The 57,060-nt window shown below is 70.7% G+C and carries 47 protein-coding genes and 1 pseudogene (2 of these 48 running past the window's edge); 20 read left to right on the forward strand and 28 right to left on the reverse strand.

Annotated elements, in window-relative coordinates; all coding sequences use genetic code 11:
* The 4 genes in view from ACZ3I3_RS22005 to ACZ3I3_RS22020 are tightly spaced (at most 57 nt apart) and all read left to right on the forward strand, a layout consistent with a single transcriptional unit that may run on beyond the window.
* Positions 1-365, forward strand: the 3' end of a protein-coding gene (locus ACZ3I3_RS22005) for a DUF817 domain-containing protein (RefSeq protein ID WP_467367508.1). The gene continues 466 nt to the left of window position 1, outside the view; 365 of the gene's 831 nt are visible here — the last part of the coding sequence; its start codon lies off the left edge, out of view; the stop codon is at positions 363-365.
* A gap of 55 nt (positions 366-420) precedes the next feature.
* Positions 421-1,251, forward strand: coding sequence for a PP2C family protein-serine/threonine phosphatase (locus ACZ3I3_RS22010; RefSeq protein WP_467367510.1), 831 nt, complete (start codon positions 421-423; stop codon positions 1,249-1,251).
* 51 nt (positions 1,252-1,302) lie between these two features.
* Entirely contained in the window at positions 1,303-2,313 is a 1,011-nt protein-coding gene (locus tag ACZ3I3_RS22015) for an MASE1 domain-containing protein (protein WP_467367512.1), read from the forward strand.
* A 57-nt stretch (positions 2,314-2,370) separates the two neighbouring features.
* The gene (locus ACZ3I3_RS22020) at positions 2,371-2,862 is read left to right on the forward strand and encodes a molybdenum cofactor biosysynthesis protein (protein ID WP_467367514.1); all 492 of its coding nucleotides are present in this window, start codon (positions 2,371-2,373) and stop codon (positions 2,860-2,862) included.
* A gap of 24 nt (positions 2,863-2,886) precedes the next feature.
* Here ACZ3I3_RS22020 and ACZ3I3_RS22025 read toward each other — a convergent pair whose 3' ends face one another.
* The 3 genes from ACZ3I3_RS22025 to ACZ3I3_RS22035 all read right to left on the reverse strand — a co-directional run bounded on the left by ACZ3I3_RS22025 (position 2,887) and on the right by ACZ3I3_RS22035 (position 5,812).
* Positions 2,887-3,549: a YceI family protein gene (locus ACZ3I3_RS22025; RefSeq protein WP_356924980.1), complete on the reverse strand. Its 663-nt coding sequence runs from the start codon at positions 3,547-3,549 to the stop codon at positions 2,887-2,889.
* A 161-nt stretch (positions 3,550-3,710) separates the two neighbouring features.
* A complete protein-coding gene (locus tag ACZ3I3_RS22030; RefSeq protein WP_467367516.1) occupies positions 3,711-4,547 on the reverse strand; it encodes a transferase in 837 nt (278 codons plus the stop codon).
* Entirely contained in the window at positions 4,544-5,812 is a 1,269-nt protein-coding gene (locus ACZ3I3_RS22035; protein ID WP_467367518.1) for a glycosyltransferase family 4 protein, read from the reverse strand. The genes ACZ3I3_RS22030 and ACZ3I3_RS22035 overlap by 4 nt, the downstream gene beginning before the upstream one ends.
* Positions 5,813-6,030: 218 nt before the next feature.
* Between ACZ3I3_RS22035 and ACZ3I3_RS22040 the strand changes: the two genes are divergently transcribed.
* Positions 6,031-7,758 (forward strand): VanW family protein, encoded by a 1,728-nt coding sequence (locus ACZ3I3_RS22040; protein ID WP_467367520.1) that lies wholly within the window; start codon positions 6,031-6,033, stop codon positions 7,756-7,758.
* A 127-nt stretch (positions 7,759-7,885) separates the two neighbouring features.
* Positions 7,886-9,301 (forward strand): Tat pathway signal sequence domain protein, encoded by a 1,416-nt coding sequence (locus ACZ3I3_RS22045; RefSeq protein ID WP_467367522.1) that lies wholly within the window; start codon positions 7,886-7,888, stop codon positions 9,299-9,301.
* A gap of 46 nt (positions 9,302-9,347) precedes the next feature.
* On the opposite strand, the gene ACZ3I3_RS22050 is transcribed toward ACZ3I3_RS22045, so the two are convergent.
* The 6 genes from ACZ3I3_RS22050 to ACZ3I3_RS22075 all read right to left on the reverse strand — a co-directional run bounded on the left by ACZ3I3_RS22050 (position 9,348) and on the right by ACZ3I3_RS22075 (position 16,372).
* Positions 9,348-10,127: a carbonic anhydrase gene (locus tag ACZ3I3_RS22050; protein ID WP_467367523.1), complete on the reverse strand. Its 780-nt coding sequence runs from the start codon at positions 10,125-10,127 to the stop codon at positions 9,348-9,350.
* A 173-nt stretch (positions 10,128-10,300) separates the two neighbouring features.
* Positions 10,301-12,526 carry a catalase/peroxidase HPI gene (gene katG / locus ACZ3I3_RS22055; protein WP_467367525.1) on the reverse strand — a complete coding sequence of 742 codons (2,226 nt, stop codon included), beginning with the start codon at positions 12,524-12,526 and terminating at the stop codon, positions 10,301-10,303.
* Between the two features lie 51 nt (positions 12,527-12,577).
* A complete protein-coding gene (locus ACZ3I3_RS22060) occupies positions 12,578-13,015 on the reverse strand; it encodes a Fur family transcriptional regulator (RefSeq protein WP_467367527.1) in 438 nt (145 codons plus the stop codon).
* Positions 13,016-13,195: 180 nt separating this feature from the next.
* Positions 13,196-14,113, reverse strand: a complete 918-nt coding sequence (locus tag ACZ3I3_RS22065; protein WP_467367529.1) for an HpcH/HpaI aldolase/citrate lyase family protein — start codon at positions 14,111-14,113, stop codon at positions 13,196-13,198.
* Positions 14,103-15,308, reverse strand: coding sequence for a CaiB/BaiF CoA transferase family protein (locus tag ACZ3I3_RS22070; protein WP_467367671.1), 1,206 nt, complete (start codon positions 15,306-15,308; stop codon positions 14,103-14,105). Before ACZ3I3_RS22070 ends, ACZ3I3_RS22065 begins: the two co-directional genes overlap by 11 nt.
* 140 nt (positions 15,309-15,448) lie before the next feature.
* Positions 15,449-16,372, reverse strand: coding sequence for a LysR substrate-binding domain-containing protein (locus ACZ3I3_RS22075; protein ID WP_467367531.1), 924 nt, complete (start codon positions 16,370-16,372; stop codon positions 15,449-15,451).
* Positions 16,373-16,545: 173 nt separating this feature from the next.
* Between ACZ3I3_RS22075 and ACZ3I3_RS22080 the strand changes: the two genes are divergently transcribed.
* On the forward strand, positions 16,546-17,985 hold the full coding sequence (locus tag ACZ3I3_RS22080) for a CitMHS family transporter (protein WP_467367533.1): 1,440 nt from the start codon (positions 16,546-16,548) through the stop codon (positions 17,983-17,985).
* Between the two features lie 38 nt (positions 17,986-18,023).
* Here the strand turns inward: ACZ3I3_RS22080 and ACZ3I3_RS22085 are convergent, their stop codons facing one another.
* Positions 18,024-18,926, reverse strand: coding sequence for a hypothetical protein (locus ACZ3I3_RS22085; protein ID WP_467367535.1), 903 nt, complete (start codon positions 18,924-18,926; stop codon positions 18,024-18,026).
* A gap of 169 nt (positions 18,927-19,095) precedes the next feature.
* Here ACZ3I3_RS22085 and ACZ3I3_RS22090 point away from each other — a divergent pair, with 169 nt between their 5' ends.
* Complete coding sequence (locus ACZ3I3_RS22090; RefSeq protein ID WP_467367537.1) at positions 19,096-20,541, forward strand: glyceraldehyde-3-phosphate dehydrogenase; 1,446 nt, start codon at positions 19,096-19,098, stop codon at positions 20,539-20,541.
* A 67-nt stretch (positions 20,542-20,608) separates the two neighbouring features.
* On the opposite strand, the gene ACZ3I3_RS22095 is transcribed toward ACZ3I3_RS22090, so the two are convergent.
* Positions 20,609-23,770: an RICIN domain-containing protein gene (locus ACZ3I3_RS22095; protein ID WP_467367539.1), complete on the reverse strand. Its 3,162-nt coding sequence runs from the start codon at positions 23,768-23,770 to the stop codon at positions 20,609-20,611.
* A gap of 236 nt (positions 23,771-24,006) precedes the next feature.
* Between ACZ3I3_RS22095 and ACZ3I3_RS22100 the strand changes: the two genes are divergently transcribed.
* Genes ACZ3I3_RS22100 through ACZ3I3_RS22115 form a run of 4 tightly spaced genes read left to right on the forward strand, consistent with a single transcriptional unit; the run spans position 24,007 to position 29,491 of the window.
* Positions 24,007-25,548: an ABC transporter substrate-binding protein gene (locus ACZ3I3_RS22100; RefSeq protein ID WP_467367541.1), complete on the forward strand. Its 1,542-nt coding sequence runs from the start codon at positions 24,007-24,009 to the stop codon at positions 25,546-25,548.
* A 13-nt stretch (positions 25,549-25,561) separates the two neighbouring features.
* Complete coding sequence (locus ACZ3I3_RS22105; RefSeq protein WP_467367543.1) at positions 25,562-26,488, forward strand: ABC transporter permease; 927 nt, start codon at positions 25,562-25,564, stop codon at positions 26,486-26,488.
* 14 nt (positions 26,489-26,502) lie between these two features.
* A complete protein-coding gene (locus ACZ3I3_RS22110) occupies positions 26,503-28,497 on the forward strand; it encodes a dipeptide/oligopeptide/nickel ABC transporter permease/ATP-binding protein (RefSeq protein ID WP_467367544.1) in 1,995 nt (664 codons plus the stop codon).
* On the forward strand, positions 28,490-29,491 hold the full coding sequence (locus ACZ3I3_RS22115) for an ABC transporter ATP-binding protein (protein WP_467367546.1): 1,002 nt from the start codon (positions 28,490-28,492) through the stop codon (positions 29,489-29,491). Before ACZ3I3_RS22110 ends, ACZ3I3_RS22115 begins: the two co-directional genes overlap by 8 nt.
* A gap of 13 nt (positions 29,492-29,504) precedes the next feature.
* Here ACZ3I3_RS22115 and ACZ3I3_RS22120 read toward each other — a convergent pair whose 3' ends face one another.
* The 4 genes from ACZ3I3_RS22120 to ACZ3I3_RS22135 all read right to left on the reverse strand — a co-directional run bounded on the left by ACZ3I3_RS22120 (position 29,505) and on the right by ACZ3I3_RS22135 (position 35,290).
* Positions 29,505-30,575: an RICIN domain-containing protein gene (locus ACZ3I3_RS22120; protein ID WP_467367548.1), complete on the reverse strand. Its 1,071-nt coding sequence runs from the start codon at positions 30,573-30,575 to the stop codon at positions 29,505-29,507.
* 40 nt (positions 30,576-30,615) lie between these two features.
* A complete protein-coding gene (locus tag ACZ3I3_RS22125) occupies positions 30,616-32,313 on the reverse strand; it encodes a hypothetical protein (protein ID WP_467367550.1) in 1,698 nt (565 codons plus the stop codon).
* 98 nt (positions 32,314-32,411) lie between these two features.
* Positions 32,412-32,903, reverse strand: coding sequence for a hypothetical protein (locus tag ACZ3I3_RS22130; RefSeq protein ID WP_467367552.1), 492 nt, complete (start codon positions 32,901-32,903; stop codon positions 32,412-32,414).
* The gene (locus tag ACZ3I3_RS22135; protein ID WP_467367553.1) at positions 32,900-35,290 is read right to left on the reverse strand and encodes a molybdopterin oxidoreductase family protein; all 2,391 of its coding nucleotides are present in this window, start codon (positions 35,288-35,290) and stop codon (positions 32,900-32,902) included. Before ACZ3I3_RS22135 ends, ACZ3I3_RS22130 begins: the two co-directional genes overlap by 4 nt.
* A 237-nt stretch (positions 35,291-35,527) precedes the next feature.
* Between ACZ3I3_RS22135 and ACZ3I3_RS22140 the strand changes: the two genes are divergently transcribed.
* Positions 35,528-36,355, forward strand: a complete 828-nt coding sequence (locus tag ACZ3I3_RS22140; RefSeq protein WP_467367555.1) for an SAM-dependent methyltransferase — start codon at positions 35,528-35,530, stop codon at positions 36,353-36,355.
* 72 nt (positions 36,356-36,427) lie between these two features.
* On the opposite strand, the gene ACZ3I3_RS22145 is transcribed toward ACZ3I3_RS22140, so the two are convergent.
* Together ACZ3I3_RS22145 and ACZ3I3_RS22150 are read right to left on the reverse strand one after the other, a co-directional pair.
* Positions 36,428-37,342 (reverse strand): helix-turn-helix domain-containing protein, encoded by a 915-nt coding sequence (locus ACZ3I3_RS22145; RefSeq protein WP_467367557.1) that lies wholly within the window; start codon positions 37,340-37,342, stop codon positions 36,428-36,430.
* A gap of 122 nt (positions 37,343-37,464) precedes the next feature.
* On the reverse strand, positions 37,465-37,695 hold the full coding sequence (locus ACZ3I3_RS22150; RefSeq protein ID WP_037673508.1) for a DUF397 domain-containing protein: 231 nt from the start codon (positions 37,693-37,695) through the stop codon (positions 37,465-37,467).
* Between the two features lie 170 nt (positions 37,696-37,865).
* On the opposite strand from ACZ3I3_RS22150, the gene ACZ3I3_RS22155 reads away from it, so the two are divergent.
* From ACZ3I3_RS22155 to ACZ3I3_RS22180, 6 genes are all read left to right on the forward strand, one after another.
* Positions 37,866-38,468 (forward strand): ATP-binding protein, encoded by a 603-nt coding sequence (locus ACZ3I3_RS22155; protein ID WP_467367559.1) that lies wholly within the window; start codon positions 37,866-37,868, stop codon positions 38,466-38,468.
* A 28-nt stretch (positions 38,469-38,496) separates the two neighbouring features.
* Entirely contained in the window at positions 38,497-39,042 is a 546-nt protein-coding gene (locus ACZ3I3_RS22160; RefSeq protein ID WP_467367561.1) for a hypothetical protein, read from the forward strand.
* A 109-nt stretch (positions 39,043-39,151) separates the two neighbouring features.
* Positions 39,152-41,887, forward strand: a complete 2,736-nt coding sequence (locus ACZ3I3_RS22165; protein WP_467367563.1) for a SpoIIE family protein phosphatase — start codon at positions 39,152-39,154, stop codon at positions 41,885-41,887.
* Positions 41,888-42,048: 161 nt separating this feature from the next.
* Positions 42,049-43,413: an FAD-dependent oxidoreductase gene (locus ACZ3I3_RS22170; protein WP_467367565.1), complete on the forward strand. Its 1,365-nt coding sequence runs from the start codon at positions 42,049-42,051 to the stop codon at positions 43,411-43,413.
* A 143-nt stretch (positions 43,414-43,556) separates the two neighbouring features.
* A complete protein-coding gene (locus ACZ3I3_RS22175) occupies positions 43,557-44,051 on the forward strand; it encodes a lamin tail domain-containing protein (protein ID WP_467367567.1) in 495 nt (164 codons plus the stop codon).
* Positions 44,052-44,147: 96 nt separating this feature from the next.
* A complete protein-coding gene (locus tag ACZ3I3_RS22180; protein ID WP_467367569.1) occupies positions 44,148-45,122 on the forward strand; it encodes an alpha/beta fold hydrolase in 975 nt (324 codons plus the stop codon).
* Positions 45,123-45,265: 143 nt separating this feature from the next.
* On the opposite strand, the gene ACZ3I3_RS22185 is transcribed toward ACZ3I3_RS22180, so the two are convergent.
* From ACZ3I3_RS22185 to ACZ3I3_RS22205, 5 genes and pseudogenes are all read right to left on the reverse strand, one after another.
* Positions 45,266-45,640, reverse strand: coding sequence for a hypothetical protein (locus ACZ3I3_RS22185; RefSeq protein ID WP_086605077.1), 375 nt, complete (start codon positions 45,638-45,640; stop codon positions 45,266-45,268).
* An 89-nt stretch (positions 45,641-45,729) separates the two neighbouring features.
* Positions 45,730-46,251 (reverse strand): roadblock/LC7 domain-containing protein, encoded by a 522-nt coding sequence (locus ACZ3I3_RS22190; protein WP_467367571.1) that lies wholly within the window; start codon positions 46,249-46,251, stop codon positions 45,730-45,732.
* A gap of 38 nt (positions 46,252-46,289) precedes the next feature.
* Positions 46,290-47,141 (reverse strand): hypothetical protein, encoded by an 852-nt coding sequence (locus ACZ3I3_RS22195; RefSeq protein ID WP_467367573.1) that lies wholly within the window; start codon positions 47,139-47,141, stop codon positions 46,290-46,292.
* Entirely contained in the window at positions 47,138-47,542 is a 405-nt protein-coding gene (locus ACZ3I3_RS22200) for a hypothetical protein (RefSeq protein ID WP_467367575.1), read from the reverse strand. The genes ACZ3I3_RS22195 and ACZ3I3_RS22200 overlap by 4 nt, the downstream gene beginning before the upstream one ends.
* Positions 47,543-47,837: 295 nt before the next feature.
* A pseudogene (locus ACZ3I3_RS22205) lies at positions 47,838-47,987 on the reverse strand (transaldolase); the annotation flags it as partial.
* Between the two features lie 362 nt (positions 47,988-48,349).
* Here ACZ3I3_RS22205 and ACZ3I3_RS22210 point away from each other — a divergent pair.
* Positions 48,350-49,465: an NAD(P)-dependent alcohol dehydrogenase gene (locus ACZ3I3_RS22210; RefSeq protein WP_467367577.1), complete on the forward strand. Its 1,116-nt coding sequence runs from the start codon at positions 48,350-48,352 to the stop codon at positions 49,463-49,465.
* A gap of 69 nt (positions 49,466-49,534) precedes the next feature.
* Here ACZ3I3_RS22210 and ACZ3I3_RS22215 read toward each other — a convergent pair whose 3' ends face one another.
* The 6 genes from ACZ3I3_RS22215 to ACZ3I3_RS22240 all read right to left on the reverse strand — a co-directional run.
* Entirely contained in the window at positions 49,535-51,244 is a 1,710-nt protein-coding gene (locus ACZ3I3_RS22215) for a lyase family protein (protein WP_467367579.1), read from the reverse strand.
* Entirely contained in the window at positions 51,241-52,041 is an 801-nt protein-coding gene (locus ACZ3I3_RS22220) for a class I SAM-dependent methyltransferase (RefSeq protein WP_467367581.1), read from the reverse strand. Before ACZ3I3_RS22220 ends, ACZ3I3_RS22215 begins: the two co-directional genes overlap by 4 nt.
* A gap of 110 nt (positions 52,042-52,151) precedes the next feature.
* A complete protein-coding gene (locus ACZ3I3_RS22225) occupies positions 52,152-53,582 on the reverse strand; it encodes a class II 3-deoxy-7-phosphoheptulonate synthase (RefSeq protein ID WP_467367583.1) in 1,431 nt (476 codons plus the stop codon).
* A gap of 144 nt (positions 53,583-53,726) precedes the next feature.
* Entirely contained in the window at positions 53,727-54,785 is a 1,059-nt protein-coding gene (locus tag ACZ3I3_RS22230) for a methyltransferase (RefSeq protein ID WP_467367585.1), read from the reverse strand.
* A gap of 224 nt (positions 54,786-55,009) precedes the next feature.
* Positions 55,010-56,476 carry a glutamine synthetase family protein gene (locus tag ACZ3I3_RS22235; protein ID WP_467367587.1) on the reverse strand — a complete coding sequence of 489 codons (1,467 nt, stop codon included), beginning with the start codon at positions 56,474-56,476 and terminating at the stop codon, positions 55,010-55,012.
* 457 nt (positions 56,477-56,933) lie between these two features.
* A protein-coding gene (locus ACZ3I3_RS22240; RefSeq protein ID WP_467367589.1) for an NmrA family NAD(P)-binding protein crosses the window boundary here: on the reverse strand, positions 56,934-57,060 show its end. 746 nt of this gene lie beyond the right edge of the window; 127 of the gene's 873 nt are visible here — the last part of the coding sequence; its start codon lies beyond the right edge, outside the window; it ends in the stop codon at positions 56,934-56,936.

Below are 57,060 nucleotides of genomic sequence, written 5' to 3' on the forward strand. Positions count from 1 at the left end.
TCAACTTCTTCAGCCATCACTGGCTGCCCGACGTCCGCTGGGTGCTGACTGGGCTGCTGCTGGCCGTCACCGCGGGGACGTCGGTGTGTTTCACGGTGCGGGGTGTGCGCCGGCGGATGCCGCTGGCGCTGTCCTTCGCCCTGATCGGGTTCTTCCTGTGGGTGGCGGAGAACCTCGCCACGCTCGTGGGTGCCTGGCGCTATCCGTACCAGGAGCACGGCTGGGAGCCGGTGGGGGTGGAGAAGTTCGGCGCCTGGGCGCTGCTGATCAGCGTCACCTTCGTCCTGGCGGCGGTCGGGCGGGCGCGGGGAGCGCGAGTCGTCGACAGGACTCCGGCCACGTATCATCCTATGGACACAAATTAGGTGATTTGCCTTCGAGGGTCGTCACCGACCGTGACCATCCTCGCCGGAGTGATCAATGGCCCGCACCGGCACGACGGACGACGGCGACGAGCTGCTGACCAGGCTCGGGGCGCTGACGGCTCAGGCGCGTGCGCAGGCCGAGCTGCAGCGGTCGCGGGTCGAGCTGGCCATCGCGCTGCAGCGCGGCATGCTCCCGCGCGACCTGCCCGTCGCCCGCCGGCTGCATCTCGCCGTGCGGTACGCGCCCGCGTGCCAGGGGCTCAACGTGGGCGGCGACTGGTACGACGCCTTCACCCTGGGCGACGGCCGGATCGGTCTGTCCATCGGTGACGTCCAGGGCCACAACATCGAAGCCGCCGCCTTCATGGGACAGGTGCGGGCCGGGCTGCGGGCCCTGGCCTCCGTCACCAGCGAGCCGGGCGAGGTCCTGGCCCGGACCAACGAACTGTTGCTGTCGCTGGGCTCCGACCTGTTCGCCACCTGCACGTTCATACGGCTCGACCCGTGTGCCGGCGTGCTGGAGAGCGCGCGGGCCGGGCACCTGCCCTGCGTCTGGGCCACGGCCGACGGGAAGTCCGGCGTCACCGAGGACGAGGGCGGGCCGCCGCTGGGCATCCTGGCGGGGATGTCGTATCCGGTGACCCGGTACGAGCTGACCACGGGGGGCATGTTCGTGCTGCTCACGGACGGTGTGGTGGAGGGGCCCTCCCTGCCGCTCGAGGAGGGCCTGGACCAGGTGACGCGGCTCGCGGGCGTCGCGGCGATGGCGGGCATGGACGTGGACGCCCTCGCGGCCGCCCTGATCAAGGGCGCGGAGCGGGTGGGGCACGACGACGACGCCGCCGTGCTGGTCGTCGGCCTCGACGGACCGGAGGCTCAGCCATAGGGCCGCAGGGCCCCCGCTCTCACCTCGCCGTCGCGGCGGCCTCGGTGTCTCATGGCTGCTGTGGTGGGTAGCCGGGATCTGCGTACGCCGGCCGTCGTCGCTCTGCAGACGCTGGCCGTCGCCGCCTGCTACTACGTCTCGGGGCAGCTCGGCCTGATGCGGGAACTGGTCGTCGAGGGCGCGGTCGTCACCCCGATCTGGCCGCCGACCGGCGTCTCGGTCGCGTTCCTGCTGATCTTCGGGCTGCGCTGCTGGCCGGGGATCGCCCTGGGCGCCTTCTTCGTGATCCTCTCCCTCACTTCTTTGGACCCCTGGGCGTTCGGCGTGCTGGCGGGCAACACCGTGGCCCCCGTCGTGGGATACCTGCTGCTGCGCCGGACGGGTTTCCGAACCGATCTGGCGCGTCTGCGGGACGGTCTCGCCCTGGTGTTCCTGGGCGCGCTCACCGCCATGCTGATCAGCTCGACCACCGGCGCGGGCATCCTGCTCGCCACGGGCAGACTCGAATGGCCGGGCTTCTGGGCCGTGTGGCTGGCCTGGTGGGTGGGCGACGCGATGGGCGTGCTGATCGTCACCCCGGTGCTGCTCCTGCTCTCCCGCGTCCGCCCGCCGCTGCGCCTGTCGCGCTGGAAGGAGGCCTCGGGTCTGGCGCTGATCGTCTGCTGTGTCGTTCCGCTGACCGCGCACAGCCCGGTCAGTCTGCTCTTCCTCGTCTATCCCCTGCTGATCTGGGCGGCTCTGCGGTTCCAGCTGGCCGGCAGCATGCTGTGCGCCCTCTTCGCGTCGGTCATGACCACGGTGGCGGCGACCGACCGGGCCGGGCCGTTCGAGCGGCTGACCAGGGTCGAGGTGATGATCAAGCTCCAGGCGTTCAACGGGGCGATGGCCCTGACTGCCCTGATCCTTTCGGCCGTGATCACCGAGCAGATCCACACCCGTCGTTCGGTGGAGCGCGCGTGCCAGGAACTGGTCGAGGTGCTGGAGCACCTCACCGCGGGCGAGTCGGCGGACGGCCGGGCCCCTCTGGAGGAGGGTGGGGTCGGGCGGAGTCGGGGCGAGTGACCGTGCGACTCCCGTGGACCCGCCGGGTGGCGGCGACCGCGGCATAGGGTTGACGCCATGACCGAGGTGGAGGTGCTGCAACTGCTGGTGTCGCCCGCGCACCGGCTGGCCGGACGGCCGTCGGACGGCCCCTCCCCCGGCCCGTCGGACGAGCGCGTCCCCCAGGTGGAAGTGCGCCGCGGCCTGGGGCTGGTCGGGGACCGCTACTACGCCCGGCCGGCCCACCGGAACGCGGCGGTGACCTTCATGGCCGCGGAGAACTTCCCGGCGGACGCCGACCTGAGGCAGACCCGCCGCAACGTCCTGCTCCGCGGCGTCGACATCGACTCCTGCGTCGGATCGACGATCGCCCTCGACTGCGGTACCGGGCCGGTGCTGTTCGCCGTGAACCGGCCGGCCCGGCCGTGCGCCTGGATGGACGTGACCATCGGCCCCGGCGCCCAGCGCGGGCGGGGCGGTGTGCGGTGCACGCCGCTGAGCGACGGGGTGATCACGGTGGGCCCGGCGACGTTCCGCGTCGTGGCCGGGCCCGTCGACACCGGGACCTGAGACCTGCGGCCGGGCCCGGCGGGGTCAGCCGCCCGCCGGGGGCGTGCGGATGGCGGCGATGTCGAGTTGCAGACGCACCTTCTCACTCACCATCGCGCCTCCCTCGGCGAGCCTGCTGTTGTACGTCAGCCCCCAGTCGGAGCGGTTGATGGTGGTGGTGCCGTCGAATCCGACCCTTTCGTAGCCGAAGGGGTCGGTGACGTGTCCGATATAGGTCATCTCCAGGACGACCGGCCGCGATATGCCCTTGATGGTGAGCTCGCCCGACATGTGAAAGAGGTCGGCGCCCATCTGTTCCACCGCTGTGCTGGTGAAGCGCATACGCGGATAAGTCGCGGCATCCAGGAAATCCCGGCCGACCAGGTGGGCGTCGCGTTGTTCCACCCCGGTGTCGACGCTCGCGGTGAACAGCGTGAGGTCGGCCCGCGATCGGGCGGGGTTGCGCGCGTCGAAGTAGAGGAGGCTTTCGTACTCCAGGAAACAACCGCGCACGGTGGTCACCATGGCATGCCGGACGGAGAAGCCGATCCTGCTGTGAGCAGGGTCGACGACCCATTCGCCGGTGAGATTCGCCAGGTCGGGGTCGGGCAGGACCGCAGTGGGGGAAGCCGGTGCGCCGGCGGGACGCTGTGGGGGGACTGGCGGCGCCTGCCGGCGGGACGGCACGACGCGGTTGAACAGGTTCATGATTCATCTAGGTACTTGAGTTTGCTTATGGCCGCAAGTCCCCTTGGCGTTTATGGCTGTTACGGAGGAGCACCTGACCTTTTTGCCGCCGCTTTACACAGAATCCACACATGCCTGTCGCGAGGTGCCGACGAAATAACCATCCGGAAGTCCCGGAATTTTCATTTCGGGCATTTCGGCGATTCGGCCGGTGTCACCTCGATCGCGAGGTCGTTGTCGACGGTGAAGTAGGGGCGTGAGGACGTTCCGCCCGCCGTGAGCGCCGGGTAGACGAAGACGTGCTTGCGGTCCGCCACGTCGTCGAGGAGCCGGCCGATCCTGACCAGTGGCGCGTCGGCGGCGGGCCGGACGAAGGCGTCCCAGATCCGGCCCGGGGCTTCGTCGCCCCCCGTCAGGTCCTCCTGGCCGGCGGTGAACGAGAAGCCCCTGCCGTCACCGTCGATCCGGGGGCGCAGGTCCCGTACGGTGCCGGTCCCCCGCAGGCGCAGCCGTACGGTGGCGTCCGCCTGGAGTTCGGCGCCGTGCAGGCGGGCCTCGACCGTCACGGCCTGGTCCGTGACGTCGATGGTGCGGGCCTCCGCGTGGGCGGTGCGCCGCCATGCCCTGAGCGCGAGGAAGCCGTCCTTCGTGACGTACGGGATCCTGACGGCGACCGGTGAGGGCCGGTCGCGCAGGTGGCCGTCGACGAGGGCGCGCAGGTCTCTGAGGCCGGGGCGCAGCCGCTGCCGCTCGGCTCCCGGTTCCGGCAGCAGGTACAGGTCCCAGCGGCCCTCGTCGAGGGCGGGGTGGGGTTCCAGTACGGCGTGCAGGTCGCCGTCGTCCCGGCCGGGCTCCAGGTCGAGGAGGTGGAGCGTCGTCTCGGGGCGGCCCTTCTCGGGGCGCAGCCGGAGGAGCAGCTGGGGGTGGGTGGCCGGGGCCGGCGGGAGGCGGAAGGTGATGCGGCCGTCCGTGTCGATCGCGCAGTGGGTGCGCAGGTGGGTGTCGAGGTGCGTGGTCATCGGCGTCCCTTCCGTATCGCGCGGAGTGCGCCGGCGGCCGCGGCGTGGGCCGCGTCGCGGGCGGCGTGGCTCCGGCCGATCAGTGCGCTGTTGCTCCGGTGGTTCTGGGAGGTGGAGGCCGGTCGGTCCGTGGTCCGGGCCGCGAGGGCGTCCTCCAGGATGCGTTCGGCCTGGGCGACGACGGGGCCCGGGGCGAAGCGGTGCGCGTTCTCCAGGGCGGTGCGGCCCATGCGGCGGCGCCGTTCGTCGTCGCCGACGAGTTCCAGCAGGGCCGAGGCGAGGGCGTCGGCGTCGCCGACCGGCACCAGCCGGCCGTCGGCTCCGTCCTGGATGATCTCGCCGGGGCCGTAGGGGCAGTCGGTGCTGACGACGGGCAGTCCGCAGCGCATCGCCTCGACGATGGTCATGCCGAACGGCTCGAAGTTGGAGGCGGCCGCGCCGATCGAGCCCTTGGCCCACTCGGCCTCCATGGGGGTGGCGGCCCCCATCAGGAACACGTTGTTCCACAGGCGGAGCCGCTCGATGAGTTCCCGCAGCCTGGGCTGTTCCTCGCCCTTGCCGTAGATACGCAGCTGCCAGTCCGGGAAGGCGGCGGCGACCTGGGCGAACGCCTCGATGAGCAGGTCGTAGCGCTTCACCGGAACCAGCCGCCCGGCGGCGACGACGACCTTGGCGGTGCCGTCGGCGGGAGGCAGCGCGGGGTCGGGGACGCTGTTCGGGAGGGCCTCGACGTGGACGCCGGGCAGCCACATCTTGCGCCGGTAGGCCGCGGCGTCCGCTTCCGTGACGGTGGTGATCACGTCGAGGCGGCGGTAGGCGCGGCGCAGTGCGGTGCGCAGGGCGGGCGGGTGGTTGTCGAGGGTGAGGTGCTCCTGGCCGACGCGCAGGACGCGCTGCGGCGCCTGCCGCGCGATGTGCACGTTGAGGCCGGGGCGGGTGCCGATGACGACGTCGGTGTCGATCGCCTCCAGGCACTCGCCGATCCGCTGGTCGGTCAGCTCGCTGTACTGGCGGTGGCGGTACTCGGCGGACGGGAACACCTTCGCCGGTCTCTGGTGCAGCGGATGGTCCGCCTCCTTGCGCAGGTCCACCAGCGCGCGCAGCCGCACCCGGGGGTCCAGGACGAGGTTGGGGTGCTCGCGGTGGCGTAAAGCGGAGACGATCTCCACGTCGTGCCGCTCGGCGAGCGCCCCGGCGAGGTTGAACGTGGTGGTGATCGTGCCTCCGATTCCATAGGCGTTGTGAATCAGGAAAGAAATCTTCATGTCGGCCTAGACGACGCCAACCACCGGACAGTTGTTCGCTGTTATCACTCTGTGGCCTGCAGGAATACGGGCACGGACCGGCCGGTTCCGGAGTGATCTCGGACATAAGTGGTCTGGGCCATACCGGTCTGCCGCCCGAATGTGCATAGCTTGATGTGTTTGCCCGCAGCAGCGTCGCGTCATCGGGTGCACCGTCGTCATCGATCTCCAGGAGACCCATGCGCCCCCGCATATCCCCCCTTCCGCGCATCACCTCGCTTCCACCCCTGGCCCTGGCCGGCGGCGCGCTGGCCGTGGGTGCGGGCGGGCTGTATCTCGCCGGGCTGATGCTGACCGGCGGGGAGATCGACTCCGGTACGACGGTGCGCGGGGTGGAGATCGGGGGCCTGAGCCGCGCGGAGGCGGTACGGAAGCTGGAGCGGCACCTGGACGCGGCCGGGGCACGGGAACTGCGCGTGAAGGTCGGTGACCGCACGGGCACGGTCGATCCGCGGCGCGCCGGGCTCTCCTTCGACGCCGAGGAGACCGTCGACCGGGCGGCACGCACCGGCGCCGGCCCGGTCAGCGTGATCGGCGGGTTCTTCCGCTCGGGCGGTGCCGTCGAGCCGGTCGTACGCCTCGACGAGGACCAGGCCCGGGCCGCCCTCGGCCAGGTGGCGAAGGGGCTCGACCAGAAGGTCCGGGACGGTGCCGTGGCCTTCGACGACGGGCGGGTCGAGGTGGTCGCCCCACGCACGGGGTACACGCTGGACGTGGCCGGCGCGGTCGGCCCGCTGCGCTCCTCCTTCGTGCGCAGCCTGCGGGGCGATACCCCGGCGGTCACGCCGCTGCCCGCCCGCGAGACCCGGCCGAAGGTCACGGCGGACGAGGTCCGTCGGGCGGTGCGCACGTTCGCCGAGCCGGCGATGTCGGCGCCCGTCACACTCACCGCGGGCGGCAAGCGGTTCACGGTCGGGCCGGCCGTCCTGGGCGAGCACCTGGCGATGCGGCCGGACGGCGGCGGAAGACTGAGACCGGAGCTGGACGCCGAGGGGCTGCGCGACGATCCCGCCGTGGCGGGCCCGCTGAAGGACGTCACCACGACCGCCCGGAACGCGACGCTCCGGCCGGACGGCGACAAGGCCGTGGTAGCCGAGGACGCCAGGGTGGGCCAGAAGGTCACCGACAAGGCACTGGGCAAGGCGGTGCTGCCGCTGCTCACCAGGTCGGGCGCGGACCGCGGCGGTCAGGTGGCCGTGGACCGGACCCAGCCCGAGGTCACCCGCGAGAACGCCGCCCAGCTGGGCCTGACGGAGAAGATGTCCTCCTTCACCGTCCACTTCGAACCGGCCGAGTACCGCACGAAGAACATCGGCCGGGCCGTGGAACTCATCAACGGCTCCCTGGTCAGGCCCGACGAGACGTGGAGCTTCAACCGGACCGTCGGTGAGCGCACCGAGGCGAACGGATTCGTCGAGGGCATCATCATCCTCAACGACCAGTTCACGAAGGCGTCCGGCGGCGGCGTCTCGTCCGTGGCGACGACCGTGTACAACGCGCTGTTCTTCGCCGGGGTCAAGCCCGTGGAGCACGGCGCGCACTCCTTCTACATCGAGCGTTACCCGGAGGGCCGCGAGGCGACGGTCGCCTGGGGCAGCCTGGATCTGAGGTTCACCAACGACTCCGGCAAGGCGATCTACATCCAGGCCGAGTCCACGGACACGTCCGTGACCGTCTCCTTCCTCGGCACCCGGAAGTACGACGAGATCAAGTCGGTCAAGGGCCCGCGCACCGAGGTGAAGAAGCCCGGGAAGAAGGTGAGCGACGACAAGGAGTGCGTGCCGCAGACGCCGCTCGAGGGGTTCGACGTCACCGTGGAGCGGGTCTTCTACGACGACGGCCGCGAAGTGAAGCGGGAGCCGTTCCGTACGCACTACACGCCGCGTGACGAGATCGTCTGCGAGTGATCCGCCCGGCGGTCGCCTTCCCGTTTCCCTTCTTCTGGAATTCTCCTTTCCCACCGGGGCGTTGACCCGCCCTCAGGGCCCCAGCACAATGAGCGCCCAGTGCTGAGAGCGCTCTCAAAGGAGACCCATGACTGGCAGACAAGGCCCGGCGCCGAGCCGGCGTTCGCTCATCGGTGCCGGCCTCGGCATCAGCGCCGCGGGGATCGCCGCGGCAGGCTCCGGGCAGGCCCTGGCGGCGGGTTCGGACGGCGCCGGGGGTTCGACGGAGACCGGCCCGCTGTCGGCCCCGGCCAGGGGACGCGCCTTCCTCGCCGCCGCCATGGACGCCTACCCCGACCACGGCGGCATCCGCCTGACCCAGAGCTACACCGACCAGGCAGGCCTCTTCAGCACCGCGTTCACCTACGACAACGCCCTGGCGATCCTGGCCCACCTCGCGGCCCGGCGTCCGGAGAGCCTGGCCAGGGCGACAGCGTTGGGCGACGCCCTGCTCTACGCGCAGACGCACGACCCGGCGTACGACGACGGCAGGCTCCGGCAGGCCTACAACGTCGGGCCGTACACCTTCTACGACGGCTCGCTCCAGCCCGACGGCTTCGTCCGGGCGGACGGCACCGCCAACGTCGGTACGCAGTTCGGCTTCACCGGCACGGCCGTGGGCGACATGGCCTGGGCGGGCATCGCGCTGAGCGCCCTCGCCCGCCGTACGGGGGCGCGCCGTTTCCTCGCCGGTGCCGTACGGATCGGTGAGTGGATCGAGCGGACCGGTCGTACCGACGAACCGCTCGGCGGCTACAAGTTCGGGGTGGACGGGGCGAATCAGCGGCTGCCGTTCACGTCGACCGAGCACAACACCGACCTGGTGTGCCTCTTCGGCCGGCTCGCCCGGCTGACCGGCGAGAGGGTGTGGCTTCAGCGGCGGGCGCGGGCCGAGGCCTTCGTGCGCCGGATGTGGGAGCCGGCCGGGGGCTTCTTCTACACCGGCACCAACGACGGGGTGACCATCAACAAGTCCCCGGTCCCGGAGGACACCCAGACCTGGACCCATCTCGCGTTCGGCTCCCGCACGGGCGGGTACGCCCGCTCGCTGGACTGGACCGTGGCGCAGCTGGCCGTCCTGGATCACTCCGGCCGCACGAACAGCACGGTGCCCGCGGGGCAGACGTACGAGGGCGTCACCTTCAGTTCCGCGAGCCTGGTGGCGAACGAGGACGCGCCGATCGCGGAGGGCCAGCCCAAGCCCGACCGCAACGGTGTGTGGTTCGAGGGGACGGCGCATCTCGCGCTCGCCCTGCGGGACCGCGGGAAGCGTGGCGACGAGGCGCGTGCCCGGCGGCTGCTCACGTCGACCGAGCAGGCCCAGGAGCTGCTGGGCGGCGGTCAGACCGTCGGCGGCAAGGCGCTGCCCGAGCGGGCCGGGGTGGTGTCCGCGAGCAGTCCGCTGGACACCGGGTTCGGCTTCGGCTATTACCCGTACCGGCACACGGGCGCGACCGCCTGGTACCTGATGGCGGCGGCGCGCTTCAATCCGCTGCGGGCGTGACGGGCCGGGCCCGGCCCGCTGTGGCGCACAGCGAGCCGGGCGGCTCTCAACTGACGCGGTGGACGGCCTGGTTGCTCAGTTCGTAACGGGCGCCGACGATCGCCAGCCGGCCCGTGCTCACCTTGGCGGCGAGGTCGGGCTCCGCGGCCAGCCGGGAGCGGACGAGGCGGACGTTGGCGTCGACCGTGGCGTCGATCCGTGCGTCCCCTTCCGTGCCGTGGTCTATGGCCGGGCGTATCTGGTCGGCGAGGTACTGGATGTGGGCGGGCAGGTGCCCGCCGGACCGCTCCGCCTCGACCGCGGCCCGCACCGCGCCGCACGACTGGTGCCCGAGCACCACGACCAGCGGTATGCCCAGTTCCAGGACGCCATAGGCGACGCTGCCGAGCACGGCCTCGTCCAGGACCTCCCCGGCGGTGCGTACGGTCATCAGGTCGCCCAGTCCCTGGTCGAAGACCAGCTCCGGGGGCACGCGGGAGTCGATGCAGCCGAGCACGACCGCGAAGGGGTGCTGGGCGGTGGTCAACTCCCGTCGGGTGGCGGGGGTTTCGTGCGGGTGGCGTTCGCGGAAGGCGCGCCAGCGGCGGTTGCCCGCGGCCAGTTCCGCGAGGGCCTCCTGCGGGGTGCTCGGCCGTGGTCGGGTGCCGGGCCCGCTCGTGGCGGCGGCCGGGCGGGCGGCTGTGAGGCCCGCGCCGAGGGCGGCGGCCCCGGTCAGCGCGGTGCGCAGAAGAGCGCGGCGGACGGTGCCGCCTGTGGTCGGCCGTGGACCGGCGAAGGGGTGCGGTTCAGGGCCGGTGCCTCTGTGGGCGGTGGCATGTGAGTTCACGGCCAGAACGTATGCCCGGCCGAGCGCCCAACCGCGGTCCTTGCCGTTTCATGGTGAGAGTTGGGTAAGTGATGTTCTTACCTTGAACGGCTTTTGACGGTTCCTCAGGCAACGAACAGCACGCCCGGGCCTCCCGGCCCGGGCGTGCTGTCATGCGGAGGTGATCAGACCGGTCAGACCAGGTCGAACCGGTCCAGGTTCATGACCTTGACCCACGCGGCGACGAAGTCGTTCACGAACTTCTCCTTCGCGTCGTCGCTCGCGTAGACCTCGGCGAGCGCCCGCAGCTCGGAGTTCGAGCCGAAGACCAGGTCGGCGCGGGAGCCGGCCCACTTGACCTCGCCGGTGGCGGCGTCGCGGCCCTCGAACGTGGTCTGGTCCTCGGAGGTCGCCTTCCACGTCGTGCCCAGGTCGAGCAGGTTGACGAAGAAGTCGTTCGTCAGCGAGCCGGGCGTCGTGGTCAGGGCGCCGAGCTGGGACTGCTGGTAGTTGGCGCCGAGCACCCGCAGGCCGCCGACCAGGACGGTCATCTCGGGGGCGCTCAGGGTCAGCAGGTTCGCCCGGTCGAGCAGCAGGTACTCGGCCGGCAGGCGGTTGCCCTTGCCGTGGTAGTTGCGGAACCCGTCCGCGGTCGGCTCGAGCGCCTCGAAGGACTCGGCGTCGGTGTGCTCCTGCGTCGCGTCGACACGGCCCGCGGCGAAGGGGACCTCCACCTGGAAGCCGGCTTCCTTGGCGGCCTTCTCGACGGCGGCGGAGCCACCGAGGACGATCAGGTCGGCCAGGGAGACCTTCTTGGCACCGGAGCCGGAGTTGAACTCCTGCTGGATGCCTTCCAGGACGCGCAGGACCTGGGCCAGCTCGTCGGGCTCGTTGACCTCCCAGCCGCGCTGCGGCTCCAGGCGGATACGGGCGCCGTTGGCACCGCCGCGCTTGTCGCTGCCGCGGAAGGTGGACGCCGAGGCCCACGCGGTGGACACCAGCTGCGAGACGGACAGACCCGACTCGAGGAGCTTGGTCTTGAGGGTCGCGATGTCCCCGTCGTCGATGGGCTCGCCCTCGGCCTCGGGCAGCGGGTCCTGCCACAGCAGGGTCTCCTCCGGGACCTCCGGGCCGAGGTACAGCGACTTCGGGCCCATGTCACGGTGGGTCAGCTTGAACCAGGCGCGGGCGAAGGCGTCCGCGAACTCCTGCGGGTTCTCGTAGAACCGGCGGGAGATCGGCTCGTAGATCGGGTCGAAGCGCAGCGCCAGGTCGGTGGTGAGCATCTTCGGGCGGTGCTTCTTCGAGGAGTCGTGCGCGTCCGGAACGATCTCCGGGGCGTCCTTCGCCACCCACTGGTTGGCGCCGGCCGGGCTCTGCTCGAGCTCGTACTCGAACTCGAAGAGGTTCTTGAAGAACCCGTTGCTCCACTGGGTCGGCGTCGAGGTCCAGGTGACCTCCAGGCCGGAGGTGATGGCGTCGCCGCCCTTGCCCGTGCCGTAGGTGCTCCGCCAGCCCAGGCCCTGCTCCTCCATGGAGGCGGCCTCGGGGTCGTCGCCAACGTGGTCGGCCGGGCCGGCGCCGTGGGTCTTGCCGAAGGTGTGACCACCGGCGATCAGGGCGACGGTCTCCTCGTCGTTCATCGCCATGCGACGGAACGTCTCACGGATGTCGCGGGCCGCGGCGATCGGGTCCGGGTTGCCGTTCGGGCCCTCCGGGTTGACGTAGATGAGGCCCATCTGGACCGCGCCGAGCGGGTTCTCCAGCTCGCGGTCGCCGGTGTAGCGCTTGTCGTCGAGCCAGGTGGTCTCGGGGCCCCAGTACACGTCCTCCTCGGGCTCCCAGACGTCCTCGCGGCCGCCGGCGAAGCCGAAGGTCTCGAAGCCCATCTGCTCCAGGGCGACGTTGCCGGTGAGGATCATGAGGTCGGCCCAGGAGATGCTCTGGCCGTACTTCTTCTTCACGGGCCACAGCAGACGGCGGGCCTTGTCGAGGTTGCCGTTGTCCGGCCAGCTGTTGAGCGGGGCGAAGCGCTGCTGTCCGGCGCCGGCGCCGCCGCGGCCGTCGCTGATGCGGTAGGTGCCCGCGCTGTGCCAGGCCATACGGATCATCAGGGGGCCGTAGTTGCCGAAGTCGGCCGGCCACCAGTCCTGCGAGGTGCTCAGCACCTCGGCAATGTCCTGTTTCACGGCCGCGAGGTCGAGGGCCTGGAACGCCTCGGCGTAGTCGAACTCCCCACCGAGCGGGTTGGCCACCTCGGGGTTCTTGGCGAGGATCTTCAGGTTGAGGCGCTCCGGCCACCACTGACGGTTGCCGCCCCCCTGGGTGGGGTGCAGGGCGCGGCCGTGCGCCACGGGGCAGCCGCCGCTCGTCTCCTCCTGCTTCGCGTCGGTGACGATCGCGTCGTGGTTCTCAGTCATGGAAATCCTTCCGGACGGGGTGGAACACGGTGCTCGGGTGGATCACGTCGCTCAGGTACTGCGGGCTGTGGAGCAGGCGGGGCACAGGCCCCAGTAGATGACCTCGGCCTCGTCGACGGCGAAGCCCCGGTCGTCGGACGCGGTCAGGCAGGGGGCGTGGCCGACCGCGCAGTCGACGTCGGCGACGGCCCCGCAGGACCGGCACACGAGGTGGTGGTGGTTGTCGCCGACCCGTCCCTCGTAGAGGGCCGGGCTGCCAGGGGGGTCGAGGCGGCGTATGAGTCCCGCCGCGGTGAGTGCGTGGAGCCCCTCGTACACGGCTTGGACGGAGATGTGGCCGACGCGGCCGCGTACCTCGGAGGCGATCGCCTCGGCGCCGAGGTGGTCGCCGTCCCGCACGGCCTGGAGCAGTGCGACGCGGGCGGCCGTAACCCTCAGGCCGGCACCGCGCAGTTCTTCGGCGGCGGTCGGGTTCCGGGATGCGGTCATGGCGGACAACCTAGCCGCACAAACACGAATGATTCAAGAAAACGAACGGTTCAATTTTGGTGTCGCGCAGGTGCGGCTCGATAGGACGCGTGTGCGGCTTGGGGCGGCACCCCTGTTGGAGGCACTGTGAGTTCGGTCACAGCGCCGATGGTCGGGCTTCGGCGCGGTGGCGGGATGGTGTCAGCCGTGTCCGTGTCGCGCCAGCACCGCCCGTGCGGTTTCGGCCATGGCCTCGTCGACCATCCGGCCCTCGAAGGTGAGGGCGCCGATGCCGTCGCGCTGGGCCGCTTCCACGGCTGCGACGAGGCGCGCACAGCGGTCCAGCTCCTCGGGGCTGGGGGCGAAGACCTCGTTGATCACGCGGACGTGGGTCGGGTGGACGGCCATCATCCCCTCGTATCCGAGGGCCCGGTTCTGCTCTGCGAAGGCGCGCAGGCCCGTCAGGTCGGCGATGTCCGTCCACAGTCCGGTCACCGGGCCGGGCGCTCCGGCGGCGCGGACGTCGAGCAGGACGCGGGAGCGCAGGGCCAGGGTCTCGGTGCCCTGAGGGCTCCAGCGGTAGCCGACGGCGCGTTCCACATCGCCGCCGGGTGCGGTCAGGGCGCCGACGTGGGCGACCCGGGGGGCCGCGGCGGCGATGTCGTAGGCGTCGTGCAGGGCGCGGGCCGACTCCAGCAGCGGGACGAGGGCCGTCGTGCCGGCCGGCAGGCCGTGCTCGTGTTCGCACCAGCCGATGAGACGGTCCGCGAGCCGTACGTCGGCGGCGGTGTGCACCTTGGGCAGGACCACCCCGGCCAGTCCCGGGCGTACGACGGCACGCAGTTCCTCGGCGGCGGTCCAGTCGTCGAGCGGGTTGACGCGGACGAACAGGGCCATGCCGCCGGCCGGTTCCGCGGCGGCCTCCGCCAGGGCCTCGGCCACCCGGGCCCGGGCGAGCGGCTTGTCGGGGGCGGGAACCGCGTCCTCCAGGTCGAGAACGGCGGCGTCGGCCCCGGCCGCGCGCGCCTTGGGCAGCCAGTCCGTACGGAGGCCGGGGACGAAGAGGAGGGAGCGGAGCGGGGGCCGGGCGGTGGTCGAACTGTGGGGCTCAGACGACATCGTTCTTCTCCAGGTCGGCCAGTTCCCGGTCGCTCAGGCCGAGCCAGTCCCGGTACACGAGGTCGTTGTCCTCCCCCAGCGCAGGCCCGGTGCGCCAGACGCGGCCGGGGCGCCGGCGGAAGTGCGGGATGACCGCCTGCATGCGGACGTCGCCCAGGTCGGGGTCGGCCACGGTGACGATGTCGCCGCGTTCGGCGTAGACCGGGTCGGCGGCGATGTCGGCCGCGTCGAACACCCGGGAGGCCACCACCTCGGCACGGGCGAAGGCCTCCAGGCACTCGGCGGCGGTGCGGTCGGCCACCCATGCCCGCAGGCCGTCGTCCAACTCACCTCGCCGCGCGTGCTGTTGCTCCGAGGTGGCGAACTCCTCCTCCGGCAGTCCCAGCAGCCGGGCCACGTTGCGCACCGAGCGCAGGGTCGCCGAGGTCACGGTGATCCACTGCTCGTCCCGGGAGCGGTAGGTGTTGATCACGGCGGCGGGCGCGACCGCCAGCTGGTTGCCGGAGCGCTGCGGCACGGTTCCCAGCTGGTCGTGGACGATGACCTGCCACTCCACGAGCCGGAACAGGGGCTCGAACAGGGCGAGGTCGATCCACTCGCCGTCGAAGCCGGGGTCGTGGTCGCGCCGGTGGAGGGCGGCGAGGACGGCATAGGCTCCCATGAGGCCGGTCACGGCGTCGCCGTGCGAGAAGCCGGTGTGGACGGGCGGCCCGTCGGGGGAGCCGGTCAGGTGGACGACGCCGCTGCGGGCCTCGCCCATCTTGCCGAACCCGGGGGCGTCGGCCTGACTCGAGGTGGCGCCGAACCCTGAGATCTGGAGCAGGACGGCCTTGGGGTTGATCCGGTGCACGGACTCCCAGTCGAGGCCCCAGCGGCGCAGACGCCCGGCGCGCAGGGTGACGATGACGACGTCCGCCCAGGCGACGAGCCGGTGGGCGACCGCGCGGCCCGCCTCGTGGTGCAGGTCGAGCGTGACGGAACGCTTGTTGCGGGCGGCCACCTTGAACCACAGGGGAACGCCGTTGCGCCGGGGCCCCATCGCGCGGGCGGCGTCACCGGCGCCCGGGGGTTCGACGTGGACCACGTCCGCGCCCTGGTCGGCAAGCATCGAACCCGCGAGCGGGCCGGCCACCACATGAGCGAACTCGACCACCTTCAGTCCGCACAGCTGGCCCTGCCCGGTGGTGTTCGGCATGTCCTTGTCCGACACGGATGCGTCCCCTCGGCTGAACTGGTCCGGTTCTTCAGACTGCCGAGGCGCAGAAATGCCTGTCCAGCAAAAGAAGACCATCAATCCATGCGTCTGATGCATGAATCGAGGCGCTCGACGGTGACTCAGGCCCAGGACACTCCCGGCGGCAGCTCCCGGCCCTGGGCGCGGAAGTCCTCGAGCGTCTCCAGGAAGTGCTCGGTGACGCGCGGGAGGGTACGGCGGGCCCGCAGCGCGATGTCGAGGCGCCGGTCGACCACGGGCTCGACGAGCGGCCGGAACACGAAGGGGCCGGTGCCCAGCAGCGGCAGCACCAGGGCGGGCAGCGCGCTCACGCCGAGTCCGGCGGCGACCAGTCCGCCCACGGTGGCGACACTGCCGGCCTCCGCCGCCGGTACGGCGTGCGCGTCGACCTGGCCGAACGCGGCGTCCGTCAGCCGCCGTACGCTCGAGTCCCGTCCGACGGCGAGGAACGGTTCGCGGGCCAGGTCCGCCCAGCCGACCTCGTCGCGTGCGGCGAGCGGATGGTCCTCGCGCAGGACGGCGACGAAACGGTCACGCACCAGCGGCCGGTGCTCCAGCCGCGCGGGCGGCAGGCCGACCGTGGTGATGGCGAAGTCCGCGTCGCCGGACAGGACCCGGTCCAGTACGGCCCGTTCCAGTCCGTCGAGGAGGCGTACGGCCACGCGCGGCCGGTCGGTGCGGAAGCCGGAGATGACCTGGGGAAGCAGCACGGCGGCGACGGAGGGCAGGGTGGCGACGGCGACGGTGCCGGACTCGCCGAGCAGGAAGCGGTCCAGTTCGTTCATCCCGGCCCGGTGGGCGCTGAGGATCTGTTCGGCGATCCGCAGCGCCTCGGTGCCTGCGGCGGTCAACTGAACGTTGCGCGTGTCGCGTTCGAGGAGCTGGGCGCCGACCTGCCGCTCCAGGTCGGCGACTGCGCGGCTGAGGGACGACTGCGAGACGCCCAGCCGGGCGGCCGCCGCGGTGAAACTCGTCGCCCGGGCGACGGCCGCGTACGCCGTGAGTTGACGCAGGGTGGCATCCATGGCCGGGAATCGTACGCCGGAGCGAGCCGATTGATGCGGGGATCGCATGGACAGATACCGGTTTGATGCTGGACAGGGATCATCCGGGGCTCGGACACTCTCGGCTATCCCCGTCCGCCCCGCCCCACTCCGCTCTCCGCGCCGGGAACCGCGACCCGAGAAAGCGAGCCACCATGCCGGCAGCCCTGGGCTTCGCCACGATCGCCCTGTTCCTGTTGCTCACCATGACCAAACGGGTCTCGGTGCTGGTCGCGCTCGTGGTGCTTCCGGTGCTCGCGGCACTGGCGGGCGGAGACGCGGGCGAGTTGGGCGGGATGGTGCTCGACGGGCTGTCGAAAGTGGCCCCGACCGGCATCATGATCGCCTTCGCCGTGCTCTACTTCAGCCTCATGGTGGACAGGGGTCTGTTCGATCCGCTGATCCGCGGTCTGCTCCGGCTGGCCAAGGGCGATCCGCTGCGCGTCACCGTCGCCACGGCCGTCCTCACTCTGTGCGTGGCCCTGGACGGGGACGGGGCCTCCACGTTCCTCATCACCGTCTCCGCGCTGCTGCCCGTCTACCGGAAGCTGGGCATGAGTCCGCTGGTGCTGTCCGGGGTCGTCTGCCTGGGGGCGGGCGTGATGAACATGATTCCCTGGGGCGGGCCGACGGTGCGGGCCATGGCGGCGCTGAAGCTGGAGAGTTCGGACGTCTTCACGCCCGTGCTGCCCGCGATGGGGTTCGGGATCGCGTGGGTCCTGGTGGCGTCCTGGCTGATCGGCCGCCGGGAGCGGCGGCGGCTCGGCGCTCTCACCGGGCCGGGCACGGAGGCCGCCGTCGGCGAGCCGCTTGCCGCTACGGCTCCTGGTGAGCCGACAGCCGCCGCTACGGCCCCGGCGCCCGATGACGGGCTGGTTCCCTCGAGGCCCCCCGCGCCCGGCGACGAACCGGCTCCCGCGAGGCCCCCCACCCCCGGTGACGGGCCGGGCGCCGTCCGGGTCGCCGCGCCCACGCCGCGCTGGCTGGCGCTCTTCAACCTGCTGCTGACCGTCGTGCTCGTCGTGGCGCTGATCCTGGAGGTCATGCCGCTGCCGGTGCTGTTCGTCCTCGGGTTCGCGGTGGCGCTCCTGGTCAACCACCCCACGTGGGAACAGCAGCAGGCGCTGCTCGACCGGCACGCGAAGAACGTCGTGCTCGTGACGATCATGATCTTCGCGGCCGGTGTGTTCACGGGGGTCCTCACCGGGACCGGGATGATCGACGACATGGCCGAGGCGCTCGTGTCCGTGATACCGGACTCCCTCGGCGGCCATCTGCCGGTTCTCGTGGCCGTCACGGGCATGCCGCTGAGTCTCGTCTTCACCCCGGACGCCTACTACTTCGGCGTCCTGCCCGTCCTCGCCGAGACGGCCCACGGCTTCGGCTCCGACCCGGCGGAGGTCGCCCGGGCCGCCATCCTCGGCCAGATGACGACGGGTTTCCCGCTCAGCCCGCTCACCGCAGCCACGTTCATCCTGGTCGGCATGAGCGGCGTCCAGCTCGGCGAGCACCAGCGCTTCATCTTCCGCTGGGCCTTCGCCACCACGCTCGTGATGACCGCCGCCGCCGTCCTGACCGGCGCGCTCTCCCTCTGACGGAGGATCGGCACGCCCCCTGGGGGGAAACCGGCCGTCTACCGGTCCGCCGACGAGGTCAGACGGTCGAGCTGGGCGGCGGCCGTCGCCGCTTTGCGGTCCGCCTCGCGGACGCGGCGGTCGGCCGTGCGCGCCCGCTCCCGGGCCGACCGCTCGGCGAAGCGGGCCTGCTGGTGCTCCTCCCTGGTGCGGGCCAGCTCCTCGCTGAGTTCGTCGACGCGCTGCTGGAGGCGGTCCACCTGCTGTTTCGCCTCGTGTGCGGCCTGGCCGGCGGCCGCCGCCTCGTCCTTCAGCGCCCGCAGTTCCCGGTCGGCGGCCTCGGCCTCCCGGCGGGCCTGCGCCAGCCGTCGCCGCTGTTGCTCGCCGGCCTTCCGGTCCGGACGGGAGGGGGCAGACGCGGCGGACGGGCGGCGCTGCGTCGGGGCGCTGTCCGGGACGGCCCTCTCCTTGACGGCGCTCCCCGCGGCGGCCGGGAAGCCGACGGCGGCACTGAGCGGCTTGGCCAGCCGGCCGCTCGCCCACGCCTCGGCGGCCTCGGGGTCGGCCAGGACGGCGTGCAGGGTGTTCTCGACCTCGCGCAGCACGCCTTCGCCGATCGGATGTCCGGCTTCCACGGCGAGCTGCCGGGCCTGAGCGGACAGGGCGCGGATGAGCGCGTGCTGCTGCCGGCTCAGTTCGCGCAGCTGGGTGCGGTCCAGCGACTGGTGGGCCTGCCGCAGTCCTTCGCCCAGGCGGAGCAGGGGCTCGACGTCGCCGGGCCGGCTGCGGACCAGGAGGTTGCTGGCCCAAGCGGCGAGGCTGGGTTTGCGCAACGCGCCGATCCGGTCGGCGAGTTCACGGTCGCCGGCCGTGCGGGCGGCGGCCACGGCCGATGAGCGGGCGGCCGTGAACTCCTCCGGTCGCAGGGCGTACAGCTCGTCGGCCACAGCGTCGAAGTCCATGAGCGTCCCTTTCGCATGGAGGCGCTGTTCCGATCATCCCAGGCGAGACCGCGAGGGGCTCGCGGAGCGCGGCATTCCGGCAGGGAGGAACGCTCTGGAGGTACCCCGTTCATGATCCGGAAATCGACGGTTTAACATATGAGCGCCGCCTAGCTCGAAAGATGGATCTGTGACTGTCAACGACGACTCGTTCACCAACTGGAAGAACCGCGAGGAGATCGCGGAGTCGATGATCCCGATCATCGGGAAGCTGCACCGGGAGCGGGACGTGACCGTCCTGCTGCACAGCCGCTCCCTGGTGAACAAGTCGGTGGTCAGCATCCTCAAGACCCACCGGTTCGCCCGCCAGATCGCCGGCGCGGAGCTCTCGGTCACCGAGACGCTGCCGTTCCTGCAGACCCTGGCCGAGCTCGACCTCGGGCCGTCCCAGATCGACATCGGCATGCTCGCCGCGACGTACCGCGAGGACGACCGCGGTCTGTCGGTCGCGGAGTTCACCGCCGAGGCCGTCGCCGGTGCCACGGGAGCCAACAAGATCGAGCGCCGCGAGGGCCGGGACGTCGTCCTCTACGGCTTCGGCCGCATCGGCCGGCTCGTGGCCCGGCTGCTGATCGAGAAGTCCGGTTCGGGCAACGGTCTGCGGCTGCGGGCCATCGTCGTGCGCGGCGGTGGGGAGCAGGACATCGTCAAGCGCGCCTCGCTACTGCGCCGCGACTCCATCCACGGCCAGTTCCAGGGCACGATCACCGTCGACGAGGCGAACAGCACGATCGTCGCCAACGGCAACGCGATCAAGGTCATCTACGCGAACGACCCGTCGGAGATCGACTACACGGCGTACGGCATCAAGGACGCCATCCTCATCGACAACACCGGCAAGTGGCGCGACCGCGCGGGCCTGTCCGAGCACCTGCGCCCGGGCATCGACAAGGTCGTGCTGACCGCGCCCGGCAAGGGCGACGTCCCGAACATCGTGCACGGCGTCAACCACGACACCATCAAGCCGGACGAGCAGATCCTGTCCTGCGCGTCCTGCACGACGAACGCGATAGTGCCGCCGCTGAAGGCGATGGACGACGAGTTCGGGGTCCAGCGCGGGCACGTGGAGACCGTCCACTCGTTCACCAACGACCAGAACCTGCTGGACAACTACCACAAGTCCGAGCGCCGGGGCCGCAGCGCGCCGCTCAACATGGTCATCACCGAGACGGGTGCCGCCTCCGCCGTCGCCAAGGCGCTGCCCGAACTCAAGGCGAAGATCACCGGTAGCTCCATCCGGGTCCCGGTGCCGGACGTCTCCATCGCGATCCTCAACCTCCAGCTCGCGCGCGAGACCACCCGCCAGGAGGTCCTCGACTACCTGCGCGAGGTGTCGCTGACCTCGCCGCTGAAGCGCCAGATCGACTTCATCAGCGCCCCTGACGCGGTCTCCAGCGACTTCATCGGCTCGCGCCACGCCTCGATCGTCGACGCCGGCGCCACCAAGGTCGAGGGCGACAACGCCATCCTCTACCTCTGGTACGACAACGAGTTCGGCTACTCCTGCCAGGTCATCCGTGTCGTGCAGCACGTGTCCGGGGTGGAGTACCCGACGTACCCGGCTCCGGCGGTCTGAGCCCTCCGCCTGATCCCTGAGGACCACGCGGGGCGTGTCCGGCTGGCACGCCCCGCGTTCTCATGCGTCAGGAGCGGGTCAGCTCGATCCGGTACTGCCGTGTCTTCGAGCCGTCCTCGCTGTTCACGGTGACGACGGCCAGGCGTGACGACTCCTTGCGGACGGACACGTCCGCGTACGGGTCGCGCGGCGTGGCGGTGACCTTCGCCCGGTCCGGGCGGTCGGTGCTGACGCGGTAGCCGGTCCGCTCCGGGTCGAAGTCGCCGATCGCCACGCCGTCCACCTCGACCGACGCGGCGGCGGCGTCCGCGGAGGCTCCGGGTGTCCTGGCGAACAGCTCGATCTCCCCGAGGGTGAGGTAGCCGCCCGGCCGGGCCGTCATGACCACGCGCACCCCGGTCACCGGCCCGGAGGCGCGTACCGGGACGTCGGCGACGGGTGTGCCCTCGGTGCCGACGGGCACGGTGTCGCTCGCGTCGGTCCAGGTGCCGTCGGCCCCGCGCACCTGCACCTTGAGGGACTCCGCGAAGCTGACGTTGCTGCCGTCGCGGTGGAAGTGGGTCACGACCCGGGTCAGATCGCGCGCCTCGGGCAGGGTGAAGGTGATGGTGTCGGACGGGTTCTTCGTGCCGGACCTCCAGTTCGACCAGGCCTTCTCGGACGTGTTGCCGTTGCGCAGGCCCTCGGCGGAGTACCCGCTCTCGGTGTAGGTCGCGCCGACCGTGACGCCCTCGTCGGGCGCGGCGTTCTTCTCCCGGGGCGCGGTGACCTGGACGCGTACGGTCGCCGCCGCCTCGGTGCCGCCGGGGACGTGGGCGGTGCCGCGCAGGGTCACCACTCCGGCGTCGTCGAACGCGCCGTCGGGTGCGGGGTCCCAGGTGACGGGGAGTTCGACGGTGCCGCCGTGCCGTCCGACGCCGGTGACGGTGGCGGGCAGGCCGGGCCGTCCGCCGGTGTAGGTCTTGGCGCGGGCCGGGAGGGTGGAGGCGATGGTGTCCACGGTGACGACGGCCTCGGCGCGGACGGTCCGTCCGAGGGCGTCGGTCGCCCTGCCCTTCACCCGTACCGTCCCGGGCTTGCTCCAGCGTGCCTCGGAGGGCAGCGTCCACCGCACGGGGAGGGCGCCCCGGGCGCCGTCCCGGAAGACGGGCGTCACGGTGCCGGGCAGTTCGGGCGCGCGGCCGGGGACGGTGAACGCCTTGGCCGGCTCGGTACGCAGCACCGTCTCGTCGGTCACGGCCCAGCGCTGGCTCGCGGTAGAGGTGGGGAGGAGGGCCGACACGCGGGCGCCGTCCGCCGTCGACTGTCCGACGACATCGAGCAGCCGGCCCGTGGCGGCGTTGACGAAGGTCCAGGTGCCGTCCCCGGTGGTCGACATGATCCACTGCGCGGCCGGGGTGTCGGCGTCCTCCAGGACGGCGTCGTCGTTCCGTACGGCGAGACGGCCGCCCGTCTCCGCGTTCACGAGGGCGTAGCGATCACGGTTGCCGTCCCCGCGGGTCAGCTTCTTCACGGACCACAGCTGGGACTTGGCGCCCTGGCCGGCCGTACGGACGACGACGCCCTTGCCGTCGGCGGACGGGGCCAGGGACTTGCCGCTCTGGGCTCCCTGGAGGCGGTAGACGTGGCCGGGCTGGACGAGCGCGGCGTCCTCGGCGGTGCCGGACACGCCGTCGACCAGGAGGCTGGTGACCGACTTGGCCGGGACGGTGACCGTGGCGGAGTCGTCCTTCACCTTCACCGGTGTGCCGTGGACGAGTGCTCCGCCGGCGCTGGTCACCACGGGCGTGACGGTGGCCCCGGGGGCGACGCGCTTGAACCGCGAGAGGTCCAGGGTGACGGCGCGCGGGGTCGTGCCGTTGTTGACGTGCACGACGGTCGCCCCGCGGCCGGACTTGCGTACGGCGGCGACGCTGGAGGGGTCGTCGGCCTTGACGAAGTGGTCGCCGGGCCGGATGTGGTGGGTGAAGTTGCGCAGGGTGTGGAACTTGGTGTTGGCCCGGATCGGGCAGGTCTCCAGGGTGTCCTTCGCGGTGCAGTTGAACGGGATGTGGATGCTGCCCCAGTTCTTGCCGGCCGCTGCCTGGGGGATGGAGTCCTCGACGGGCTGCCACAACACCCAGGCGGACGGCTCCAGTTCACGGATGTCCTCGACGACCCGGGTGGCGATGCCGAGCCCCGGTTCCATGCCGGTGAAGTCGGTGCCGGTCCCCCAGGTGCCCTCGACCTCGCTCATCCAGAACGGCTTGTCCGCGGCCTTGGCGCTGTCCCGGGCGCTGGTGCGCATGCCGGTGCCGTACGTGTGCACGTTGAGCTGGTCGACGGCGGCGCGGGCGGAGCTGTCGTAGGCGTTCCAGTTGCGGACGAAGGTGCTCGGGTTGGTCTCGTCCATGGCGGAGATCGTCGCTCGGGTCCTCGACTTCTCCAGTGCGCGGTGCAGGGCCAGGACGACCTTCTGCTGGAGCTCCGGGCCGGCGTGCGCGCCCTCCTGGCGGCCGCCGGTGGGCTGTCCGTCGGGGCCGATCTGGGTGCCCCAGTAGTTGGTGTTGGGCTCGTTGAGCGGGGCGATCGTGTCGAACTTGATGCGGTGCTTCTTCTCCAGCTGCTCGGTCACCTTGACCAGGTAGGTGGCGAAGTCGTCGACGCGGTCGGGCCGTATCTGGTCGGTGTTGGCGTCGAAGCCGCCCGAGACGTAGCCGCTGACGGTCTGGAACCAGGGCGGGGAGTTGCTGAACGCCTCCCAGCGGGTGACCTTCTTCTTGACGCGGTCCACCCACCAGCGCTGGCCCGGGTCGGCGGACCAGTCCCAGTGGTCGGGGTCGTCGGGGTTCCACCAGTCGGTGTCCTCCCTGGTGGTGCCCTCGGGGGCCTTCCAGAAGCCGTCCATCGTCGCGCCGGTCTTCATGTAGTCCTTGCGGACGTCCGGGGCATTGCCGCCGCCGATGTTGTAGCGCGCGATGTTGAGGCGGAGGCCGTCCTCACCGAAGAGCATGTCGGCGAGCTTCTGCCGGATGGGTTCCGGGTAGCGGCCGGTGATGTTGGCGAACCAGACGAGGCTGGTCCCCCACCCTTCGAACTCCTGCTGCCGGTAGGACGGGTCGACCCGTACCGTCACCGCGCTGCCGGGCGGTTCGGCGGCAGCGGCAGGGGGTGCGGTCATGAGTCCCGCACCGAGGACCAGGGGGATGCCGACCGCCAGTGCCCGGGCGGGGCGATGTCTGCTGGACATGAATTCCCTTCGAGATCTAACAGAACCGCGCAGAACCAATCGAGTTTCCCGAATGTTTTAGGACGGCAATCAACACGTCAAGAGGTAAGGCGAGTTGAGAACCGACGCACACCCCTTGACGCGCTCCGCCTCGCCCGCCCAATAATGATCGCCCACAGATCGTCCACATATCTAAACGACGTTCTCTGTTGTGTACGCGAGCGAACGCGGGAGGCGTAGTGAACGCGGCAGGCGCAGTGACCGGTTCAGGCTTATCCCGCAGTCGTACGATCGTCGCGTCCCTCGCCGTCCTGCTCGCCGTCTCCGGCTGCTCGGTGGCCGGGGCCGACCCCATCGGCGGTGGCCCCGACACCCTGCGCATCGTCCTTCCCGAGGAACCTCCGACGCTCGAACCGTGTGACGCCTCGCTGACCGCGACGGGCCGGGTGACACGCGCCAACATCACGGAGGCACTCACCGAGCGCGAACCGTCCACCGGACGCCTGGAACCCGCCCTCGCCACCAAGTGGACCAGGGATTCGGCCACTTCGTGGACCTTCACCCTCCGCAGGGGCGTCACCTTCCACGACGGTTCGCCGTTCACGGCGGCAGCGGCCGCGTTCTCCGTCAAGCGCGCCACGGACTCGGGGATCGACTGCAACGTCGACGGCTACATCTTCGCGGACAGCGAGGTCACCGCCACGCCCGTCGACGACACGACGCTCCGGGTCACCACGGCGAAGCCCGACCCGATCCTGCCGCTGCGCCTGTCCTTCGTCGAGATCGTGCCGACGAGCACCGATCCGGATTCCCGCGTGCGCGAGCCGGTCGGCACGGGCCCCTACCGGATCGACGAGTGGAACCAGGGCCGGTACCTGCGGCTCAAGCGCTTCCCCGGCTACTGGGGCAAGCCCCCCGACTTCAAGGCCGCCACCTATGTCTGGCGCGCCGAGGGCAGTGTGCGCGCCGCGATGGTGACGAACGACGAGGCGGATGTCGCGATCGGCCTCGCGCCCGAGGACGGGGCGGGCGACCGGGCCGTCGAGTTCGCCACCAACGAGGTCTCGTACCTGCGGATGGACGCCACCAAGCCGCCCCTGAACGACATCCGGATCCGGCAGGCCGTCAACTACGCCATCGACCGGGAGGGTCTGGTCACGGCGGTCTTCGCCGGCCGGCCCACCGGTCAGCTCGTGGCGAAGGGCGTCACCGGCCACAACCCGCGACTGCGGCCGTGGCCCTACGACCCGGAACGCGCCCGGAAGCTCGTCGCCGAGGCCCGCGCCGACGGAGTCCGCACCGACACCACGCTCACCATCATCGGCCGCAACGGCATCTACCCGAAGGCCGCCGAGGCGATGGAGGTCGTCCAGGACGGCCTGATCAAGGCCGGGTTGAAGGTGAGGATCAAGATGCTCGACGTCAACGCCTGGCTGGAGTACCTCCTGCGCCCCTTCCCCGCCGGCGACACCGGCCCCACCCTGCTCCAGGCGCAGCACGGCAACCAGGCGGGGGACGCCGCGTTCACGATGGCGCAGATCTACGGCAGCGAGGGCGCCCAGAGCAGCTACGGCACCGACACGCTGGACACGCTCATCGAACGGGCCGAACTCGCCTCGGGCGGGAAACGGCAGCAGGCGTTCGCGGACGCGTTCACCCATCAGAACGACAAGGTCGTACGGGACGCCGTCATGGCCAACATGACCGGACTGCTGGCCCTCTCCCCCAAGGTCCGCTACCGGCCCGACCCGTCCACCAACGACGAGATGCGGCTCGCCGACATGCGGCGCGCGGACTGAGGGAGGACATCACGTGCTGACCCTGTTGCGCCGCCGCGCGGTCTCCAGCGTCGTCCCACTCCTCGTGGTGGTGCTCGGCGTGTTCTTCCTGGCCCGCCTCACCGGCGACCCCGCCAATCTGTATCTGCCGCTGAGCGCGACGCCCGAGATGCGGGCCGAGTTCGCCGCCCGCAACGGCCTGGACGACCCGCTGATCAGCCAGTTCGGTGACTACCTCGCCCAGGTCACCCACCTCGACTTCGGCGAGTCGCTGCGCACCGCCCAGCCCGCCGGCGAGGCCGTCCTGCGGGCCTTCCCCGCCACCCTCCAACTCGCCGGCTGGACGATGCTGCTCGCCCTCGTCGGCGCCGTGATCATCGGCAGCCTGGCGGCCTACCGCCCGAACTCGGCGACCGACCGGATCGCGAGCTTCCTCTCGTCCACGGCGGCCAGCGTCCCCGACTTCTGGATCGCCATCATGGGCGTGCTGGTCTTCGCGGTCACGCTGGGCTGGCTTCCCACCTCGGGCACGAGCGGCGCGGCGGCGTGGGTGCTGCCCGTGGCCACGCTGCTGATCCGGCCGTTCGGCGTGCTGGTCCAGGTGGTGCGGGGCGCCATGGTCTCCGCGCTGTCCGCCCCGTACGTGAAGGTGGCGCGCGCCAAGGGGGCTTCCGAACCCCGGGTGGTCTTCGGGCACGCCCTGCGCAACGCGGCCGCACCGGCGCTGACCGTCGCGGGCGATCTGGCGGTGGGGCTGGTCAACGGGGCCGTCGTCGTCGAGACGATCTTCGGCTGGCCCGGCATCGGCAAACTCATGATCGACTCGGTGCTCCAGCGTGACTTCGCGGTGCTTCAGGCGGCGGTGCTCCTGACTGCTCTGGCGATCTTCGCCCTCAACATCCTGGTCGACCTCTGCCACGCGCTGCTCGACCCGCGGGTACGGCAGCGGGCGGCGGCATGAGCCAAGGACGGGACATGCTTCAGAAAGCCACACCCGAGGCGGGTACCGCGCCCGTTCGGCGCCGGTGGTTCACCCTGCTGCTCCGGGACCGGTTCGCCTGCGCGGCGGCCCTCGTCCTGGTCCTGGTCGCGCTGTGCGCCGTCCTGGGACCGCTGCTGGCCGAGGACCTGGCGACCCGGCAGAACCTGCGCGCCCCGGGCCGGCCCCCCTTCAGTCTCGACCACGGCTGGGCGTTCGTTCTCGGCAGCGACTCCCTCGGCCGGCCCGTCGCGGCGCGGCTGCTGACCGCGGCCGGGACGACACTGGCGGTGGCGGTGCCGGCCGTGCTGTGCTCGCTGCTCATCGGCTCGGTGTGGGGCATGTGGGCGGGGTATCACGGCGGTTGGCGCGAGAGCGTGTCGCTGCGGGTGGCCGACGTGATCCTCAGCTTCCCCTCCTTGCTGCTGGCCGTGGTGGTGCTGTACGTCTTCTCTCCGAGTGCGGCGAGCATCGTGCTGGTGCTGGCCGTCGCCCGGATCCCCGTGTATCTGCGCACGGCCCGGGCCGAGGCGGCGGAGCTGCGCAGCCGGCTGTTCGTGGACGCGGCCCGTACGTTCGGCACCGGCGGTTGGGCGACCATCCGGCGGCATGTCGCGCCGAGTGTGCTGCCGACGCTGCTCACCGTCGCCGCGCTCGACTTCTGCTTCGTGATGCTGGCCGAGTCGTCCCTGAGCTTCCTGGGCATCGGCATCCAACCGCCCGACGTGAGCTGGGGGTTGATGGTGGCCCAGGGGCGGCAGGAGTTGCAGAGCGCGTGGTGGATCGCGTTCTTCCCGGGGCTCGCGATCGTCCTCACGACCGTCTCGGCGACCGTGCTCGCCTCCTGGGCCCGGATGACGACCGACCCGGGGCAGCGGTGGCGGGAGGGGGTTCGGCGGAGTGGGTGGCGTACTCGGTGGTCTCGCCCGGCACCGCGTGGCTCTGCCGTCGCCGAGCCCGACACGGCCGCCGCTCCCGGCGGCAGCCGTCCCACCGGCACCGGACAGTCGACAGCGGCCGACGTCCTGGTCGTGGACGACCTGTCCGTCGACGTCCACACCCCGGCCGGGCCCGTCCACGTCGTCCGCCGGGTCGGCTTCTCCGTACGGTCGGGCGAGACGCTGGCGCTGCTGGGCGAGTCGGGCTGCGGCAAGAGCATGACCGCCCACGCCGTCGCCGGTCTGCTCGACCCGGTCGCGGAGGTGGTGGGCGGGCAGGTGCGCCTCGACGGCGAGGACCTGCTCGGGCTCGGCACACGGGCCAGACGCCGGCTGGCCGGCCCCGGTGTGGCCATGGTCTTCCAGGACGCGCTCAGCGCGCTCAACCCCGTTCTCACGGTCGGCACCCAGCTCGCCGAGCCGTTCCGCATCCACGAGGGCCTGTCCCGGCGTGCGGCGAAGGCCAGGGCGGTGGAGCTGATGGAACGCGTGGGCATCCCGGAGGCCCGCTCCCGGGCGGACGCCTATCCGCACCAGTTCTCGGGCGGGATGCGTCAGCGCCTGCTGATCGCGACGGCCGTCGCACTGCGGCCCAAGGTCCTGATCGCCGACGAGCCCACGACGGCACTGGACGTCACCGTGCAGGCGCAGATCATGGACCTCCTGCGCGAGTTGCGCGGCGAACAGCGGACGGCGCTCGTCCTCATCACGCACGACCTCGGGCTCGCCGCCGAGCACGCGGACCGGGTCGCCGTCATGTACGCCGGGACGGTGGTGGAGACCGGGCCGGTCGCCGAGGTGTTCGGCAAGCCCCACCATCCCTACACGCAGGGCCTGTTGGCGTCCGTACCGGCCGAGCAGCACCGGGGCTCCCGGCTGAGCTCCATCCCGGGGAGCCCGCCGGACCCGGGCGCGGTGCCGGCCGGCTGCGCCTTCCGTACGCGCTGTCCCATGGCCCGGGAGCGCTGCGCCACCCACCGTCCGGCGCTGACTGCCACCGCGGCCGGCCGGGCCGCCGCCTGCCACTTCGGGAAGGAGCTGGCCGATGCCTGACCAAGGGCCACTGCTGGAGGCCACCGGGCTGGCCAAGAGCTTCACGGTCCGGCGGACCGTGCGAGGCGGTACCCGCCTGCGGGCACTGGACGGGGTGGACCTGACCCTGGGGCGCGGCGAAACCCTGGGCCTGGTCGGCGAGTCCGGCTGCGGCAAGTCCACGCTGGCCAGGGTCCTCCTGCGACTCGAACGCCCCGACGCGGGCACCGTGCGGTACGACGGAGTCGACCCCTTCACGTTGTCGGGTGCGGAGCTGCTCGCCTGGCGCCGGAAGGTGCAGATGGTGTTCCAGGACCCGTTCGGTTCGCTCAACCCCCGTCTGTGCGCGGGGGAGCTGATCGGCGAGCCCTGGCTGACCCACCGCGGTCTCGTCCCCGCCTCGAAGCGGGCGGCCCGCGTGGCCGAGCTGCTGGAGATGGTGGGCCTGCGCGCGTCGGACGCGAGCCGTCACCCGCACGAGTTCTCCGGAGGACAGCGGCAACGGATCGGGATCGCCCGCGCCCTGGCGCTGGAGCCGGAGGTGATCGTCTGTGACGAACCCGTCTCCGCGCTGGATCTGTCGGTGCAGGCGCAGGTGCTCAACCTCCTGTGCGACCTGCGGGACGAGCTGGGTCTGTCGTACGTGTTCATCTCGCACGACCTGTCCGTGGTGCGGCACCTCGCCGACCGGGTCGCCGTGATGTACCTGGGCAAGATCATGGAAACCGGCCCGACGGAGGAGGTCTACGAGCGGCCACGCCACCCGTACACGGAGGCGCTGCTGTCGGCGGCCCCCTCCCCCGCGGCCGGCGGCGGACGCAAGCGGCAGCGCATCCTGCTCACCGGTGAGATCCCCTCCCCGGCCGACCCACCGTCCGGGTGCCGCTTCCGGACCCGGTGCCGGCAGGTACGGGACCTGTGCGCCGAGGAGGTCCCCGCGCCGCCGCCCCCGGGTTCCGTGCACGGTGCGGCGTGCCACTTCCCTCTGGAGGAGACACCACCGGTTGCTGTGTGAGGGCGGTTCCTCGTCAGCCGACGGGACCCACCAGGAACTCCTGGTCCCGTGACCCCGTGCAGCGCTGCTGGGCGATCTCGGCTCCCGCCGCACGGTCGTCGGCGCCGTTGACGCCGAGACACATCCCGTTCTGCACGACGTGAATCCGGTTCCCCTTGGCCCCCTCGGCCCCGTCAAGGGGTTCGAAGAAGAAGTGCCGGCTGGTGCGGTCCGCCGAGCAGCTTTCCCAGGGCCAGGGTTCGAGCAGTCCCTCGACGACATGCCCGCTACCGAGCGCGGTGAGACAGCCGTCGCCGTACACCGGGTGGCGCCATTGGATGTAGTACGAGCCCGTGTTGCCGACCGACACCAGTGAGCGGTCCGGTGGTGTGGCGTCGGCACAGGGACGCTGGACGGCGACCTGGCTTCGGTAGCGCCCCTTGCGGTCGTGGCCCTCGGTGACGCACAGCGTCGGTGCCAGGGCGGGCCGGATCCTGGATCGGCCTGGTTCCGGGCCGTCGATGCCGGTGGTGTGGGTGGACGCCGAGGAGGAAGCGAGGCCCGCTGCGACCCCGGCCCCACGCGCCGCCGGGTCCCGGCCGCCCTCCTCGCCGGGCAGCAGCGCCCACGCTCCCACAACGGCGAGCAGCAGCCCGGCGGTGGCGGTGGCGGCGAGGGTTCGTCGGTTTCGGACTCGGCCGGCGACCGGGGCCGAGTTCGCGGCCAGGATCTCGGCTGTTGACAGGGCGGAGTGTTCCGGCGTCCCCTCGGCCGCCACCCCTTCGTCGGCCGGCGTCGGCCCTTCACCGTCGGGCCGCGGGCCTTCACCGTCGGTCTTCGGCCCGTCCTCCGCCCGCGGCGGCGGTTCGGCGGCGGCCAGCCGGTCTCTGCCCTCCAGCCACGTGTCGGTGTCCTCACCCCTCCCGCACGCGCGGACGAACCCGGCGACCACCTCCGCACGCGGCAGCGAGTCCCGGCGCAGCGCGTCGGCCACGGTGCTGCGCGCGAGCACGTCCCCGCGCCGTTCCGCGTTCGCCTCCAACTGGCGGTAGGTCGCCGGTTCCTCGTCCCGCCCCGGGCGACGGACAATCCGGGATTCTGCCAATCCCCGTGCCGCCCCGTAGGTTTCGGACGCCCCGGTCGGTTCAGGAGTCGATGTCGTGGCAACACCCGTCGCCCGGCTGAGGGCCGGGCGGCTCCGTGTCCAGGCGGCAGAAGCACGACGCCTGGATCGGGACGTCGGCCAGCGCGGTCGCCATCTTCAGCTGCTGGGCCACGAGGGCCGCCTCGGCGGTCTTGCCCGTCCGGAGCAGGCACTCGTGGAAGCCGTGCAGGGACCAGACGTTGCCGGGGTGCTGGAGGGGGCGGGGCAGGGTGTCGTCGAGGCCCAGGTCCGCGCGGTAGACCGCCTCGGCCTCCGTCACCCGGCCCTGTTCCAGCAGCAGGGCACCGTAGGCGTGGCGGGTGGGCTGCATCCAGCCCCAGGGCTCGTCGTAGGGGAGGCCGTCGTCCAGCTCGATGGACCGCTCCAGGGCGGCGAAGGCGAGGTCGTGGTTGCCCCTGCGGTATTCGAGCTCTCCGTCCAGCATGGCCGCCGCGACGGCGAGGATGTCGCGGCAGGTGTTGTTGAACAGCATCCGCGTCTCGGGCACCCGGCTCACCGCCGCGCGGAACAGCTCCCGTTCGGCCTCCGCCCGGGCGACCTCGCCGGTGGCCGAGAGGGCGACGCCGCGAGCGTAGTGGCGCATGGCGGTCGTCATCGCGTAGAGCTCCGGGTCGGCGGGGGCGGGCAGGTCCAGGATGTCGGCCCAGCGGCCGAAGCGGATCAGTACGTGGACGCGCATGGCGAGGAAGCCCTCCAGCCAGTCGGCCATCGGGGGGCTCTGCACACGGAGCAGGTCTTCCGGGATGGCGGCTTCGAGCTGGGCGGCGGTGTCGAGGGCGACCTGTGACTGGCCGAGGAACATGGCGCCGTAGATCTTGAAGTGGTAGTTGTGCGCCCGGTAGAGGGTGTAGAAGTTCATGGCGCCGGCCCGCCGGTGGTACTTCTCGTCGGCGGCGATCGCGGCGCTGTTGGCCGCGACGACCTGGCGGTAGTCCCCGCACAGGACGTCGAGGTGCGAGGGCATGTGGAGCAGGTGCCCGGCGTCGGGCACGATGCCGCGCAGCCGGTCGGCGACGGTGAGGGCCTGTTCCGGTGCCGGGGACATCTCCATCAGGTGGATGTAGAGGTGCAGCACACCGGGGTGGCGTGCACCGGCGTCGGTCCCGAGCGCGCCGTCCAGCACCGCCTTGGCCTCCAGGGTCCGTGCCCCCTCGGCAGGCTGCCCGGTCGTCAGGTCCCACAGCTGCCAGGGGGTGAGGTTCATCAGGGCGTCGGCGTACAGGGTGGCGATGTCCGGGTCGCCGGGCGCCAGTTCGTATACCGCGCGCATGGCGTCGGCGTACGGCTCGTTCCACACCGAGCAGTCCTCGACGGCCTCCGGCTGCGGGTAGCGGGCCCGTAGCGCGCCGATCAGAGCCTGTTCGACCGGGGTGGCCCGGACGGCCTTCTCATGGGCTCGTTCCACTGCGGCGTGCGTACGTTCCACCGTCCGCGCCAGTTCCTCGCCCTCGAAGAATTCCCAGGGCTTGTTGTAGTTCGGGCCCAGCGCGTAGGCGATGCCCCAATAGACCATCGCGCACTCAGGATCGGCCTCGGCCGCCTTTTCGAAGCAGGCGACGGCCTCCTCGTGGTGGAAGGCGTACGTCCATACCAGACCGCGGTCGAACCAGAGGTGGGCCTCGGCGGAGGAGGTCGTGACGGAACGGCTGTGCGGGCCGAGGTCGTAATAGTCGCCCATGGGTTTCTCCTGGAAAGCGGCCGGGAGCCGTGAGAATAGCGGTTGCGGACGCACCCTCGATCACCGGTGAATTCTCGTATTTCCAGATTGACCGCTGGTCAGACGCTGGTCAGGATCTGTGGTGCCAGGATTTTGATCTGGGTGTTGGTCCAGCGCAGTTGCCGGAGCGTCTGCGGGTGGCAGTCGGTGACCAGTGCCAGGAGCCGCTCGTCCCGGGTGGCCTGCGCCGCCTGGGCGAGCATCTCCCAGTGCAGGGAGTTCCGCGCGGCGGCCAGGTGCAGATCGCGCAGGTCGTGCAGGAGGAGCAGGCCGGTCGCGGGGCGCCGGCCGAGGGCTTCCGACGCCTTCTCCCGGAGCGTGGCGAGCGCGCCGGGCGACGGGTTGCCGCGCGGTCCTGACAGATCGAGGCCGTGGTCGCGGCCCGCGTCGGCGAGGCGGGCGGCGTGCTCGCGTGACCAGCGGGCGACGTCGAGCGCGACATGGTGGAACTCGTGGTCCGTGTGATGCCGTGCGGCAGCGGCCAGCAGGTCCTGCTCCAGGTCGCGTTCACCGTCGTGGAGGAGGCGGAGCGTGGTCTCGATGCCGGTCATGCGCTGCTCCCCGCCTTCTCGGTCCGGGCGCCGGTGTCGCTCGCGCGCCGTGCGACGAGGGTGACACGGGCCGCGCCGGTCTTGAACAGGGGCTGTTTGGAGACCGGGTCCCAGTCGGTGACGGTGGTCTCGTTGGCGGCGCGGCCCGGGCCGTCGTCGGGCGGGCGGTGGCCGGCCGGGGTGTCCCAGTAGCCGTAGTGGAAGGGCAGGAACACCATGCCGTCGCGGATCGCGGTGGTGCGCAGGCGGGCACGCACCGCCCCGCGCGGGGTTGTGACCTGCACGAGGTCGCCGTCGGCGAGTCCCTGAGCCGACGCCTCGGCGGGTGAGATCTCCGCCCAGACATCCGGCGCGGCGGCGTTCAGCTCGGGGGCGCGGGCGGTCTTCGTACGGGTGTGGAAGTGGTACACGGTCCGGCCGGTGATCAGCTGGAGGGGGTAGTCGGCGGAGGTGTCCTCGTGGGGCGGCAGGTACTCCGCGGCCTTGATGACGGCCTTGCCGTCCGGGTTGAGGGACCGGTACTCCACGGGTTCCACGCTCGCCCCGGTGACCATGTCCTTGCCGTAGCTCTCGCAGGTGTCGGGATGGGCGTAGGAGATGCCGTCGGTGTAGAGGCGCGCGGTGCCGTCGGGGGCCTGTTCGGTGCAGGGCCACTGGATGCCGCTGCCGCCGCGCAGCCGGCCGTAGCTCAGGCCCGTGTAGTCGCAGGGGCGGCCGGCGCTGCACCGCTGCCAGGCCGCGAACGCCGACTCGGGGTCGTGCCAGGTGATCAGAGGCCCGTCGTCCTTGTCGCGGAAGTCCATGCGGTGGGCGAAGTCGAGGAAGATGTCCAGGTCGGCCCTGGCCTCGCCGGGTGGTTCGACGGCCTTCTCGGACAAGTGCACGGTACGGTCGGCGTTGGTGAGGGTGCCGGTCTTCTCGCCCCAGGTCGCCGCGGGCAGCACCACGTCGGCGAGCTGCGCGGTCTCGGTGAGGAACAGGTCCTGCGCGACCACGAACAGCCGTTCCTGGGCGAGGATCGACCGGATGCGGGACAGCTCGGGCAGGGACACGGCCGGGTTGGTGCCGGTGATCCACAGCATGCCGATCGAGCCCTGCTCGGCGTACCGGAAGATCTGCATGGCGTGCGTGGGCGGCGCGTAGTGCGGGATCTTCTCGGGCTTCACGTTCCACACGGCCGCCAGTTCGGCCACGTGCTGGTCGTTCTGCCAGTTGCGGAAGCCCGGCAGGTCACCGTCCGCGCCGCATTCGCGGGTGTTCTCGGCGCTGGGCTGCCCGTTCATCTGGAGCAGTCCCCGGCCGGGGCGGCCCAGCATGCCGCGGATCAGGTGCAGGTTGTTGACCTGGACGGCGGCAGCCGTGGCCTGGTGGGACTGGTAGACACCCTGGAGGACCGTGGACAGCAACCGCTCGGCGGTGCCGAGGATCTCCGCGGCCCGCTCGATCTGCGCGGCCGGCACGTCGCAGATCCCGGCCGCCCACCTGGGGGTGCACTCCTCGACCATGGCCGCGAGTTCCTCGAAGCCGACGGTGTGCGCGTCGACGTAGGCCCGGTCGACGCGGCCGGTGCGGATGATCTCGTGCAGCAGCGCGTTCAGCAGGGCGACGTTCGTGCCCGCGCGCGGGGCCAGGTGGACATCGGCGCGCCGGGCGACCTGCGTGTACCGCGGATCGACACATACGAGCCGGGGCGGGTCGCTTCCCTCCAGGCGGTCCAGGAGCCGCATCCAGAGAACGGTCTGCGTCTCCGCCATGTTGTGCCCGAACAGGGCGATGGTGTCGGCGTGGTCGATGTCCTCGTAGGAGCCGGGCTGTCCGTCGCAGCCGAAGGTCTCCTTGAGCGCCTCGGCGGCGGTCGCCGTGCACAGCCGGGTGTTGCCGTCCAGGTGGTTGGTGCCGATGCCGGCGCGGGCGAGGACGGCCAGGGTGTAGTACTCCTCCAGGAACAGCTGCCCGGTGGTGTAGAAGCCGACCGACCCCGGGCCCTTGTCGTCCAGGAGGTCCCGCGTCCGGGCGGTGATCCGGTCCATGGCGGTGTCCCAGTCGGACTCCACGAGCCGGCCGTGCTCACGGACCAGGGGCCGGGTGAGCCGGTCCGGGGAGGCGTTGGCCTGCCAGCCGTAGAGGTCCTTGGGGCCCAGGCGTCCGCGGTTCACCCGGTCCGCGGCCCGGCCCCGCACTCCCACGATGCGGCCCTCGCGCACCGCGATGTCCATCGCGTCCCCGTTGGAATGCAGCAGCGAGGCGGACTGCACCCAGCGCTCCACGTCCCGCTCGGCGACCCCGGCCCGCAGGTGCGTGTCCGTCCGCGAAGGCCAGGGCGTGCCGGGGGCGTAGGGGGTGCGCACACCCCAGGGATCCGCGATCCGGTCGGCCGAGGTGTCCATGGTCCCACCTCCCACGGGAGAACGTCCCGTGACGAGTACCCCGCCGTGCCCCCGCAAGCCTGGTGACGCTGAGTGCACAAGCATGCCACAGAGGGCACACACCGTCGCGGGAGACGATCACCCGGTCGTTCGATCGTGGGCACCTTCGCCACTGGGCTGGCAGCCGCCAACTCCCCCTCCCTAGGATGTACTTCCTGTCCAGCCAGTCCGTTGGCGCGGCACCACGCAGGGGGAACGATGCACTCCGAGAAGCAGTTGTCCACCGAGATCGACGCGAGCGTGCCGACGGCAGCGCGCATGTACGACTACTACCTGGGCGGCAAGGACAACTACGCGGCCGACCGCGCGGCGTGCGAGGAGCTCGACAAGGTCGTGCCCAGCACGCGCCGCCTGGCCCTGAACAACCGGCGCTTCCTCCAGCGGGTCGTGCGGACCCTCTCCGAGGAGTACGGCATCCGGCAGTACCTGGACCACGGATCCGGCCTGCCGACGCAGGACAACGTGCACCAGGTCGCCCAGCGCATCGACCCCTCGACCCACGTGGTGTACGTCGACAACGACCCGATGGTGCTGGTCCACGGCCGTGCGCTGCTGGAGCAGGACGAGCGCACCAGCGTCATCCACGCGGACATGCGCGAGACCGACCTGATCTTCGACCACCCCGACACCAAGCGGTTGATCGACTTCTCCCAGCCGGTGTGCGTGCTGTTCAACTCGGTGTTCCACTGCATCCCGGACAGCGACACCGACGGGCCGCTGGCGGTGGCCCGCCGCGTCCGGGAGCGGCTCGCGCCCGGCAGTTTCCTGGTGATGTGCCAGCTGGTGAGCGAGGACCCCGAGGTCCGTGCCTTCGTCACGAACTTCATGGACCAGGCGACCCAGGGGCACTGGGGACGCGTGCGTGAGGAGAAGGACGTCGCCACGTACTTCGAGGGTCTGGAGATCCTGGAGCCCGGGCTGGTGGAGGTGTCCACGTGGCGTCCGGACACCGAGGTGGCACCCCGTCAGCTCACGCACGAGTGGATCGAGTTCGGCGGTGTGGGGCGGCTTCCCCTGGAGAAGTGACGCTGATTCCCCGGGCGGTGACCCAGCTGCCGCGTGCGGGACGCCAGTCGTCCCGCACGCGGCACTCGCGTGTCAGGCGTAGCGCTGAGCCATCGTCGTACGCAGCAGGTCCAGGGAGTCACGGGGCTTGAGCGCCTCGTCCGCGAGGCGGTCGAGCGCGATCCGGTACTCCTCCGTCTCGTCGCGGTCCTCGAGGAAGTTCGCGCTCTTGATGTGCTCCAGGTAGACCACGTCGGGCAGGTCGAGGCCGCCGAAGCGCAGATACGTCACCGGGATGGCGGGCGCCGAGGCGTTCGTGACGTTCAGCGGGACGATCTGCAGTGTCACATTGGGGCGTTCGGCCATCTCGACGAGGTGCGCGAGCTGCTCCCGCATCACCTCCGTGCTGCCCAGGACACGCAACAGCACGGACTCGTCGATGACCGCCCACAGCTGCGGTGCGTCCGGCCGGAAGAGCAACCGCGTCCGGTGCCTGCGGAGTTCGACGCGCCGCTCCACCTCGCCGGACGGCGCGTTCGGCAGGCCCCGCTCCACCACAGCCCTGGTGTAGGCGGGTGTCTGCAACAGGCCGGGCACGTACTGGATCTCGAAGGTACGGATGGTGGCGGCGGCCTCCTGGAGCCCGACCAGGCGGTCGAACCACTCGGGCATCAGCCGCTTGTCGTACCGCTGCCACCAGCCCGGCTCGCCGGCGCGCTGCAACAGCTTGAGCAGCACCGAGGCCTCGTAGTCGTCGGTGCCGTACAGCTGGAGCAGCGCACGGACGTCGTTCTCCGTCGGCGGGCGGCGGCCCTTGCCCGACTCGATGCGGGACAGCTTCGCGGCACTGAAGCCGACAGCGCGCGCCGCCTGGTCCTGGGCGAGCCCGGCGTCCTCACGGAAGCCGGCCAGTTGTACGCCGACCAGCATCTTCAGCAGAGTCGGCGCAGGCTCGGGCCTGTCCAGGTAGGGTTCCAGGCGGGAGATGCGATGCGACGCGGCGGACATCCTGACTCCCAGCAGACCGGCACAAGGGCGATTTACACTATCGCACTCCGCCGGGCGTGCTCGCATCCCTCCGAGCGGCCCCATGGAAATGGGGAGTTGAGCTCCGCTTCACCGCGCGGGCTTCACAGCAGGTGGTCGAACTCGCCGTCCTTCGCCCCGGCCAGGAACGCCGCCACCTCCGCCGCCGTGTAGACGAGCGCGGGCCCGTCGGGGTCACGGGAGTTGCGCATCGCGATCCCGCCGTCGACGAGAGGGGCGACTTCGACGCAGTTGCCCTCGGCGTTGCTGTGCCGGCTCTTGATCCAGCAGGCGTCCAACGAGCTTGCCTGCACTCCGTTCTGCACTGGTGGCACCGCGGTCTCCTTGCTGTTTCTGGTTCACGTCCCGGCTCGGGTACCCAACACGGCTTGATTCTCACGCAATTTCGCGTGCAATTGCACGGGGGCGCCTTCAGCGTGGATAATAGCCGCGGCGTCAACCCCCGTGGTGACGCCGCGTCCTGACCTCGCATCGGGGAGATGCCGTGTCATCAGCTGCGCACCACGTGCTCCGGCCGCCCAGTGGGGCTGCCGCACAAGCAGCCGCACCCGCCACGAGCACCGGATTCCCGCCCGGTCCGCCCGCGCTGACGCCGTACGAGGCGATGCCGTACGGCACCCCGCCCCCGATGCCGGAGACGATGCCGCAGCCCTCCGGGGCCCTGGCCGCCTCGGCCGCCCTGCGCGTCGAGTGCAGCAGGGAAGGGTTCGCGCGCGCCCGGTCCTTCACCCGCGAGACGCTGCATTTCTGGTCGCTCGACCACCGCTGCGACGACACGACCCTCGTCATCACCGAACTCGCCGCCAACGCCGCGACGCACGCGGCGCCGGGGACGGCGGGCACGACCGGTGCGCCGGCCGCGCCGGAGATCCGGCTCGGATTCCTCCTGGATCCCACGCACCTGCTGGTCACCGTCTCCGACCCCGACGACCACCCGCCCGTGTACGCCCCCACCGGCTCCGCCCTGGCGGAGCACGGCAGGGGCCTGGGCATCGTCGACGCCCTGTCCGAGGAGTGGGGCTGGACCCCCCGCCCTCCGGCGGGCAAGACGGTCTGGGCCAGGTTGTCCACCTGTCCACCCATCTGACACGACTGCCGCGGAAAGGCCCCTCGCCATGCGCAGCGCTTCGACGGAACACCCGAGCAGCGAGCGCCCACAGCGCCCCGACGCCCCGTCCGGGGTCGCCCGGACCACGCCGCTCACGGCCCTGGACCGAGTGCCCTGGGGCGACATCCAGGACTCCACCGGTTCTGCGGCGGCCATTCCCCTCCTGCTCAACGGCATCGCCTGGGGTGACGCCGACACGGCCCGCTCGGCTCTCGACGACCTGCGCAGGCGGATCTGCCAGTTCGGCTTCGTCGTGGAGCAGGCGACGGCCGCCACGGTTCCCTTCCTGTGGGAGCTGGCGAAACTGCCGCAGGTGACCTGCCGTGCTCAGATCATCCGGCTGCTCAAGAGCATCGCCGACGCCCGGCAGTGGGAGAGCACCGCCGCCGTCTATCCCAAGCTGCTGAACCGCCGGGAGAACCCGGTGGTGTGGGAGCGTGCTGCCCGCCAGGCGGTGCGGGCCCGGCGCGGTGAGCTCGGCCGGCTGATGGCGGACGAGGACTCGGAGATCGCCCGGGCCACGACCGAGCTCGCCCGTTCCCTGAGCGCCTGACAGTATGCGGGCGCCCGTGCGCCGGGAGTCGTGACGAAACGGTGAGGACCCCCTGCCACCATGGGTGATGCCCCTCGCCTCGCGCGGCCGGGCAGTGTAGACATGGCACATGGTCCGACTCTTGGGTCGATCCGGGACTCGAGCGCCCCTGCGGCCCGGCGCTGCGCCGTCCGCTCGGCAGCGGCGGGAGGCGGGCCCGTCGCGGTGGCAACCGGTGGCGGGACTGCGGTCGGTGCTGGGCGGACGCAGCGTCGCCGGACAGGTGTTCCTGCTCGTCGTGGTGATCGTGCTGCTGCTGGTGGTGGCGGCCGTCGTGGCGCTGGTCCTGCAAGTGCGGCACGACACGACCCAGGAAGCCCGCAACCGTTCCCTCGCCGTCGCGGAGACCTTCGCCAACGCGCCGGGCACGGTCGAGGCGCTGGAGGGCCCCGACCCGGCGGCGGTGCTCCAGCCGCGGGCCGAGGCCGCCCGTGAGCAGTCGAAGGTCGACTTCATCGTCGTCATGAACACCGACGGGATCCGCTACTCGCACCCCAAGCCGGACCGCATCGGGAAGAAGTTCGTGGGGACGATCGCGCCCGCGCTGGCCGGGAAGGCGGTGACCGAGGAGATCGAAGGCACCATCGGCCCCCTTGTCCAGGCCGTGGTGCCGGTGAAGGACGCCGACGGGCAGGTCGTGGGGCTGGTGTCCGCGGGAGTCACGACCAAGAACATCGGCGGGACCGCCGATCGTCAGCTGCCGCTCGTGCTGTCCGCCGCCGCGGCGGCGCTCGCCCTGGCGACGGCGGGTGCCGCGCTGGTGAGCCGGCGGCTGCTGCGCCAGACGCACGGGCTCGGGCCACATGAGATGACCCGGATGTACGAACACCACGACGCCGTGCTGCACGCCGTCCGGGAGGGCGTGCTCATCGTCGACGACGGGGGCACCCTGCTGCTCGCCAACGACGAGGCGCACCGGCTGCTCGGACTGCCCACCGACGCCGAGGGCCGGCACGTGCTCAGCCTGGGGCTCGACCCCGGCACCGCCGAGCTGCTGGCCTCCGGGCGCGACGCCACCGACGAGGTGCATCTCGTCGGGGACCGGCTCCTCGCCGTCAACCAGCGCACCACGGACCGTGCGGGCGTCCCGCCCGGCAGCGTCGCCACACTCCGCGACTCCACCGAGCTGCGCGCCCTGTCCGGCCGGGCCGAGACCGCGCGGGAACGGCTCAACATGCTGTACGACGCCGGGGTGGGCATCGGCACCAGCCTGGACGTGACCCGCACGGCCGAGGAGCTGACCGAGCTGGCGGTGCCCCGGTTCGCCGACTTCGCCACCGTCGACCTTTTCGACGCCGTCCTGGGCGGCGGACAGCCCGACGCGGCGACCGCGCTCAGCCGTGCGGCCCTCAGCGGGGTCCGCAAGGACGCTCCCCTCTACCCGGTCGGCGAGCGGATCAGGTTCGTCGACTCCTCTCCGCAGGGCCGCAGCCTCGACACCGGCCGGCCGGTGCTGGAACCCCGGCTGAGCGAGGCCCCAGGCTGGCAGGCACAGGACTTCGAGCGCTCCGCGCAGATCGTGGAGTACGGCATCCACTCCCTGATCACCGTGCCGCTGCGGGCCGGCTCCCTGCTGCTCGGCGTGGTCAGCTTCTGGCGCTGCGAGAAGCCGGAGCCCTTCGACACGGACGAACTGGCCCTGGCGGAGGAACTGGTCGCGCGGGCCGCCGTCTCCATCGACAACGCGCGCCGCTACACCCGCGAGCACAGCATGGCGGTCACGCTCCAGCGCAGCCTGCTCCCGCGGAACCTGCCCGAGCAGGACGCCCTGGAGATCGCCTACCGCTACCTGCCCGCGCAGGCCGGCGTGGGCGGCGACTGGTTCGACGTGCTGCCACTGTCGGGCGCCCGGGTCGCGCTCGTGGTCGGGGACGTCGTGGGCCACGGGCTGCACGCGGCGGCGACCATGGGGCGGCTGCGCACCGCGGTGCACAACTTCTCCGCCCTCGACCTGCCGCCCGACGAACTCATCGCCCTGCTGGACGAGCTGGTCGGCCGCATCGACCAGGACGAGACGGAGGAGGAGGGAAGCGCCCCGGTCACCGGCGCGACCTGTCTGTACGCCGTGTACGACCCGGTCTCCCGGCGCTGCACCGTGGCACGGGCGGGGCATCCCCCGCCGGCGCTGGTCCACCCCGACGGCAGTGTCGAGTTCCCCGACGTGCCCGCCGGTCCCCCGCTCGGGCTCGGCGGTCTGCCGTTCGAGACGGCGGAGCTGGAGCTGGCGGAGGGCAGCCGGCTCGTCCTCTACACCGACGGGCTGGTCGAGGACCGGCAGCGGGACATCGACGTCGGTCTCGACATGCTGCGCGACGCGCTGGGCCGGGCCGGCCAGTCCCCCGAGGAGACCTGCCGGACCGTCCTCGACTCGCAGCTCACGGCCCGCTCCAGCGACGACATCGCCCTGCTCGTCGCCCGCACCCGGGCGCTCGCCCCCGACCGGGTCGCCGAGTGGCCGGTGCCGGCCGACCCGGCGGCCGTGGGCGAGGTACGGGCGGCGGTCACCCGGCAGCTGGCTCAGTGGGGACTGGACGAGCTGACGTTCACCACGGAGCTGATCCTGAGCGAGCTGGTCACCAACGCGCTGCGGTACGGCGGCGGTCCCATCCACGTCCGGGTGCTGCGCGACCGCAACCTGATCTGCGAGGTCTCCGACAGCAGCAGCACGTCGCCGCGGCTGCGGTACGCGACGATGACGGACGAGGGCGGGCGGGGGCTGTTCCTGGTCGCGCAGCTCGCCGAGCGCTGGGGGACGCGCTATCTGCCCGCCGGCAAGGTGATCTGGGCGGAGCAGCCGTTGCCGTGAGCGGGCCAGCAAGGCCGTCTACGGTCGCCCATAAGGCCACCTACGGTCGGCCATAAAGTCGCCTTATGAGCTCATAGACCGGACCCGCGTACCAACTTAGGCATGCCTCAGTTTAGGCTTCACGGCGAGATCACTTGTCGCCGCTCGAAGGGAACCTGACCATGCCCCGCCCCCTGCGGGTAGCCATCGTCGGATCCGGCCCCGCCGGGATCTACGCCGCCGACGCCCTGCTCAAGTCCCAGGTGGCCGCCGAACCCGGCGTGTCCATCGACATCTTCGAGCGCATGCCGGCGCCGTTCGGCCTGATCCGTTACGGCGTCGCGCCCGACCACCCGCGGATCAAGGGCATCATCACCGCCCTGCACCAGGTCCTCGACAAGCCGCAGATCCGGCTCTTCGGCAACGTGGACTACGGCACCGACATCAGCCTGGACGACCTGCGCGCGTTCTACGACGGCGTGATCTTCGCCACCGGCGCGACGGCGGACCGGGCGCTGTCCCTCCCGGGCATCGACCTCGGCGGCTCCTACGGCGCCGCGGACTTCGTGTCCTGGTACGACGGCCACCCGGACGTGCCGCGCACCTGGCCGCTGGAGGCGGAGAAGGTCGCCGTGCTCGGCGTCGGCAACGTCGCGCTCGACATCGCGCGCGTCCTCGCCAAGACGGCGGACGAGCTGCTTCCGACGGAGATCCCGCCGAACGTCTACGAGGGTCTGAAGGCCAACCGGGCCAAGGAGATCCACGTGTTCGGCCGCCGCGGCCCGGCGCAGGCGAAGTTCAGCCCGATGGAGCTGCGGGAGCTGGACCACTCCCCCAACATCGAGGTCATCGTCGACCCCGAGGACATCGACTACGACGAGGGCTCGATCGCGACCCGGCGCGGCAACAAGCAGGCCGACATGGTCGCCAAGACCCTGGAGAACTGGGCGATCCGGGACGTCGGCGACCGGCCCCACAAGCTCTTCCTGCACTTCTTCGAGTCGCCGGTGGAGATCCTGGGCGAGGACGGCAAGGTCGTCGGCCTGCGCACCGAGCGCACGGAACTCGACGGCACCGGCAACGTCAAGGGCACGAGCACGTTCAAGACCTGGGACGTCGGCGCGGTCTACCGTGCCGTCGGCTACCTATCCGACAAACTCCCCAAGCTGCCCTGGGACCTCGACTCCGGCACCGTCCCCGACGAGGGCGGCCGGGTCATGCAGGAGACCGGCGAGCACCTGCAGTCCACGTACGTCACCGGCTGGATCCGGCGCGGCCCGGTGGGCCTCATCGGCCACACCAAGGGCGACGCGAACGAGACGGTGGCCAACCTGCTGGACGACTACGCGAACGGCCGGCTGCACACGCCCGCCTCCCCCGGCCTCGAGGCCGTGGACGCGTTCCTCGCCGAGCGGAACATCCGCTTCACCACGTGGGACGGCTGGTACCGGCTGGACGCCGCGGAGAAGGCGCTGGGCGAGCCGGAAGGACGCGAGCGCGTGAAGCTCGTCGAGCGTGAGGACATGCTGCGGGCCAGCGGCGCCTGACGCCGTATACACCCCGCGGGCGGGTCCGGTGGCAATGTCACCGGACCCGCCCTTATGCGTGCTTGAACCGTGTACGATCCGGATGCTTCACCGAACCATCACATTGCCTTCACCAGAGGGCCATGCAGGGGGGACGAACGTCCATGCGTATACGCCTTGTCGCGGCCACGGCCGTCGCTGCCGGAACACTGACCGCCCTCACGGCGGTTCCGGCCCAGGCCGCCGAGTACGACTCCGCGCTGAAGATCCGCGGCATCCAGTACGACGCGCCCGGGAGGGACTCCAACCGCTGCTCGACGGGGAACACCGACGAGGAGTACCTGACCATCAAGAACTACTCGCGGTCGACGACGGTGAACCTCAAGGGGTACGTCGTGAAGGACGCCGCGGGGAACAAGTTCACCTTCACCGCGAGCCACACGCTCCAGCCGGGTGACTACGTGAAGCTGCGCGGCGGCAACGGGACCGACTCCGACGCGAACAACGTCGTGTACCGCGACAACTGCAACTTCATGTGGAACAACGACAAGGACACGATCTACGTGTACAAGCCGTCCGGCAGCCGCGCCGACGTGCACTCGTACACCCAGAGCGGCTCCGACAAGGACCGCAACGGGTACATCACCTTCCACGGCTGAGCCTTTTGCCGAACCGGCAACAGGCTTGGTGTGCGTCGCGGCGGGCGCTGCATGATCGATGGACCGAGCGCCCCTTTCCGGAATGCGGGAGGATCCATGCCGCAGACGTCCGCCGTCGACCACACCCATCGCCTGGTGCCTTCACCGGCCGGCCGCCTTCACCTCGTCGAGCAGGGTGACGGGCCACTGGTCCTGCTCCTGCACGGGTTCCCCGAGTCCTGGTACGCCTGGCGGCACCAGCTGCCGGCCCTGGCCGCCGCGGGCTACCGCGCGGTGGCCGTCGATGTGCGCGGCTACGGGCGCTCGTCCCGGCCCGCGCAGGTGGACGCCTACCGGATGCTCGAGCTGGTGGCCGACACCGTCGCCGTCGTGGAGGCGCTGGGCGAGCGGTCCGCTGTGCTCGTCGGGCACGACTGGGGCGCGACCATCGCCGCGACGTCCGCGCTGGTCCGGCCGGACGTGTTCCGCGCGGTCGCGCTGCTGAGCGTGCCCTACACCCCGCCCGGCGGGCCCAGACCCAGCGAGGTCTTCGCGCGGATGGGCGGCGAGGAGGAGTTCTACGTCTCCTACTTCCAGGAGCCCGGCCGGGCCGAGGCGGAGATCGAGCCCGATGTGCGCGGCTGGCTCGGGGGCTTCTACGCGGCACTGTCCCCGGACACGATGCCGGAGGCCGACCCGCACTTCGTGGCGCGCGGAGGCCGGCTGCGCGACCGCTTCCCCGTGGGCCGGCTGCCGCACTGGCTGAGCGAGGCCGATCTCGACGTCTACGCCGGGGAGTTCGAGCGCACGGGCATGACCGGCGCCCTGAACCGCTACCGGAACATGGACCGGGACTGGGAGGACCTGGCGGACTTCGCCGGCGCCCCCGTCACGCAGCCGTCGCTGTTCATCGGCGGCGGTCTGGACGCGTCCACGACCTGGCTGTCCGACGCGATCGCGGCGTACCCGACCACGCTGCCCGCACTGACGGCTTCTCACATCCTCGACGGCTGCGGACACTTCCTCCAGCAGGAGCGTCCCGCCGAGACCAACCGACTGCTGATCGAGTGGCTGAAGGGTCTTCCCGCCTAGGATTTCGGGCTGGGCAGCCCCCGCGCCCACCACGAGCACGTCCAGGGGTCCGTCATGGGACCCACCGTAGGCGCCGGCTCCCGGCATGCCGGGGCCCTCCGCGACGTGTCCGTGGCGGAGGGCTCCCGTCCGGTGGTGCCGGCTCAGACCTCCAGGTCGTTCTCGATCCGGCGGAGCTGGTGGCGGGCCATCGCCAGGTTCGCGCGGCTCGCGTCGAGCACGAGGTACAGGAACAGTCCGCTGCCGCCGCGTCCCCTGAGCAGACGGATGAGGTGGTACTGGGAGTTCAGGGTGATCAGGATGTCCTCGATCTCCTCCTTCAGGCCCAGGAGTTCCATGGTGCGCAGCTTGGCCCGTACGACGTCGGTGTTGCCGGCGGCGGCGACTTCCAGGTTGAAGTCCTTGCTGCCGCCGAGGGTGCCGAGCGCCATGCCGCTGGTGTAGTCGACGAGTGCCACGGCCGTCGCTCCGTCGATGGAGCTCAGGCATTCCTTCAGCGCGGTCTCCGTGTTGGCCATGCGGGCGGTTCCTTTCGTTCGGTGTTTCTTCGGTGGGCCGGTGATTCCGGTGGTTCGGGTGGCTCAGTGGGTCGGGTGGCTCGGGTGGCTCAGATGCCGGTCTGCGGGCGCGGCTGGTGGGTGGGCCGCTGCGGCGTGCGGACCGGGAGGGTGCCGATGGGGCGGGCCGTGGCCGGAGGCGCGGCCGCGAGGTGTTCGGCGGGCGCGGGCCGGTCGGCGTGGCGGCCGGTGCCCGGCCCGACGTGCGTGGCCACCAGGTCGGCGATCCGGGCGCCGGCGCGCCGGCCCTCCAGGTGGAGGCGGCCTACGTTGACGCGGTCCTCGGCGAGGAGGGTGAGGACCGCGGTCGTCCCGGCCGCGTAGGTGGCGACGTAGCCTCCGGAGCCGCGCACCAGCAGTTCGCGGAAGTCGCCGCGAGCGGCGGCGTCGGTCATGCGGTGGGCGACGCCGAGGGCGGCGGCGGTGAGCGCCGCGAGTCCCTCCGGTTCGGTGTCCGGGACGTCGTGGGAGAGGACGAGTCCGTCGACGGTGGCCGCGAGCGAACCGGTCAGGCGGGGTATGCGGGTGCGGAGCCGACGCAGTTCGTCGAGGACGTCGGTCTCGACGGCCATGAGCAGTCTCCTTTCGGCACGCTGTCGTCGCGCGCGGATCACAGTGCCTCCAAGGCGTGCAGGAGCCGTCGCAGCAGTGCGGTGTCGGGCTCGTCCGGTGCCGTGGGACGAGGGGCGGGGCCCGGCTCGGCGGACACGGGTGCGGGGGCAAGGGCGGTGGCGGGAGCAGAGGCTGGGGTGTTGGCGGAGGAAGGGGCGTCGGCGGGGGCGGGGACTTTGGGGGCGATCAGCCCGGCGGCGGCCAGGCGGCGGAGTTCCACGAGGGTGTGGAAGGTGCGGCTGGCGAGGGCGGTGGCGATCTGGGCGGCGGTGCGGACACCGTCGACCTGGGCGAGGGTGCGGCTGCGGCGGGCCGGCAGGTCCGCCGGGTCCGTGCCGGGGACGCGGGCGAGCGGGGCGAGGTCGATGGCGGGTTCGGGCCATATGCGGTGCAGCAGTTCACGGCGGCGTCTCGACTCGCGCAGGACGCTGTCCACCGGCACGGAACGGACCGCGCCGAGCCAGTGCGCGGCGCCGGGGCGGAAGCGGAGGGCCGGTCCGTCGTGGGCGAGGACGAAGTACGCCGCGTCGAAGAGGGCGCCCAGGTGGCACAGTTCGAGCGCGCCCGCGGCGAGGTGGCCGCTGTCCACCAGCCGACGGCCGACGCGGCACTCGCGGCCGGCCTCGTCGATGGCCTCCCACCAGCCGTCCGGGGCGAGTGCGCCGCTGTGGGTGAGCAGATCGCCGATGTCGGGGGTGAGGGCGGATTCGACATGGACGACGTGTCCCGCGGCCAGGTAGACGATTCCCGCCTCGGTCGACAGGGCGCCGCTCGCGCCCTGTGCGGCAAGGGTGCCGAGCAGGGCCGAGGCCGGTTCGTCCGTGCGTGCGGTCCGGGTCGGCGTGATCATCCGAGCACCAGTCTGTCCGCCATCTCGGCCAGCCGGATGCGGGCCAGGGCGAGGTTGCCCTCGCCGCGGTCGAGCCATAAGTGCAGGAACACGGTGCTGTCGAAAGTCGTGGTGACGAACCTGAGCAGGTGGTACGAGTCGGTGTTCGTGATGATCAGGTCCTGTACAGGTGGTTCCTTGCCGGACGCTCCGCCCGCGTCGCCACCGGCCGGGGCGAACACGCCGCTCTCCGTGGCGAGACGGGCGAGTTCGGCGGTTTCCGCGGCCGCCGCCTCCAGGTCGCCGCCCGGTGCGTCACCCACCGCGCCCAGGGCCAGACCGCTGATCCAGTCGACCACCGCCGCCCCTCGCGCACCGGGCAGCCGCATGGCCTCCAGCAGACTCTCGTCGATTCCGGGCACGCCGAATCCCCCTCCCCTGCACGGCCGTTCCCGCGAACGTGAGCACGACACTACGGAACGTACTCGGTCCAGGTGAAGGCTTTGGCATTTTCCAAACGAATGTGCCGGAACCGAGCGGAAGGCGATCAGGGTCGGACGGAAGCGAGCAGGAGCCGTCGCAGCAATCAGGGCTGGGCGCAGGCCTGGCGCATCCCGTGCGTTCCCTGCCCTTCATGCTGACCATCGGCAGCGAGCCACGCAGGGGTGTCACCCGTCACGGCGTGGCGGGCGCCGCGGACGGCGCTCAGCAGGGTTCCCAGGACTGCGGAAACTTGTGGATGCCCTCCGTCTCCAGCCCCTGGACGACAGCGGTGCAGGAGATGCCCAGCTTCTCGACGGCGTCGAGGTCGGCGCGGGCCTGCTCGTAGGTGCCCGCGATGGAGTCGCCGGTGATCTCACCATGGTCGGCGACGACGGCACCGCCAGACTCATCCGAAGGGGGTGGGCGTCACGCGGTCCTGCTCCGGTGTGCGCGGTTCGCTCCGGGGGTAGACGCGAGGCACATGCCCCTCGAGAGCGGCGAGCAGCATGAAAGAGCCCTACATGATCATTCCACTTGAGAATCAGGCGGCGCTGAGGCCCGCCGCGTTGTGCGCGCCTTTCTCGCCCGCTTCCCGCTGAACGGCCCGCCCGTGCCCGCCTCTCCGGCCCTGGACGCGGAACTCGTCGTCAGCGAGCTCGTCACGAACGCTGCCCCGTTCCCACTGGGCCCAGGAGGCAGGCCCCCGTCCCATCCACGTGCAACGCAGCACAGAACAGGACGAGCAGATGACCACAACCTTAGCCGCCGTCTTGGAGGCACCAGGTGCCGCTTTCGCTCTCCAGGAGATCCAACTCGACGAACCGCACCCGAATGAGGTGCTGGTTCGCGTGCTCGCGACCGGGCTGTGCCACACCGACCTCACTGTCCAGGCCGGCCACCTCCCGTTCGCCCTTCCCGGTGTGCTCGGTCACGAGGGTGCCGGAGTGGTCGAACGCGTCGGCGGCGATGTGACCCGAGTCAGGCCGGGCGATCATGTCGTCCTGTCCTTCACCTCCTGCGGGCGGTGCTCCCACTGCCGCGCCGGCCACCCCGCCTACTGCGCGACCTGGATCCCTGCCAACATCTTCAACGGCGGAGTCCGCACCGACGGAACCCATCCGCTGAGTCGCGACGGGCAGCCGATCGGCGGGCGATTCTTCGGCCAGTCCTCCTTCTCCGCCCATGCGCTGGCCGACGAGCGCAGTGTCGTGCGTGTTGACGACGACATGCCGTTTGAGCTCCTCGCCCCCTTGGGCTGCGGTATCCAGACGGGTGCCGGGACCGTGCTGAACGTCCTCAAGCCGTCTCCCGGCAGCTCGCTGGCCATCTTCGGAGTGGGCGCGGTGGGCTTCGCGGCGCTGATGGCAGCAGTCCTCAGTCCCCTGGGTACCGTCGTCGCCGTGGACAGGGTCGAATCCCGCCTGACCCTGGCCAAGGAACTCGGGGCGACGCACACGGTGCACGCGGCCACCGACGACGTGTCCGCGGTGCTGCGGGAAATCACCGGCGGAGCGGGCCTGGACTACGCGATCGACACCACGGCGAACATGACCGTCCTGCGCTCCGCGATCGACTCTCTCGGCGCCCGCGGTACCTGTGCCGTAGTCGGCGCGGCTCCCATGGGGACCGAGCTGCCCGTGGACGTGACCGACATCCTCGCCGGCAAGAAGATCGTCGGAGTGACCGAGGGCGACGCAGATCCGGAGGCTCTCATCCCGCTTCTCACCTCCCTGCACCGGCAGGGCCGCCTGCCCCTGGACACGTTGGTACGCCAGTACTCCATCGCCGACATCAACAAGGCGGCAGCCGACGTGCACCACGGCGAGACCATCAAGCCGGTTCTGGTCTTCGACCATGCGTGATCGACCGGGGCGTGCCCCCTGCGGCTTGGGTTCCAGGAATCGCGGATCGGGCCGTGAATCCGCAAGGGTCTACGGGAACACCCTGTTCCCGAGCCGAGAGGTCATGCAGTTGGCAAGGAGGGCTGCGAGTTCTTGTGCCGCGAGCAAGGTCGGATAGCGGTCCTTGATCCAGTGAGGGCGGAGCCGGACGCGGGCGACTTCGGCGAGGATGTCGAGTCCGGTCTCCTCACTTCTGCCGTTCGGAGTCGGGGTCGGCATGCCATCGAAGCTCTGGGCCCAGACGAAGCAGACGTGTGCCAGGGCGGTGCGGCGGGATCCGGGAGCCGCGCCGAACAGTTTGTGCAGCAGGCCGAAGGCAGTTCCGTCGGCTGGAGCGTCGTGAAGCATCGCGGCAATTTCCTGCTCGGCACCCTTTGCTTGCTGTCTGATGCGCTCGGTCAGCTGGTCGAGCGCACGGTCGAGGAGTGTCCGGTCCGGGGCGGGGTTTGTGAGGAGTGCGGGATCGCACAGGATGTGCGCGGTCGCTGGGTCGGCGATGTTGAGTTCGACCATTGCCTCTTCGATGGTGCGGCCGGTGGCTGCTGCGAGGTGGGCGACCCGGGCGCCGGCTTCGTGGCCGTAGAAGGCGGCGACGATTGCGGACAGGCCCAGGGAGCGTTCTGGTTCCATGAGGTGATCAGGGCGCATGCCGTGCACGCAGCGGTCGGCGAGCAGACGGGCGGCGGCGGTGAGCAGGCCGCAGGAGTCCAGAAGGTTGGCAGCGATGACGGTCTCCCAGACGTTGAGGTCCAGATCAGCGGCGGCCATGGCGGCTGTGACCGCTTGGTCGTTGCCGCGGATCTGGAAGCCGATCTGGATCACGGTCTCGGGGACGACGGGGTTGATCTTGCCGGGCATGATCGAGGAGCCGTCTTGGAGGGCGGGGAGCACCAACTCGCCGAAGCCGCCACGCGGACCCGAGGCCAGCAACCGCAAGTCCTGGGCGAGCTTCGCGAGCTGGACGGCAGCGTTCCTGATCGTCGCAGCAGTGCTCAGGTGGTCACCGTGCTGCAACTGGGCCAAGGGGGCGGGGTGGGCGCGTACCGGTAGCCCGGTCACCTCACCGAGGTGTCGGTGTACGGCTTCGTCGAATCCCGGTGCGGCGCCGACGCCGGTGCCGACGGCCGTGGCGCCGAGCGGTGTGGAGAGGCATTCGGCAGCGCTGGCGTGCAGGTCCGTGCCGCAGCGGTTGATGGTCTGCGCGTATCCGCGGAAGGTCTGTCCGAAGGTCACGGGCAGCGCGTCGCGCAGGCACGTGCGAGCCGTTCGTACGATTCCCTCGTGGGCGGCGGCCCAGGAGCGGAGGTTGTCGGCGAGAGTGTCCACGGCTTGTGCTGCGGCGGTGAGCTCGGTGTGCAGCGCCAGGTTGAGTGCGGTCGGCAGGGTGTCGTTCGTCGACTGGCAGGCGTTCACGTCGTCGAGTGGATGGACCTGTCTGCCGAGCAGTTCGGCCGCCCGCCCGGCCAGCAGTTCGTTCAGTTCCATGTTGAGGCCGATGCCGCCCCCGCCGGCGAGGAGGTCGGCGGTGAGCAGCGAGGTGTGACGCCCGGCGATCACCTCGTCGGCGGCTGTCGTGATCGCGCCAGCGAGCTCTGCTGAAAGCACACCGGTATCGGCATTGGCGAGAGCGGCCGCTTTCTTGACCTGTGCGTAGGCGACGGTCAGCGCGGGCTCGCTCCCCCAGGGGCGTCCCCGCTGGGGCAGCAGCCGGTGCGCTGTCGCGTCGTGTGTTCCGGTCACCGGGCGAAGGTCGCGAGCGCGATCAGCTCGGGGCCGGTGAGATCGGACGGGCTTAATTCGACGTTGTCGTAGACGCCGGTGACGGTGAAGCCTGCGTCGGTGAGCAGGGCCGTCAGTTCTGCGGGGAAGAACTGACGCAGTTGCACGAAGTCGTCCTCCTCGGAGCCGTCGGCGAACGTCCAGTGCCGGCGGCGGGTCAGGAGCTGACGGCCGCGGTCGAGGTCGTAGTCGGCGTGGCCGGTCGCCTGCACACCCGCGGTGTCGATCGTGAAGTGGCGGCGCAGGGTGTCCCAGGCGTAGCCGTTCACGGTCTCCAGCAGGAGGCGAGCGCCCGGGGCGCAGTGCGCCGCCAGACGCCTCAGTGCTCCGACTATGTCGCTGTGGGAGTGCAGGTTCGACAGGGGAAACCCGAAGCTGGTGATGAGGTCGAAGGTGGTGCCGAGGTCGAAGGTGCGCATGTCGGCTGCCACGAATGTGGGTCCGGGGTACGTTGTCGACGCGTAGTCGATCATCGCGGGCTGGAAGTCGATGCCGGTGCACTGGTGCCCGTCGGCAGCGAGCATCGCGAGGTCCCGCCCAGTGCCGCAGCCGATGTCGAGGATCCGGGCCGGAGCGCCTCGGAGGGCCAACATCTGGCGGCAGCAGTCGAGATAGGAGCGGTCGGGGCCGTGGAAGACCGCTTCGTAGAGCTGCGGTTCGCGGTACAGGTAGTTCCAGATGGTGACGCCCCGTGCGGCGGCCTCCGTGGCCAGTCGCGGGTGCCGCTCGGTTCGGATCGTTATGTTGTTCTTCACCATTTCCCTCTGATCCTGTCTATGTGGGTGTGCCCTTGTGTGGCTGTTGGCCGGTGGTTGTCGAGTGAGGTGGATGGTTGTCGTTGAGCGAGACGGCGACGGCCCGATCTCCGCTACCCAGGACGGCTCTCCCGCAGGAACTCGGCTACTCGAAATCCCAGTTCAATCGACTGGGCCGCGTTCAGACGCGGATCGCAAGCCGTCTCGTAACGAGTACCGAGGTGATCATCGAGAATTTCCTCCAGATCTCCGCCCAGGCATTCCGTGATGTCGTCGCCGGTGAGTTCAAGGTGGATCCCGCCCGGGTGTGTTCCTTCTTCCTTGTGCACGGAGAAGAACTCTGCAATCTCGGTGGCAATATCTGCCAGGCGGCGCGTCTTGTAGCCACTTTCGGACACGAATGTGTTGCCGTGCATCGGGTCGCACGCCCAAACCGGGGTGTGACCGGCGTTCCGTACGGCACGCAGCAGCGGTGGCAGTACCTTTTCCGCTCGTCCGGCCCCCAATCGGCTGATCAGCGTCAGACGCCCAGCCGTACGCTCGGGATCCAAGCGTTCGCACAGAGCACGCAGTTGATGCGGAGTGGCGGACGGGCCCACTTTGACACCGATCGGGTTGTCAATGCCGGACAGCAACTCGACATGGGCACCGTCGAGCTGGCGCGTTCGTTCACCGACCCACAGCATGTGCGCGCTGGTGTCGAACCAGGCCCCCCGGCTCTCCTCATACCTGATCAGCGCTTGTTCATAAGGAAGCAGCAGAGCCTCGTGCGAGGTGTAGAACTGGACCTGGTGCAGCTCCGCCAGCGAGCGGGTGTCCACCCCGCATGCGGACATGAAGCGCAGTGCACGAGTGATGTCGTCGGCCACGCTCTCATAGCGCCGACCAGCCGGGCTGCGCCGAACGAACTCCTGGTTCCAGGCGTGAGCCTGCCCGAGGTCAGCGTAGCCACCGTGGGTGAGAGCACGCAGGATGTTCAACGCCGCCGAGGAGTGGAAGTAGGCGCGCAGCAGGCGATCCGCGTCAGGTCGGCGGGCCTCTGCGGTGAACTCCGGGTCATTGACGATGTCGCCGCGGAAGGCAGGCAGTTCCACTCCGCCCACCACCTCTGTGGACCGGCTGCGTGGCTTGCCGAACTGGCCGGCGATGCGGCCGACCTTGACCACCGGCAGGCCGGAACCATAGGTGAGGAGGAGAGCGACCTGCAGGATGATGTTCAGCTTGCCGCGTACGCCCTCCTCCGTACACGAACTGAAGCGCTCGGCGCAGTCGCCGGCTTGGAGCAGAAAGCCCTCCCCGGCAGCGACCTGGGCGAGCGCCTGCCGCAGGTCGGCGATCTCGTCCGGTAAGACGAGCGGAGGCTGCGTCGACAGCGTGTCCGACACCCGCCGCATGAGCTGTGCGTCGGGCCACTCCGGCTGCTGCACCGCGGGACAGGAGCGCCAGGAGGACGGGCTCCAACGTGGCCGAAGTGGCTGACTCGCCGTGTCCGCCGCAGCCGAGAGGGGAACCGTGAGCGACGGGTGCGTACCGCTGACTGTCATGGGGGCCAATTCCTTAATCTCCGATGCGGGGTCTCCGGCCCGCACAAGCAGTTCCCCGACGGGGACGGCATCCCACGCCGACCTCCGCCGCGCGCCGGGCGTCCTCGACATGGCGGATGCCGGCGGGAGGGGCGGGGGTCGCCCTTATGCCGGGGTTGCGACGATGACACTGGTGGGCGAGGAGGTGGGCCGGGTCTCGACGTGACGCAGGCCCGCCTGTTCGAGCAGGGCGACGAACTCCGCCTCAGTGCGGCTCTGCCCGGTCAGCAACGTCATCATCACGATGTCCTCGAACTTGCCGAAGTGTGGCGCGTCGCCCTCGGGGAGCACTTCGTCGATGATGACCAACCTGCCGCGCCCGCCCATGGCCTCCCGCACGTTGCGCAGGATCGTGACGGAGTCCCTGTCGTCCCAGTCGTGGAGGATCCACGAGAGAACGTAGGCGTCGCCGCCGGTGGGCACCGACTGCAGGAAGTCGCCACCGACACACCGCACCCGCTCGGACAGCCCCGCCGCGGACAGATGCGCCGCGGCTTCCTGCACCACCCTGGGCAGGTCGAACACGACGGCTCCCAATGTCGGGTAGCGCTCCAGCAGGGTGCCGGCCAGGGTCCCCCTTCCACCTCCCACGTCGACCAGGACCTCCACATCGGAAAGGTCATAGGAATCGAGGGTCGCCGAGTTGAACATGCGGGACATGCTCGACATGGCACCGTTGAACAGGGCGGCCACCTGCGGACGGTCGGCGAAAAAGCTCCACCAGTCCTGACCGTTCACGTGGTCGAACGAGGGCTTTCCGGTGCGCAGACTGTGAATCAGATTGTTGAAGGCACTCTGGCGCTCGGGCATACCGACATAGCGCGCGACGTCGCGCATCGAGCCGGGCACATCACTGCGTAGGGTCTCTGCCAGCGGAGTCAAGGCGAAGTGCCTCGGCGTCGGCTCGGTGAACACTCCGACGCTTGCCAACGCCCGCAGGGCGCGATAGAGGGCGTTCGCGTCGCTGCCGGTGGCTGCCGCCAGTGTGTCGACGTGACGTGGAGTGTCGCCGACCTCATCGGCGACACCCAACTCGGCCACCGCGATGAGCAACTGACTGACCAAAGAGCTGTACAGCATTTCATACATGCGAACGGCGGGTGGAGTATCACCGCGCTCGCCCGATGCGGATACTCCGGGGATGTCGGGAATACTCTCGGCCATGATGTCCTCTCTCGGGTCGGAATGCAGTACTGGGCCGCATGCGTCAGGAACGGGGCTTCAGTTTGCCGACGCCGGCCTCATAGGGATCGATCTGATCACGAACTCGCACCCGGCGAGGATCAGCCGCGTCCAACTCCAAGGGGGTCAGACGATGCGGCCTGCCTGCTGACGATGAATGATCCAGGCAATGCCGCGGCATCATGCGCTCCCCTCTCTGATGCGACTCACGGAAGGACGTCGAGGTACTCCTTGACGTCCCATTCGGTCACCGTGGCGCAGAACCGCTCCCACTCGTCATTCTTGTGGTGGTGGAACACGCGGTACATGTCGCCGGGCAATGCCTCCTGGACGACTGTGTCGGTCTCCAGAGCGCGAAGCGCGTCGCCCAGGTTCAAGGGGATCTTCTTGACCTCCTTGCCGCCGGCTATCGCGTCATAGATGTTGCGCTCTTCGGGCGGCCCGGGGTCGAGATTGCGCTGGATCCCGTCCTGCATCGCTTTCAGCAGCGCCGCGCAGGACAGGTAGGGGTTGACGGCCGAGTCGACGGAGCGGTACTCGAACCTCCCGGGGGCACTCACCCGCAGCGCGGTGGTCCGGTTCTGGAACCCCCAGTCGGCGAACAGCGGGGCCCAGAACCCGGCATCCCAGAACCTCCGGTAGGAGTTGACCGTCGGAGCGGTGATACATGTCAGGGCTTCCACGTGCTCCAGAACTCCGCCGATGGCATGCAACCCGGTCTTGCTCGGCAGCCGGGGGTCGTCCCCTTCAGGGAGGAAGACGTTCTCGTCTCCTTGCCACAGTGAAATGTTGTGGTGGCACCCATTCGCGGACGAACCCATGAACGGCTTCGGCATGAAGCACGGATACAGGTTCATCTCCCGGCCTACCTGGCGGCATATCTGCCGGTAGACGGTGAGATTGTCCGCGGTCACATCGGCGTCGTCGAATGCGAAGTTCAGCTCCAACTGGCCCGGGGCGTCCTCGTGATCGCCCTGGATCATCGTCAGCCCCATCGCCTCGCCGTACTCGATGACTCGATGAATCACAGGCTGCAGCTCGGCGAACTGGTCGATGTGGTAGCAGTAGGGCCGCGTCTTGCCGTCGACGGACGGGGTACCGTCCGGATTGAGTTTCAGCCACATCATCTCGGGCTCGGTGCCTATACGCAGCCGCAGGCCGGTCTCACGCTGGAAGTCTTCGTGGATCCGCCTCAGGTTGCCGCGGCAGTCGGAAGTCAGGAAGGCGCCCGGATCGTCTTCTTCCTCGCGGCCTCGGAACAGGGTGCAGAACACGCGCGCGGTGCTCGGATCCCAGGGGAGGATCCGGAACGTCTCGGGTTCGGGAATGCCCACCAGCTCCCGGGCCTCGGCGCCGTACCCGATGTACTCACCGGACCGGTCGGTGAACAGGTTGGCGGTCGCGCCATAGACGAGTTGGAAGCCCGTGTCGGCGAACTTCCCCCAGCAGTGCGCGGGAGCGCCTTTGCCCAGCACACGTCCGGTGACCGAGACGAACTGGAAGTAGATGTACTTGACGTTGTGCTCGTCGATCAGCCTTCGGACCCGTTCGACCTCCTCGCTCCGCCCCGGCCGGTCGACGAATTCTTCGAGATCCGTGCTCACGTTGACTCCTAGATGATCGATTCCGTGCAGCGGGTGTCCATGGCAGAGGAGGAACCCAGGGGTGTCCATTCCTTGTCGCCGGCGTCGCTGACCGGGCGGCGGCAGGACCTGTCCTTGGCCTGGGTTGCCTCGTCGGTGGGAGTGCGGACCACACCGGGCATTTCCCCGTACCGCGTCGATCTGCCGTTTGAGCCCGGCCATGGACAGCGTGTTGGCGAAGACCACCTCGGCGTGCTCAGCGGCCAGTCGCTGTTCCCTGGGCTAGCCGCCGGCCCGCAAGACGGCCGGGGTGCGCTGGGGCGGGGCTCGCGGAGCGCGATGCCGATGTAGCCCCGGTTGCTCTCATGGCGCCACGGTCCTGCGGACACGTGAGCCGGGCCCTGGAAATCAAAGGCCGACAGGAGCATACGCCGCGAGGTCATTGCCCTTCTCCGTTCAAGGAGGTGCACGTGGGTTGTGGTCGGGCGAACCGCGGATCAGGGACGCCGCGTCCCTGGGCGGCGGTCGTCTCCGGTCGCGCGACGCTTCATGCGAGAAGTGGGCGTAGCACGGTGTGTGCCCAGGCGCCGAGCCCGGTGGGCGTCGTCGTCAGGAGGGAGCGCTCGTCCTCGGGCGTGAAATCCTCTCTCAGGCCGGCGGGCATGCCCACGAAC

The sequence above is a fragment of the Streptomyces sp. NPDC016851 genome, assembly GCF_055562795.1.

Bases quoted from the DNA above. Each gene is read 5' to 3' on its own strand.
- ACZ3I3_RS22065 (WP_467367529.1), bottom strand. From the start codon at position 14,113: ATGTCGTCTGAGCCCCACAGTTCGACCACCGCCCGGCCCCCGCTCCGC.
- ACZ3I3_RS22135 (WP_467367553.1), bottom strand. From the start codon at position 35,290: ATGGACACCTCGGCCGACCGGATCGCGGATCCCTGGGGTGTGCGCACC.
- ACZ3I3_RS22060 (WP_467367527.1), bottom strand. From the start codon at position 13,015: ATGACCGCATCCCGGAACCCGACCGCCGCCGAAGAACTGCGCGGTGCC.
- ACZ3I3_RS22010 (WP_467367510.1), top strand. From the start codon at position 421: ATGGCCCGCACCGGCACGACGGACGACGGCGACGAGCTGCTGACCAGG.
- ACZ3I3_RS22085 (WP_467367535.1), bottom strand. From the start codon at position 18,926: ATGGACTTCGACGCTGTGGCCGACGAGCTGTACGCCCTGCGACCGGAG.
- ACZ3I3_RS22115 (WP_467367546.1), top strand. From the start codon at position 28,490: ATGCCTGACCAAGGGCCACTGCTGGAGGCCACCGGGCTGGCCAAGAGC.
- ACZ3I3_RS22075 (WP_467367531.1), bottom strand. From the start codon at position 16,372: ATGGATGCCACCCTGCGTCAACTCACGGCGTACGCGGCCGTCGCCCGG.
- ACZ3I3_RS22015 (WP_467367512.1), top strand. From the start codon at position 1,303: ATGGCTGCTGTGGTGGGTAGCCGGGATCTGCGTACGCCGGCCGTCGTC.
- ACZ3I3_RS22035 (WP_467367518.1), bottom strand. From the start codon at position 5,812: ATGAAGATTTCTTTCCTGATTCACAACGCCTATGGAATCGGAGGCACG.
- ACZ3I3_RS22180 (WP_467367569.1), top strand. From the start codon at position 44,148: ATGCCGCAGACGTCCGCCGTCGACCACACCCATCGCCTGGTGCCTTCA.
- ACZ3I3_RS22130 (WP_467367552.1), bottom strand. From the start codon at position 32,903: ATGACCGGCATCGAGACCACGCTCCGCCTCCTCCACGACGGTGAACGC.
- ACZ3I3_RS22195 (WP_467367573.1), bottom strand. From the start codon at position 47,141: ATGATCACGCCGACCCGGACCGCACGCACGGACGAACCGGCCTCGGCC.
- ACZ3I3_RS22020 (WP_467367514.1), top strand. From the start codon at position 2,371: ATGACCGAGGTGGAGGTGCTGCAACTGCTGGTGTCGCCCGCGCACCGG.
- ACZ3I3_RS22040 (WP_467367520.1), top strand. From the start codon at position 6,031: ATGCGCCCCCGCATATCCCCCCTTCCGCGCATCACCTCGCTTCCACCC.
- ACZ3I3_RS22140 (WP_467367555.1), top strand. From the start codon at position 35,528: ATGCACTCCGAGAAGCAGTTGTCCACCGAGATCGACGCGAGCGTGCCG.
- ACZ3I3_RS22030 (WP_467367516.1), bottom strand. From the start codon at position 4,547: ATGACCACGCACCTCGACACCCACCTGCGCACCCACTGCGCGATCGAC.
- ACZ3I3_RS22230 (WP_467367585.1), bottom strand. From the start codon at position 54,785: ATGGCCGAGAGTATTCCCGACATCCCCGGAGTATCCGCATCGGGCGAG.
- ACZ3I3_RS22185 (WP_086605077.1), bottom strand. From the start codon at position 45,640: ATGGCCAACACGGAGACCGCGCTGAAGGAATGCCTGAGCTCCATCGAC.
- ACZ3I3_RS22220 (WP_467367581.1), bottom strand. From the start codon at position 52,041: ATGGTGAAGAACAACATAACGATCCGAACCGAGCGGCACCCGCGACTG.
- katG (WP_467367525.1), bottom strand. From the start codon at position 12,526: ATGACTGAGAACCACGACGCGATCGTCACCGACGCGAAGCAGGAGGAG.
- ACZ3I3_RS22175 (WP_467367567.1), top strand. From the start codon at position 43,557: ATGCGTATACGCCTTGTCGCGGCCACGGCCGTCGCTGCCGGAACACTG.
- ACZ3I3_RS22080 (WP_467367533.1), top strand. From the start codon at position 16,546: ATGCCGGCAGCCCTGGGCTTCGCCACGATCGCCCTGTTCCTGTTGCTC.
- ACZ3I3_RS22165 (WP_467367563.1), top strand. From the start codon at position 39,152: ATGGTCCGACTCTTGGGTCGATCCGGGACTCGAGCGCCCCTGCGGCCC.
- ACZ3I3_RS22170 (WP_467367565.1), top strand. From the start codon at position 42,049: ATGCCCCGCCCCCTGCGGGTAGCCATCGTCGGATCCGGCCCCGCCGGG.
- ACZ3I3_RS22110 (WP_467367544.1), top strand. From the start codon at position 26,503: ATGCTTCAGAAAGCCACACCCGAGGCGGGTACCGCGCCCGTTCGGCGC.
- ACZ3I3_RS22225 (WP_467367583.1), bottom strand. From the start codon at position 53,582: ATGACAGTCAGCGGTACGCACCCGTCGCTCACGGTTCCCCTCTCGGCT.
- ACZ3I3_RS22025 (WP_356924980.1), bottom strand. From the start codon at position 3,549: ATGAACCTGTTCAACCGCGTCGTGCCGTCCCGCCGGCAGGCGCCGCCA.
- ACZ3I3_RS22070 (WP_467367671.1), bottom strand. From the start codon at position 15,308: ATGCCGAACACCACCGGGCAGGGCCAGCTGTGCGGACTGAAGGTGGTC.
- ACZ3I3_RS22160 (WP_467367561.1), top strand. From the start codon at position 38,497: ATGCGCAGCGCTTCGACGGAACACCCGAGCAGCGAGCGCCCACAGCGC.
- ACZ3I3_RS22210 (WP_467367577.1), top strand. From the start codon at position 48,350: ATGACCACAACCTTAGCCGCCGTCTTGGAGGCACCAGGTGCCGCTTTC.
- ACZ3I3_RS22235 (WP_467367587.1), bottom strand. From the start codon at position 56,476: ATGGACACCCCTGGGTTCCTCCTCTGCCATGGACACCCGCTGCACGGA.
- ACZ3I3_RS22125 (WP_467367550.1), bottom strand. From the start codon at position 32,313: ATGGGCGACTATTACGACCTCGGCCCGCACAGCCGTTCCGTCACGACC.
- ACZ3I3_RS22045 (WP_467367522.1), top strand. From the start codon at position 7,886: ATGACTGGCAGACAAGGCCCGGCGCCGAGCCGGCGTTCGCTCATCGGT.
- ACZ3I3_RS22095 (WP_467367539.1), bottom strand. From the start codon at position 23,770: ATGTCCAGCAGACATCGCCCCGCCCGGGCACTGGCGGTCGGCATCCCC.
- ACZ3I3_RS22145 (WP_467367557.1), bottom strand. From the start codon at position 37,342: ATGTCCGCCGCGTCGCATCGCATCTCCCGCCTGGAACCCTACCTGGAC.
- ACZ3I3_RS22190 (WP_467367571.1), bottom strand. From the start codon at position 46,251: ATGGCCGTCGAGACCGACGTCCTCGACGAACTGCGTCGGCTCCGCACC.